General features: G+C 51.1%; 58 protein-coding genes, 1 other RNA gene and 1 pseudogene (1 of these 60 running past the window's edge). 36 read left to right on the forward strand and 24 right to left on the reverse strand.

Annotated features, from left to right (window positions below; translation table 11 throughout):
• Positions 1-267: 267 nt before the first annotated feature.
• Positions 268-2,286 carry an NADPH-dependent 2,4-dienoyl-CoA reductase gene (gene fadH / locus D9736_RS20610; protein WP_130259070.1) on the forward strand — a complete coding sequence of 673 codons (2,019 nt, stop codon included), beginning with the start codon at positions 268-270 and terminating at the stop codon, positions 2,284-2,286.
• Positions 2,287-2,378: 92 nt separating this feature from the next.
• On the opposite strand, the gene higA is transcribed toward fadH, so the two are convergent.
• The 3 genes from higA to rlmG form a co-directional block, all read right to left on the reverse strand.
• Complete coding sequence (gene higA / locus D9736_RS20615; protein WP_130259071.1) at positions 2,379-2,795, reverse strand: type II toxin-antitoxin system antitoxin HigA; 417 nt, start codon at positions 2,793-2,795, stop codon at positions 2,379-2,381.
• The gene (higB, locus tag D9736_RS20620; protein WP_000550189.1) at positions 2,792-3,106 is read right to left on the reverse strand and encodes a type II toxin-antitoxin system toxin HigB; all 315 of its coding nucleotides are present in this window, start codon (positions 3,104-3,106) and stop codon (positions 2,792-2,794) included. Before higB ends, higA begins: the two co-directional genes overlap by 4 nt.
• Positions 3,107-3,389: 283 nt before the next feature.
• Complete coding sequence (gene rlmG / locus D9736_RS20625) at positions 3,390-4,526, reverse strand: 23S rRNA (guanine(1835)-N(2))-methyltransferase RlmG (RefSeq protein ID WP_130259072.1); 1,137 nt, start codon at positions 4,524-4,526, stop codon at positions 3,390-3,392.
• Positions 4,527-4,610: 84 nt separating this feature from the next.
• Here rlmG and D9736_RS20630 point away from each other — a divergent pair, with 84 nt between their 5' ends.
• The 3 genes from D9736_RS20630 to D9736_RS20640 all read left to right on the forward strand — a co-directional run bounded on the left by D9736_RS20630 (position 4,611) and on the right by D9736_RS20640 (position 6,981).
• Positions 4,611-5,114, forward strand: a complete 504-nt coding sequence (locus tag D9736_RS20630; protein WP_130259073.1) for a M48 family metallopeptidase — start codon at positions 4,611-4,613, stop codon at positions 5,112-5,114.
• A 76-nt stretch (positions 5,115-5,190) separates the two neighbouring features.
• Entirely contained in the window at positions 5,191-5,916 is a 726-nt protein-coding gene (locus tag D9736_RS20635) for a vancomycin high temperature exclusion protein (RefSeq protein WP_130259074.1), read from the forward strand.
• Positions 5,917-5,994: 78 nt separating this feature from the next.
• Positions 5,995-6,981, forward strand: a complete 987-nt coding sequence (locus tag D9736_RS20640) for a Gfo/Idh/MocA family oxidoreductase (RefSeq protein WP_130218265.1) — start codon at positions 5,995-5,997, stop codon at positions 6,979-6,981.
• Between the two features lie 203 nt (positions 6,982-7,184).
• Here the strand turns inward: D9736_RS20640 and D9736_RS23795 are convergent.
• A pseudogene (locus D9736_RS23795) lies at positions 7,185-7,283 on the reverse strand (hypothetical protein); the annotation flags it as partial.
• 157 nt (positions 7,284-7,440) lie between these two features.
• On the opposite strand from D9736_RS23795, the gene alx reads away from it, so the two are divergent.
• Positions 7,441-8,406 carry a TerC family membrane protein Alx gene (alx, locus tag D9736_RS20650; RefSeq protein ID WP_130259075.1) on the forward strand — a complete coding sequence of 322 codons (966 nt, stop codon included), beginning with the start codon at positions 7,441-7,443 and terminating at the stop codon, positions 8,404-8,406.
• Between the two features lie 469 nt (positions 8,407-8,875).
• A complete protein-coding gene (gene sstT, locus D9736_RS20655) occupies positions 8,876-10,120 on the forward strand; it encodes a serine/threonine transporter SstT (RefSeq protein ID WP_130259076.1) in 1,245 nt (414 codons plus the stop codon).
• 3 nt (positions 10,121-10,123) lie between these two features.
• On the opposite strand, the gene D9736_RS20660 is transcribed toward sstT, so the two are convergent.
• The 3 genes from D9736_RS20660 to uxaC form a co-directional block, all read right to left on the reverse strand.
• On the reverse strand, positions 10,124-10,675 hold the full coding sequence (locus D9736_RS20660; RefSeq protein WP_130210398.1) for a YgjV family protein: 552 nt from the start codon (positions 10,673-10,675) through the stop codon (positions 10,124-10,126).
• Between the two features lie 241 nt (positions 10,676-10,916).
• Positions 10,917-12,404, reverse strand: a complete 1,488-nt coding sequence (gene uxaA, locus D9736_RS20665; RefSeq protein WP_130259077.1) for an altronate dehydratase — start codon at positions 12,402-12,404, stop codon at positions 10,917-10,919.
• Between the two features lie 14 nt (positions 12,405-12,418).
• Positions 12,419-13,831, reverse strand: coding sequence for a glucuronate isomerase (gene uxaC, locus D9736_RS20670; RefSeq protein WP_053292087.1), 1,413 nt, complete (start codon positions 13,829-13,831; stop codon positions 12,419-12,421).
• A gap of 483 nt (positions 13,832-14,314) precedes the next feature.
• Between uxaC and exuT the strand changes: the two genes are divergently transcribed.
• From exuT to D9736_RS20725, 11 genes are all read left to right on the forward strand, one after another.
• On the forward strand, positions 14,315-15,613 hold the full coding sequence (gene exuT / locus D9736_RS20675; RefSeq protein ID WP_130259078.1) for a hexuronate transporter ExuT: 1,299 nt from the start codon (positions 14,315-14,317) through the stop codon (positions 15,611-15,613).
• A gap of 129 nt (positions 15,614-15,742) precedes the next feature.
• Positions 15,743-16,519, forward strand: a complete 777-nt coding sequence (gene exuR / locus D9736_RS20680; RefSeq protein ID WP_064529587.1) for a transcriptional regulator ExuR — start codon at positions 15,743-15,745, stop codon at positions 16,517-16,519.
• A 344-nt stretch (positions 16,520-16,863) separates the two neighbouring features.
• Positions 16,864-17,526, forward strand: a complete 663-nt coding sequence (gene yqjA / locus D9736_RS20685; RefSeq protein ID WP_064529586.1) for a DedA family general envelope maintenance protein YqjA — start codon at positions 16,864-16,866, stop codon at positions 17,524-17,526.
• Positions 17,527-17,529: 3 nt separating this feature from the next.
• Positions 17,530-17,913 (forward strand): EnvZ/OmpR regulon moderator MzrA, encoded by a 384-nt coding sequence (gene mzrA, locus D9736_RS20690; RefSeq protein ID WP_130210390.1) that lies wholly within the window; start codon positions 17,530-17,532, stop codon positions 17,911-17,913.
• A gap of 146 nt (positions 17,914-18,059) precedes the next feature.
• Entirely contained in the window at positions 18,060-18,428 is a 369-nt protein-coding gene (yqjC, locus tag D9736_RS20695; protein WP_130259079.1) for a DUF1090 family protein YqjC, read from the forward strand.
• Between the two features lie 37 nt (positions 18,429-18,465).
• Positions 18,466-18,771, forward strand: coding sequence for a YqjD family protein (locus D9736_RS20700; RefSeq protein ID WP_064529583.1), 306 nt, complete (start codon positions 18,466-18,468; stop codon positions 18,769-18,771).
• 2 nt (positions 18,772-18,773) lie between these two features.
• Entirely contained in the window at positions 18,774-19,178 is a 405-nt protein-coding gene (locus tag D9736_RS20705; protein ID WP_130210384.1) for a phage holin family protein, read from the forward strand.
• Positions 19,168-19,467: a YqjK-like family protein gene (locus D9736_RS20710; RefSeq protein WP_130210382.1), complete on the forward strand. Its 300-nt coding sequence runs from the start codon at positions 19,168-19,170 to the stop codon at positions 19,465-19,467. The genes D9736_RS20705 and D9736_RS20710 overlap by 11 nt, the downstream gene beginning before the upstream one ends.
• Positions 19,468-19,653: 186 nt before the next feature.
• Positions 19,654-20,046, forward strand: coding sequence for a DoxX family protein (locus D9736_RS20715; RefSeq protein WP_063100739.1), 393 nt, complete (start codon positions 19,654-19,656; stop codon positions 20,044-20,046).
• A gap of 246 nt (positions 20,047-20,292) precedes the next feature.
• The gene (yqjG, locus tag D9736_RS20720; RefSeq protein WP_130210378.1) at positions 20,293-21,279 is read left to right on the forward strand and encodes a glutathionyl-hydroquinone reductase YqjG; all 987 of its coding nucleotides are present in this window, start codon (positions 20,293-20,295) and stop codon (positions 21,277-21,279) included.
• A gap of 282 nt (positions 21,280-21,561) precedes the next feature.
• Positions 21,562-21,930 (forward strand): DUF805 domain-containing protein, encoded by a 369-nt coding sequence (locus D9736_RS20725; RefSeq protein ID WP_130218283.1) that lies wholly within the window; start codon positions 21,562-21,564, stop codon positions 21,928-21,930.
• A 33-nt stretch (positions 21,931-21,963) separates the two neighbouring features.
• Here the strand turns inward: D9736_RS20725 and yhaJ are convergent, their stop codons facing one another.
• Positions 21,964-22,860, reverse strand: a complete 897-nt coding sequence (gene yhaJ, locus D9736_RS20730; RefSeq protein WP_130218285.1) for a DNA-binding transcriptional regulator YhaJ — start codon at positions 22,858-22,860, stop codon at positions 21,964-21,966.
• A gap of 104 nt (positions 22,861-22,964) precedes the next feature.
• Here yhaJ and D9736_RS20735 point away from each other — a divergent pair, with 104 nt between their 5' ends.
• Both D9736_RS20735 and yhaL read left to right on the forward strand, forming a co-directional pair.
• Entirely contained in the window at positions 22,965-23,666 is a 702-nt protein-coding gene (locus tag D9736_RS20735) for a pirin family protein (protein ID WP_130259081.1), read from the forward strand.
• A 21-nt stretch (positions 23,667-23,687) separates the two neighbouring features.
• Positions 23,688-23,852, forward strand: a complete 165-nt coding sequence (yhaL, locus tag D9736_RS20740; protein ID WP_130210466.1) for a protein YhaL — start codon at positions 23,688-23,690, stop codon at positions 23,850-23,852.
• Positions 23,853-23,982: 130 nt separating this feature from the next.
• Here the strand turns inward: yhaL and cyuA are convergent, their stop codons facing one another.
• From cyuA to tdcA, 9 genes are all read right to left on the reverse strand, one after another.
• Positions 23,983-25,293 (reverse strand): cysteine desulfidase, encoded by a 1,311-nt coding sequence (cyuA, locus tag D9736_RS20745; RefSeq protein ID WP_130210816.1) that lies wholly within the window; start codon positions 25,291-25,293, stop codon positions 23,983-23,985.
• A 27-nt stretch (positions 25,294-25,320) separates the two neighbouring features.
• Positions 25,321-26,652: an amino acid permease gene (locus tag D9736_RS20750; protein ID WP_130218289.1), complete on the reverse strand. Its 1,332-nt coding sequence runs from the start codon at positions 26,650-26,652 to the stop codon at positions 25,321-25,323.
• A 277-nt stretch (positions 26,653-26,929) separates the two neighbouring features.
• On the reverse strand, positions 26,930-28,294 hold the full coding sequence (tdcG, locus tag D9736_RS20755; RefSeq protein WP_130259082.1) for an L-serine ammonia-lyase: 1,365 nt from the start codon (positions 28,292-28,294) through the stop codon (positions 26,930-26,932).
• A 69-nt stretch (positions 28,295-28,363) separates the two neighbouring features.
• A complete protein-coding gene (locus D9736_RS20760) occupies positions 28,364-28,753 on the reverse strand; it encodes an enamine/imine deaminase (protein ID WP_064529572.1) in 390 nt (129 codons plus the stop codon).
• A 13-nt stretch (positions 28,754-28,766) separates the two neighbouring features.
• A complete protein-coding gene (gene tdcE / locus D9736_RS20765; protein ID WP_130218293.1) occupies positions 28,767-31,061 on the reverse strand; it encodes a 2-ketobutyrate formate-lyase/pyruvate formate-lyase in 2,295 nt (764 codons plus the stop codon).
• Between the two features lie 33 nt (positions 31,062-31,094).
• Entirely contained in the window at positions 31,095-32,303 is a 1,209-nt protein-coding gene (tdcD, locus tag D9736_RS20770; RefSeq protein ID WP_130259083.1) for a propionate kinase, read from the reverse strand.
• 25 nt (positions 32,304-32,328) lie between these two features.
• Complete coding sequence (tdcC, locus tag D9736_RS20775) at positions 32,329-33,660, reverse strand: threonine/serine transporter TdcC (RefSeq protein WP_130210806.1); 1,332 nt, start codon at positions 33,658-33,660, stop codon at positions 32,329-32,331.
• A gap of 21 nt (positions 33,661-33,681) precedes the next feature.
• Complete coding sequence (gene tdcB, locus D9736_RS20780) at positions 33,682-34,671, reverse strand: bifunctional threonine ammonia-lyase/L-serine ammonia-lyase TdcB (protein WP_130218297.1); 990 nt, start codon at positions 34,669-34,671, stop codon at positions 33,682-33,684.
• 96 nt (positions 34,672-34,767) lie between these two features.
• The gene (gene tdcA, locus D9736_RS20785; protein WP_130210820.1) at positions 34,768-35,706 is read right to left on the reverse strand and encodes a transcriptional regulator TdcA; all 939 of its coding nucleotides are present in this window, start codon (positions 35,704-35,706) and stop codon (positions 34,768-34,770) included.
• 314 nt (positions 35,707-36,020) lie between these two features.
• Between tdcA and tdcR the strand changes: the two genes are divergently transcribed.
• Positions 36,021-36,239 carry a transcriptional activator TdcR gene (gene tdcR, locus D9736_RS20790; RefSeq protein ID WP_217355970.1) on the forward strand — a complete coding sequence of 73 codons (219 nt, stop codon included), beginning with the start codon at positions 36,021-36,023 and terminating at the stop codon, positions 36,237-36,239.
• 247 nt (positions 36,240-36,486) lie between these two features.
• Here tdcR and rnpB read toward each other — a convergent pair.
• The 5 genes from rnpB to garP all read right to left on the reverse strand — a co-directional run bounded on the left by rnpB (position 36,487) and on the right by garP (position 41,178).
• An RNA gene (rnpB, locus tag D9736_RS20795) (RNase P RNA component class A) lies at positions 36,487-36,863 on the reverse strand.
• A gap of 32 nt (positions 36,864-36,895) precedes the next feature.
• A complete protein-coding gene (garK, locus tag D9736_RS20800) occupies positions 36,896-38,041 on the reverse strand; it encodes a glycerate 2-kinase (protein ID WP_130204650.1) in 1,146 nt (381 codons plus the stop codon).
• Positions 38,042-38,137: 96 nt separating this feature from the next.
• The gene (garR, locus tag D9736_RS20805; RefSeq protein ID WP_001350452.1) at positions 38,138-39,028 is read right to left on the reverse strand and encodes a 2-hydroxy-3-oxopropionate reductase; all 891 of its coding nucleotides are present in this window, start codon (positions 39,026-39,028) and stop codon (positions 38,138-38,140) included.
• 29 nt (positions 39,029-39,057) lie between these two features.
• Positions 39,058-39,828: a 2-dehydro-3-deoxyglucarate aldolase gene (garL, locus tag D9736_RS20810; protein ID WP_130204646.1), complete on the reverse strand. Its 771-nt coding sequence runs from the start codon at positions 39,826-39,828 to the stop codon at positions 39,058-39,060.
• A gap of 15 nt (positions 39,829-39,843) precedes the next feature.
• Positions 39,844-41,178, reverse strand: coding sequence for a galactarate/glucarate/glycerate transporter GarP (garP, locus tag D9736_RS20815; RefSeq protein WP_064529564.1), 1,335 nt, complete (start codon positions 41,176-41,178; stop codon positions 39,844-39,846).
• 374 nt (positions 41,179-41,552) lie between these two features.
• Between garP and garD the strand changes: the two genes are divergently transcribed.
• The 3 genes from garD to yhaV all read left to right on the forward strand — a co-directional run bounded on the left by garD (position 41,553) and on the right by yhaV (position 44,072).
• Entirely contained in the window at positions 41,553-43,124 is a 1,572-nt protein-coding gene (gene garD / locus D9736_RS20820; RefSeq protein WP_130223828.1) for a galactarate dehydratase, read from the forward strand.
• 148 nt (positions 43,125-43,272) lie between these two features.
• Complete coding sequence (gene prlF / locus D9736_RS20825) at positions 43,273-43,608, forward strand: type II toxin-antitoxin system antitoxin PrlF (protein WP_130259084.1); 336 nt, start codon at positions 43,273-43,275, stop codon at positions 43,606-43,608.
• Positions 43,608-44,072 (forward strand): type II toxin-antitoxin system ribonuclease toxin YhaV, encoded by a 465-nt coding sequence (gene yhaV, locus D9736_RS20830; RefSeq protein WP_130259085.1) that lies wholly within the window; start codon positions 43,608-43,610, stop codon positions 44,070-44,072. Before prlF ends, yhaV begins: the two co-directional genes overlap by 1 nt.
• Positions 44,073-44,126: 54 nt before the next feature.
• Here yhaV and agaR read toward each other — a convergent pair whose 3' ends face one another.
• The gene (agaR, locus tag D9736_RS20835) at positions 44,127-44,936 is read right to left on the reverse strand and encodes an aga operon transcriptional regulator AgaR (RefSeq protein WP_130259086.1); all 810 of its coding nucleotides are present in this window, start codon (positions 44,934-44,936) and stop codon (positions 44,127-44,129) included.
• A 248-nt stretch (positions 44,937-45,184) separates the two neighbouring features.
• Between agaR and kbaZ the strand changes: the two genes are divergently transcribed.
• From kbaZ to D9736_RS20895, 12 genes are all read left to right on the forward strand, one after another.
• Positions 45,185-46,465, forward strand: coding sequence for a tagatose-bisphosphate aldolase subunit KbaZ (gene kbaZ, locus D9736_RS20840; protein ID WP_130259087.1), 1,281 nt, complete (start codon positions 45,185-45,187; stop codon positions 46,463-46,465).
• 22 nt (positions 46,466-46,487) lie between these two features.
• Positions 46,488-46,961, forward strand: a complete 474-nt coding sequence (gene agaV, locus D9736_RS20845; RefSeq protein ID WP_002461030.1) for a PTS N-acetylgalactosamine transporter subunit IIB — start codon at positions 46,488-46,490, stop codon at positions 46,959-46,961.
• Between the two features lie 10 nt (positions 46,962-46,971).
• Positions 46,972-47,751: a PTS N-acetylgalactosamine transporter subunit IIC gene (gene agaW / locus D9736_RS20850; protein ID WP_000406214.1), complete on the forward strand. Its 780-nt coding sequence runs from the start codon at positions 46,972-46,974 to the stop codon at positions 47,749-47,751.
• A complete protein-coding gene (gene agaE, locus D9736_RS20855) occupies positions 47,741-48,619 on the forward strand; it encodes a PTS N-acetylgalactosamine transporter subunit IID (protein ID WP_001295548.1) in 879 nt (292 codons plus the stop codon). The genes agaW and agaE overlap by 11 nt, the downstream gene beginning before the upstream one ends.
• Positions 48,620-48,636: 17 nt before the next feature.
• A complete protein-coding gene (gene agaF, locus D9736_RS20860) occupies positions 48,637-49,071 on the forward strand; it encodes a PTS galactosamine/N-acetylgalactosamine transporter subunit IIA (protein ID WP_130259088.1) in 435 nt (144 codons plus the stop codon).
• Entirely contained in the window at positions 49,068-50,201 is a 1,134-nt protein-coding gene (gene nagA, locus D9736_RS20865) for an N-acetylglucosamine-6-phosphate deacetylase (RefSeq protein WP_130259089.1), read from the forward strand. Before agaF ends, nagA begins: the two co-directional genes overlap by 4 nt.
• Positions 50,202-50,551: 350 nt before the next feature.
• Positions 50,552-51,706 carry an AgaS family sugar isomerase gene (locus tag D9736_RS20870; RefSeq protein ID WP_130259090.1) on the forward strand — a complete coding sequence of 385 codons (1,155 nt, stop codon included), beginning with the start codon at positions 50,552-50,554 and terminating at the stop codon, positions 51,704-51,706.
• A gap of 12 nt (positions 51,707-51,718) precedes the next feature.
• A complete protein-coding gene (kbaY, locus tag D9736_RS20875) occupies positions 51,719-52,579 on the forward strand; it encodes a tagatose-bisphosphate aldolase subunit KbaY (RefSeq protein ID WP_130259091.1) in 861 nt (286 codons plus the stop codon).
• Between the two features lie 166 nt (positions 52,580-52,745).
• On the forward strand, positions 52,746-53,222 hold the full coding sequence (gene agaB, locus D9736_RS20880; RefSeq protein WP_130259092.1) for a PTS galactosamine transporter subunit IIB: 477 nt from the start codon (positions 52,746-52,748) through the stop codon (positions 53,220-53,222).
• Positions 53,223-53,260: 38 nt separating this feature from the next.
• On the forward strand, positions 53,261-54,064 hold the full coding sequence (gene agaC / locus D9736_RS20885) for a PTS galactosamine transporter subunit IIC (protein ID WP_130204632.1): 804 nt from the start codon (positions 53,261-53,263) through the stop codon (positions 54,062-54,064).
• Positions 54,054-54,845: a PTS galactosamine transporter subunit IID gene (gene agaD, locus D9736_RS20890; RefSeq protein ID WP_000534360.1), complete on the forward strand. Its 792-nt coding sequence runs from the start codon at positions 54,054-54,056 to the stop codon at positions 54,843-54,845. The genes agaC and agaD overlap by 11 nt, the downstream gene beginning before the upstream one ends.
• Before the next feature lie 174 nt (positions 54,846-55,019).
• Entirely contained in the window at positions 55,020-55,787 is a 768-nt protein-coding gene (locus D9736_RS20895) for a galactosamine-6-phosphate isomerase (protein WP_130204654.1), read from the forward strand.
• 54 nt (positions 55,788-55,841) lie between these two features.
• Here D9736_RS20895 and rsmI read toward each other — a convergent pair whose 3' ends face one another.
• Positions 55,842-56,705 carry a 16S rRNA (cytidine(1402)-2'-O)-methyltransferase gene (gene rsmI / locus D9736_RS20900; protein WP_130259093.1) on the reverse strand — a complete coding sequence of 288 codons (864 nt, stop codon included), beginning with the start codon at positions 56,703-56,705 and terminating at the stop codon, positions 55,842-55,844.
• 64 nt (positions 56,706-56,769) lie between these two features.
• Here rsmI and lpoA point away from each other — a divergent pair, with 64 nt between their 5' ends.
• Positions 56,770-57,671: the beginning of a penicillin-binding protein activator LpoA gene (gene lpoA / locus D9736_RS20905; RefSeq protein WP_130259094.1), read on the forward strand. The gene runs 1,135 nt beyond the window's last position; the window shows 902 of its 2,037 coding nt (coding positions 1-902); its start codon is at positions 56,770-56,772; its stop codon lies beyond the right edge, outside the window.

The raw sequence follows: 57,671 nt of genomic DNA on the forward strand, positions 1-57,671 counted from the left end.
GTAGGCCGGATAAGACGCGTCAAGCGTCGCATCCGGCAATTGCACCGCGCTACTGGCGGATGCGGCGTGAACGCCTTATCCGCCCTACATGTGCGTTCCCCCAGGCCGGATAAAACGCGGCAAGCGTCGCATCCGGCGTTACCACCGGGCGTATTCTTTTTGAATCCCATCACAAACCCCGCATTCCCCTTTTCCCTTTTCCCCGACGACGGCTAAATTAGAACTCATCCGACCACATAACAATTATTTTACATACTGGACAATTTTATGAGCTACCCGTCGCTGTTCGCCCCGCTTGATTTAGGTTTTACCACGTTAAAAAACCGCGTGCTGATGGGCTCAATGCACACCGGGCTGGAGGAATATCCAGACGGTGCCGAGCGGCTGGCAGCGTTTTATGCCGAACGCGCCCGTCACGGCGTGGCGCTGATTGTCAGCGGCGGCATTGCACCAGATTTAACAGGCGTTGGCATGGAAGGTGGCGCAATGCTCAACGACGCCAGCCAGATCCCACACCATCGCACCATTACCGAAGCCGTACATCAGGAAGGCGGCAAAATCGCCCTACAAATTTTGCATACCGGACGCTACAGCTACCAGCCGCATCTGGTAGCTCCCTCCGCGTTGCAGGCCCCCATCAACCGTTTCGTTCCTCATGAACTCACCCATGAAGAGATCCTGCAACTGATCGACGATTTCGCCCGCTGCGCGCAACTGGCGCGGGAGGCCGGATACGATGGCGTAGAGGTGATGGGTTCCGAAGGGTATTTGATCAACGAATTTCTGACACTGCGCACCAATCAGCGTAGTGACCAGTGGGGCGGCGATTACCGCAACCGGATGCGATTTGCCGTAGAAGTAGTGCGTGCGGTGCGCGAACGCGTTGGCAACGACTTCATTATTATCTACCGGCTGTCGATGCTCGACCTGGTAGAAGGCGGCGGGACTTTTGCAGAAACGGTAGAGCTGGCGCAGGCCATTGAAGCGGCGGGCGCAACCATTATCAACACCGGCATTGGCTGGCATGAAGCACGTATTCCGACCATTGCCACGCCCGTGCCGCGCGGCGCATTTAGCTGGGTCACGCGCAAACTGAAAGGCCACGTTTCGCTGCCGCTGGTGACCACCAACCGAATTAACGATCCGCAGGTTGCCGACGACATTCTCTCGCGCGGCGATGCCGATATGGTGTCGATGGCACGACCGTTTCTTGCTGATGCGGAGCTGCTGTCAAAAGCGCAATCGGGGCGAGCCGATGAGATCAACACCTGCATTGGCTGCAATCAGGCCTGCCTCGATCAGATCTTCGTTGGCAAAGTCACCTCGTGCCTGGTGAATCCTCGCGCCTGCCACGAAACCAAAATGCCAATCCTTCCCGCCATGCAGAAAAAAAATCTGGCGGTGGTCGGTGCGGGACCTGCTGGGCTGGCGTTTGCCATTAACGCGGCGGCGCGTGGACATCAGGTAACATTGTTTGATGCGCACAGCGAGATCGGCGGGCAGTTTAATATTGCCAAACAGATCCCCGGCAAAGAGGAGTTTTACGAAACGCTGCGCTATTACCGCCGGATGATCGAAGTAACGGGCGTGACGCTAAAACTCAATCACAGCGTGACGGCGGATCAGTTACAGGCGTTCGATGAAACGATCCTCGCCAGTGGGATCGTGCCGCGCACTCCGCCCATCGACGGGATCGATCATCCGAAGGTATTGAGTTATCTCGATGTACTGCGCGACAAAGCGCCGGTGGGCAACAAAGTTGCCATCATCGGTTGTGGCGGGATTGGTTTTGATACGGCGATGTATTTAAGTCAGCCGGGCGAATCCACCAGCCAGAATATCGCCGAGTTCTGTAATGAATGGGGGATCGACAGTAGCCTGCAACAGGCCGGAGGTTTGAGTCAGCAAGGCATGCAGATCCCCCGTAGCCCACGGCAAATTGTGATGCTCCAGCGCAAAGCCAGCAAACCAGGACAAGGGTTGGGCAAAACTACGGGCTGGATCCATCGCACCACCCTGCTCTCGCGCGGCGTGAAGATGATCCCTGGCGTAAGTTATCAGAAGATCGACGATGACGGGCTGCATGTGGTGATAAATGGCGAAACGCAGGTGTTAGCAGTGGATCATGTGGTGATCTGCGCAGGGCAAGAGCCAAACCGCACGCTGGCACAACCCTTAATCGATGCAGGAAAAACCGTGCATTTGATCGGCGGCTGCGACGTGGCTATGGAGCTGGACGCACGACGGGCAATTGCCCAGGGAACACAGCTGGCGCTGGAGATTTAAATCGTGCATTGAAGTGCCGGATGCGACGCTTGACGCGTCTTATCCGGCCTGGGGGTAACGTGCTAATCGTACGCCACATCCGGCAGGCCGCGTTAATCAATAAGCAATGCAGGGGAAATGCCGAATCGCGTTGCCAGTTTTTTAGCGTGTTCCAGCGTTAATTTTCTCTTTCCGTTCAAAACGCGTGACACCATCGATTTACTGCCAATTTCCGGCAGATCAGAAAGGGTTAAACCGTATTGATCCATCAGTGTACGAATCACAGCAACACCGCCAGGCATGGCTTGAGCCATGGCATTAAATTCAGCAAATTCGGGCGCTGATTCTTCCCACGCGGTTATTTTGGCACACACCAGATCCAGCAAGGGGTTTTCAGGATCGTTGAGCAGCAGATGATCGACCAGTTCCAGCGCCTGGGCGTATTGTTCTTCGTTCTGGATACCCGCCAGAAAAGGTGCCACAGCGGTTAGCTTTTCTCCTGCTTGCAAGATGTCGGCAATCGCAATCATTTTTTCCCCTTAGTACGATGAACGGCGGTAAAGAAATCGTATTCTTTATGCGTCATAACTTCACGTATGTAGCACTTTTGCGATTCAAAAAAGACCATTGCTACAACACGTAATTCATTGCCCCCGACATTGAAAACATAATGCTTATCCAGATATTTGAAGTTATCCAGAGATGGGAATACTGCTTTTAATGACTCAGGTTTTTTGAAATACCCCTTAGCAATCGTGTTCCCCAGAGCCACCAACTCCGTTTTATGTTGCGGGTATTTTTCCGCAGCATCTTTCAATGCTTTTTGAGTTATCAGGTGCATTCTTCATCACGTCCGTTGACAAATTGGCAATATGATAACATCCGTTGACAGATTGGCAACGGATGAATTTATCTGCTTGACGGAAGAATAAACGTTGAACAACGCGAAACAAGAGAATGCAGAGGATGGTGACTGGGATTTTTGTTTTATGGAAGCGTGATTCCAGAACTGGGCAGACATTGCCGGATGCGACGCTTGCCGCGTCTTATCCGGCCTACGGGTAATGTGCTGAACGTAGGCCGGATAAGGCGTTTACGCCGCATCCGGCAGGTAACTCCCAATCTTACCGACGACGTCCCAGCTTCACCGCTTTCAGCACCACAAATTTATTATTCGTCGCAATAGTGGTGCAGTTGCCGAAAATTTTCTTCAGTTTATGGAAGTAATCCAGGTGACGGTTGGCAACGATATACAGCTCGCCGTTGATTTTCAGGCAGCGGCGGGCGTGGTGGAACATCTCCCAGGCGACGTTATCAGTCAGCGCATGTTGCTGATGAAACGGCGGGTTGCAGAGCACAGCATTAAAGCGAAAAGGCTCCACGCCGGAGAGCGCGTTGTTGATCATAAACTCGCAGCGATCCAACGCCTCAGGCATGTTGGTTTCAACGTTCAAACGGCTGGAAGCAACCGCCATCGGCGATTCATCAACAAATACCACTTTCGCCTGCGGGTTTTTATCAAGCAGCGTCAGGCCAATAACGCCGTTACCACAGCCGAGATCGACAATCTCACCTTCGAGATTCTCTGGCAGATGTTGCATAAAGAAGCGCGCGCCAATATCCAGCCCGGTGCGGGAGAAGACATTTGCATGGTTGTGGATAGTCCAGTCAGTACCTTCCAGCTTCCAGCTAACGGTCTGCGGCGCATCGGCCAGCGGCGGTTCATTGAAAGTGCAATTAATCAGGCGCGCTTTTTTCCATGCCAGCGTGGTGGTGGTCGGGCCGAGCACTTTTTCGAACAGTTCCAGCGTGGAAGTGTGAATGTCACGGGCTTTGGCACCGGCAATAATGCGTGTTTCCGGCGTGACCACTTTGCGCAGTGCGCGCAGTTGCTGTTCCAGCAATGCCAGTGTTTTCGGTACTTTGATCAGCACTACGCCCGGCTGTTGCGGGTAGTCGGCGGTGCTGTCGAGGAACTTCACGCTCGACTCATCAATCCCGTTGAGGCGTAAATTCTCACGCGTCGCCAGTTCGCTGATGTATGAGTCGCCAATGTTGTACGGCTTATGTTCCGCCAGCGCACAGCTTAACGCGCCAAAAGCATCATTCAGGATTAACACCGGGCCGCGGATTTCTGTATCGTCCAACTGTTGCAGCAAATATTCATCCGCCGCTTCCCACGCCTGTAGAGGGTTAACGTCATCCGTCGCCGGAAAACGTTGTAGTGTCAGTGAACGGAAACCGTTGTCTAAGTGGCTCATCGGCCCTCCTGAATGATAAAATTTCGACGTTGCCCCTGAAAAGGGTGCGTGAGTATACCCTTTTTCTCTTTTTCGTGGGCGGTTATGAGCAATCTTACTTATCTTCAGGGTTATCCCGAGCAGCTGCTTTCCCAGGTGCGCACGCTGATTAATGAACAGCGTCTGGGCGATGTGCTGGCAAAACGCTATCCGGGAACGCACGACTACGCCACCGATAAAGCCCTCTGGCAATATACTCAGGATCTGAAAAATCAGTTTCTGCGCAATGCCCCGCCGATCAATAAAGTGATGTATGACAATAAGATCCACGTGCTGAAAAACGCACTCGGGTTACATACCGCTGTTTCACGTGTGCAGGGCGGCAAGCTGAAAGCGAAGGCGGAGATCCGCGTCGCCACCGTGTTTCGCAATGCACCGGAACCGTTTTTACGTATGATCGTCGTCCATGAACTGGCGCATCTGAAAGAGAAAGAGCACAACAAAGCGTTCTATCAGTTGTGCTGCCATATGGAACCGCAGTACCACCAGCTTGAGTTCGACACCCGTCTGTGGCTGACGCAGCTTACGCTTGAGCAGGCCAAAATCTGAAAATGATCTCAGGCGCTATCTTTTCCTCCTTTAGCGCCTAAAATCGACCTCCCCTCTATCGTTAAGGATAACGACCATGCTGCGCGCATTTGCCCGCCTTCTTCGCCGCATTTGTTTTTCTCGCCGGACTCTCAAAATTACCTGTTTATTGTTGCTTGTAGCAGGCGCGACGATTTTTATCGCTGATCGGGCAATGGTCAACGCCAGCCAACAACTCACCTGGAGCGATGTCAACGCCAGCCAACAACTCACCTGGAGCGATGTCAACGCCGTTCCGGCACGTAACGTGGGTTTATTGCTGGGGGCGAGACCGGGTAATCGCTACTTTACCCGACGTATTGATACCGCCGCAGAGTTGTACCACGCAGGAAAAGTGAAATGGTTGCTGGTCAGTGGCGATAACGGACGTAAAAATTACGATGAAGCATCAGGCATGCAGCAGGCTTTGATCGCTAAGGGCGTACCGGCAAAAGTGATCTTCTGTGACTATGCCGGATTCTCAACGCTTGATTCAGTGGTACGTGCCAATAAAGTGTTTGGGGAAAGCCATATCACCATTATCTCGCAGGAATTTCATAACCAACGCGCCATCTGGCTGGCAAAACAGTACGGCATCGATGCTATCGGGTTTAACGCGCCAGACCTGAATATGAAGCATGGTTTGTATACTCAGCTGCGGGAGAAACTCGCCAGGGTTAGAGCGGTGGTAGACGCAAAAATCCTCCATCGTCAGCCAAAATATCTCGGGCCGTCGGTCATGATTGGTCCGTTCAGTGAGCATGGTTGTCCGGCGCAGAAATAATGCGTATCCGCGCACGTCGAAGATGAAAAAGGCGTGCTACATTGACGGCAGAATCCCTTTATGGAGTATCCACGCGTTATGATACGTTTCGCTGTGATTGGTACGAACTGGATCACTCACCAGTTCGTGGAGGCCGCACATGAGAGCGGTAAATATAAGTTAACCGCCGTCTATTCCCGCAGCCTTGAACAGGCCCAGCACTTCGCCAATGAGTTTTCTGTCGAGCATCTGTTTACGTCGCTGGAAGCGATGGCGGAAAGCGATGCCATTGACGCGGTGTATATTGCCAGCCCGAATGCCCTGCACTTTTCCCAGACGCAGCTTTTTCTGAGCCACAAAATCCATGTGATTTGCGAGAAACCACTGGCGTCGAATTTGGCGGAAGTGGATGCGGCCATTGCCTGTGCGCGGGAAAATCAGGTGGTGCTGTTTGAAGCATTTAAAACGGCCTGCCTGCCTAACTTTCATCTGTTACGCCAGGCGCTGCCAAAAGTCGGCAAACTGCGGAAAGTCTTTTTCAACTACTGCCAGTATTCCTCGCGTTATCAACGCTATCTGGATGGTGAGAATCCCAACACCTTCAATCCGGCGTTCTCTAACGGTTCGATTATGGATATCGGCTTTTACTGCCTGGCGTCGGCGGTGGCATTATTCGGTGAACCGAAAAGCGTGCAGGCAACCGCCAGTTTGCTGGCAAGCGGCGTGGATGCCCACGGCGTGGTGGTGATGGATTACGGTGATTTCAGCGTTACGTTGCAGCACTCAAAAGTCAGTGATTCTGTCCTGGCGAGCGAGATTCAGGGCGAAGCAGGATCGCTGGTGATTGAAAAACTCTCTGAATGCCAGAAAGTCTGCTTTGTGCCGCGCGGCAGCCAGATGCAGGATCTCACTCAGCCACAGCATATTAATACTATGCTCTACGAAGCAGAGCTGTTTGCTGAACTGGTGGATGAGCATCTGATTAATCATCCGGGGCTGGCGGTTAGTCGCATCACCGCCAAACTGCTGACCGAGATCCGCCGCCAGACCGGAGTGATTTTTCCGGCAGATAGCGTAAAGCAATAATGGTTACCGTAAAGCAGTGTAAAAGGCATGTAACAGACCATTGACTGGATGAATGGTCTGTCATACTTTGTTACCTGCAAAGGGGAGTAACTTCATTGCCGGTCGATCGTCATTACGATGTGTGAAAAACCACATCCGGTCACCGGGCAACCCGAAAGGTATACGCAGACGTATTCCTTTGAGACTGATGACAAACGCAAAATTGCCTGATGCGCTACGCTTATCAGGCCTACATAGTTCCTGCAATCTTTTGAATTCGCATGATTTTGTAGGCCGGATAAGGCGTTCACGCCGCATCCGGCATAAACGCAGGCACTTTGTCACCAATCTGAAAGGAATACGCAGACGTATTCCTTTTTTGTTGTAAGTGAGACCTTGCCGGAAGGCGAGGTCTATGCATAAAAAGCAGCGGCTGACGTCTTCCGACGTTGGCCGTTTTTTTATGTGTAAGGAACTTCTATGAATACTGTCGGCACGCCGTTGCTATGGGGCGGATTCGCTGTTGTTGTCGCCATTATGCTGGCTATCGACCTGTTGTTGCAGGGGCGTCGTGGCGCGCATGCCATGACCATGAAACAGGCTGCGGCCTGGTCGCTGGTGTGGGTGACCCTTTCGTTACTGTTTAACGCCGCTTTCTGGTGGTATTTAGTCCAGACGCAGGGGCGCGAAGTCGCGGACCCGCAGGCACTGGCCTTCCTCACCGGTTATCTGATTGAGAAATCGCTGGCGGTCGATAACGTCTTCGTCTGGTTAATGTTGTTCAGCTATTTCTCTGTTCCTGCGGCATTACAACGTCGCGTACTTGTGTATGGTGTGCTCGGAGCGATTGTTCTGCGTACCATCATGATCTTCACCGGTAGTTGGCTGATTTCTCAGTTCGACTGGATCCTGTATATCTTCGGCGCCTTCCTGCTGTTTACCGGCGTGAAGATGGTGCTCGCCCATGAAGATGAATCAGGGATTGGCGACAAGCCGTTGGTGCGCTGGCTGCGCGGTCATTTGCGTATGACCGACACCATCGACAACGAGCATTTCTTTGTGCGTAAGAATGGCTTGTTGTATGCCACGCCGCTGATGCTGGTGCTGATTCTGGTGGAGTTGAGCGACGTGATTTTCGCCGTGGATAGCATTCCGGCTATCTTCGCCGTGACTACCGACCCGTTTATTGTGCTGACCTCAAACCTATTTGCGATCCTCGGCCTGCGTGCGATGTATTTCCTGCTGGCGGGCGTAGCAGAGCGTTTCTCGATGCTCAAATATGGTCTGGCAGTGATTCTGGTGTTTATCGGTATCAAGATGCTGATTGTCGACTTCTACCATATTCCGATCGCCGTTTCGCTGGGCGTGGTGTTTGGCATTCTGGTGATGACGTTTATTATCAACGCGTGGGTGAATTATCGGCATGATAAGCAGCGGGTGGAATAATTCGCTGTATGTTAAGCCACTAAGGGTGATAACTCATTCCAGACATAGATGAGCTATTAAGTATGTAACCGACTTATAGCTCTTTACAAAAAGATCGCTTGGGTGTTAGTGGCGTCAATATCATCGAAGCGTTCCCTGGAGGCCGGGGCGGCGGCGATTGGCCGCTCCCTGCGCCAGTGACTTTATATGGCATAGCACATTAAAGGAGCGCAACCGTTCTCATATTCCAAATAGTTTTGCCCATATGTTATCTAATCAGCCTTAGTAGCCAGTCCTTCCTTCTGTTTATGTCAAATAAATGTAACCATTAAGCTGCAAAATATGACCTCTCTTTAAAATCCAGCATTTTTCGCTTCCCGAAGCTGTAACTTTCCTTATACTCGACCTTGCAAACACTTTGTTACATCCTGAAAGATGCGTCGACAGAACGCACCAGGGATGTGCGACAACACAATGAAAGGATCGAAAAATGACTACGCAACGTTCACCGGGGCTATTCCGGCGTCTGGCTCATGGCAGCCTGGTAAAACAAATCCTGGTCGGCCTTGTTCTGGGGATTCTTCTGGCATGGATCTCAAAACCGGCGGCTGAAGCTGTCGGTCTGTTAGGCACTTTGTTCGTTGGTGCATTGAAAGCTGTAGCGCCAATTCTGGTGCTGATGCTGGTAATGGCTTCCATCGCTAACCACCAGCACGGGCAGAAAACCAATATCCGCCCTATTTTGTTCCTCTATCTGCTGGGTACTTTCTCTGCCGCGCTGGCTGCGGTTGTCTTCAGCTTCGCCTTCCCTTCTACCTTGCATTTGTCCAGTAGCGCGGGCGATATTTCGCCGCCGTCAGGCATCGTGGAAGTTATGCGTGGGCTGGTGTTGAGCATGGTTTCCAACCCCATCGACGCCCTGCTGAAAGGTAACTACATCGGGATTCTGGTGTGGGCCATTGGCCTTGGTTTCGCTCTGCGTCACGGTAACGAAACCACCAAAAACCTGGTCAACGATATGTCGAATGCCGTTACCTTTATGGTGAAACTGGTGATTCGTTTCGCACCAATCGGTATTTTTGGTCTGGTTTCTTCTACGCTGGCAACCACTGGTTTCTCCACACTGTGGGGCTACGCACAACTGCTGGTCGTGCTGGTTGGCTGTATGTTACTGGTGGCGCTGGTGGTTAACCCATTGCTGGTGTGGTGGAAAATTCGTCGTAACCCGTTCCCGCTGGTACTGTTGTGCCTGCGCGAAAGTGGTGTATACGCCTTTTTCACCCGTAGCTCGGCGGCGAATATTCCGGTAAACATGGCATTGTGTGAAAAGCTGAATCTGGACCGCGATACCTATTCCGTTTCTATTCCGCTGGGTGCCACCATCAATATGGCAGGCGCAGCCATTACCATTACCGTGTTGACGCTGGCTGCGGTCCATACGCTGGGTATTCCGGTGGATCTGCCCACAGCGCTGCTGTTGAGCGTAGTGGCTTCTCTGTGTGCCTGTGGTGCGTCCGGCGTGGCAGGTGGTTCTCTGCTGCTGATCCCGCTGGCCTGTAATATGTTCGGTATTCCGAACGATATCGCCATGCAGGTGGTTGCCGTCGGCTTTATCATCGGTGTGTTGCAGGACTCCTGCGAAACCGCGCTGAACTCTTCAACTGACGTGCTGTTCACCGCAGCAGCGTGCCAGGCGGAAGATGCACGTCTGGCAAATAGCGCCCTGCGAAACTAATGCTTAGCCCCTTTCGTCTACGGCGGAAGGGGTTTTCTCCACTTTAAACGGATCAATTCCCCTTCTCTGCATACGCCAGAAACGAATGATGTTCAGGCCATTCATTAGCAGAAAACTACCCTCAATCATCGTGCCACCAATCGACCCGGCCCAAATGTTGTGAGTTAACCAGCAACAAGTAGAAAACCACATCACGCAGCGCATGGTCAGTCCTTTAAAGCGAAATAGCGCCCAGGTACTGACAATCGTGCCAATGACTGGCAGCAGCTCCATCGGATGATGGAACTTCGCCAGACCAACTCCACCCGTCAGCACGATGAAGATCGCCATTATCCATAAACTACGGGTACGCAGAGTAATTAACGTACGGATAGCATTGAGGATTGAGCTGGCCCCCGCCGGGAAGACACCCATCAGGAAAAAATGTATGCCAATAAATACGCTATAGATGGAAAGCTGAATTTTGAAGCGACGTTCATCGCGGTTGAAGAATGTTGTAATACCAATCAGAAAGGCGATGACACCCACGCCCTGGGCCAGCCAATACGCGGTCATGATAAATCCTTAGCAGGTATGGAAAAGCAAACGGCGCTTCGAGTTAGAAACGCCGCTTCAGATTGCTGACAAAGTGCATCTCATTTCTTGCCGGATGCGACGTAAACGCCTTATCCAGCCTACAAGATCGTGCAACTTTACTATATTGCGAAGCGCATCAGGCAATTATGCGTTTATCAACAATCTTAAACGGCGCTTCACATTATGAAACGCCGTTTTTTATTAACAACTCATTTCGACTTTATAGCGTTACGCCGCTTTTAAAGATCGCCAGTTCGCGGAAGTCGTTACGCTCGTTGCAGGTTTGCTTACCATTGGCAAACTCAACGATGGTATCGATAAATTCTTCCAGCAGCTGCGGCATCGCTTTACCGTGGATCAGCTGACCCGCGTCAAAGTCGATCCAGTGTTTTTTCTTCGCTGCCAGTTCGCTGTTGGTGGCGATTTTCACCGTCGGTACAAATCCGCCGTACGGCGTGCCGCGACCGGTACTAAACAGCACCATGTGGCAGCCCGCACCCGCCAGGGCGCTGGTCGCTACGGCATCGTTACCCGGTGCACTTAACAGGTTCAGCCCTGGTGTTTTCAAACGTTCGCCGTAGCGCAGCACGTCTACCACCTGGCTGGAGCCCGCTTTCTGCGTACAGCCGAGAGATTTATCTTCCAGCGTGGTGATACCACCCGCTTTGTTCCCCGGCGATGGGTTTTCGTAGATCGGCTGGTCATGGGCAATAAAGTACTGTTTGAAGTCGTTGACCATGGTGACCAGTTTTTCAAACGTCGCTTCATCGCGACAATGGTCCATCAGTAGCTGCTCTGCGCCGAACATTTCCGGTACTTCGGTCAGCACAGTAGTGCCGCCGTTAGCGATGACGTAATCAGAGAAACGCCCCAGCATTGGGTTAGCAGTAATACCGGAAAGACCGTCAGAACCGCCGCACTCCAGACCAAACTTCAGTTCGCTAAGTTTGCCCGGCTCGCGCTTGTCATTGCGCATCACGTTATACAGCTGATGCAAATGCTCGATCCCGGCTTCAATCTCATCATCCTGCTGTTGGCAGATCATGAAATGAACGCGTTCAGGATCGATATCGCCCAGCGTTTCACGGAAAGCATCAACCTGGTTGTTTTCACAGCCCAGACCAATGACCAACACGGCGCCTGCGTTCGGATGATGCACCATGTTTTGCAGCATGGTGCGGGTATTAATGTGATCGTCGCCCAACTGCGAGCAGCCGTAGGTGTGGCTGAAGAGGAACACGCCGTCGGTACCTTCGGCGTTGTTGGTCTCTTTCAGGAAACGGTTCTGGATCTGCCGCGCGATGCCGTTGACGCAGCCCACGGTTGGCAGGATCCACAGCTCATTACGTACCCCGACATCACCGTTAGCGCGACGATAGATCTGCACTTCACGATCTGCCGCTTGCGCAGGCAGATCCTGAAAATCAGGTTGATAGCGATACTGATCCAGATCGCTCAGATTCGTGCGCGTATTGTGGGCGTGAACGTGTTCCCCCGCCGCAATATCCGCCAATGCATAACCAATCGGCAGGCCATATTTGATGACGTTGGCCCCTTTTGCGATATCCGTTAACGCAAATTTATGTCCACGAGCAACATCCTGGCGCAGCGTTACGGTCTGGTTATCGACACTGATTTCTGTGCCTTCAGCCAAATCCGCTAAAGCGACCGCGACGTTATCCAGCGCATGGATCTTGATGTATTGCATATCAACCCCAGACCTTAGTTCAGTTCAATGGCGAAGTAGTCACGCGCATTGTTAAAGCAAATATTTTTCACCATCTCGCCCAGCAGGTTGATGTCCGCCGGTGCTTCGCCCGCTTCCACCCAGCGGCCAATCATCTGGCACAGAATGCGGCGGAAGTATTCGTGACGGGTATATGACAGGAAGCTACGGCTGTCAGTCAGCATACCGACAAAGCGGCTCAGCAGACCGAGCTGCGCCAGTTGGGTCATCTGACGTTCCATACCGTCTTTCTGATCGTTAAACCACCAGCCGGAACCAAACTGCATTTTGCCCGGCATACCTTCGCCCTGGAAGTTACCGATCATGGTGCCCAGCACTTCGTTATCGCGCGGGTTCAGGCAGTAGAGAATGGTTTTCGGCAGCAGGTTTTCTTCATTCTGTTTGCTCAGCAGCTTAGACAGTTCTTCCGCCATCGGACGGTCGTTGATGGAGTCAAAGCCGACATCCGGCCCCAGCAGTTTGAACTGACGCAGGTTGTTATTACGCAGCGCGCCAATGTGGTACTGCTGTACCCAGCCGCGACGTGCGTATTCGGCGCCCAGGAATACCAGCACCGCAGTTTTGAACTGTGCGACTTCATGCTCACTCAGGGTTTCGCCTGCCAGACGACGTGCCAGGATGCTATCCAGTTCCGCTTCGTTCGCTTCGGCAAACATCACCACATCCAGCGCGTGGTCAGACACTTTACAGCCGTGAGCGGCAAAGTGATCCAGACGTTTGGTCAGAGCAGTTTGCAGATCAGCAAAGCGACGAATATCGGTATCGGAAACTTCACCCAGCTTCGCCATGTAGTCGTTAAAGGTCGCCTGTTCAATGTTGAAGGCTTTATCCGGACGCCAGCTCGGCAGCACTTTAATAGTGAAAGAGCCGTCTTTGGCGATCTCTGCGTGATGCTCCAGAGAGTCGATCGGGTCGTCGGTGGTGCCGACCATTTTCACGTTCATCTGCTGCATGATGCCGCGCGCGGAGAATTTGTCCTGCGCCAGCAGTTCGTTACATTCGTTCCAGATTTCATCTGCGGTAGACGGAGACAGCAGTTTGCCAGTGATGCCAAACGGACGACGCAGTTCGAGGTGCGTCCAGTGGTATAACGGGTTACCGATCGTGTGCGGAACGGTCGCCGCCCAGGCATCAAACTTCTCACGGTCAGATGCATCACCAGTACACAGGCGCTCAGCAACACCATTGGTACGCATTGCACGCCATTTGTAGTGGTCGCCTTTCAGCCAGATGTCATACAGATTCTTAAAGCGATAGTCTTCTGCGATTTGCTGCGGCGGTAAATGGCAGTGGTAGTCGAAAATCGGCTGGTCTTTTGCGTAGTCGTGATACAGACGGCGGGCAAATTCAGTATCTAACAGGAAATCTTCAGTCATAAACGGAGTCATTATCGTCTTCCTCTCAACGAGTGAGCTAGCTTGCTTAGGGTGCGATGCTGACAAAGTTATCACACCAATTTCCAGAGCCCGAAGATATTTTCGTGAGTTAGATCAATAAACGTAGTTAAAAAAATTACTCTCAAAGTGGTAAATCCCTCTGCAAGCCGCGCCAGTTCTGGCTTCGCTCTCATCCAGTAATGCCCCTACAAATATTCCCACATTTGTGATGGCTCTCACCTTTTAAAGTTGTATGACAAGTTATCTTTCTGCCGTCGCGAATCATAAGTCGACGGAATGCAAATTGCCGATTCATTCATTTGTTAGATGAATTGGGTTGACCGGTACGGAAGCCGAATTAGCACGAAACTTTCATGGCAGCGTTCGGGGTGTACCGGTTTTTTTTTCGGTCATCCGGTCGTAACTAACATCCTCTGCCCCAGGCAGGATGATGACCGCGCTTATTGCGGATATAACAAAACGATGAGGTTTTACATGCGTAAAATTAAAGGGTTACGTTGGTACATGATCGCATTGGTGACGCTCGGCACCGTGCTCGGTTACCTGACGCGTAACACTGTGGCGGCAGCTGCACCAACTCTGATGGAAGAGTTAAACATCTCCACCCAACAGTATTCCTACATCATCGCAGCCTATTCTGCTGCATATACGGTCATGCAACCTGTAGCGGGTTATGTACTGGATGTTCTGGGGACGAAAATCGGTTACGCAATGTTTGCCGTGCTGTGGGCGGTATTCTGTGGCGCAACCGCACTGGCTGGTAGCTGGGGCGGTCTGGCGATTGCCCGTGGTGCGGTAGGTGCGGCAGAAGCAGCGATGATCCCTGCAGGTCTGAAAGCCAGTTCTGAATGGTTCCCGGCGAAAGAACGCTCCATCGCAGTAGGTTACTTTAACGTTGGTTCCTCAATTGGTGCGATGATTGCGCCGCCGCTGGTGGTATGGGCAATCGTCATGCACAGCTGGCAGATGGCATTTATTATCTCCGGTGCGTTGAGCTTTATCTGGGCGATGGCATGGCTGATTTTCTATAAACATCCACGCGACCAGAAACATCTGACCGATGAAGAACGTGACTACATTATTAATGGTCAGGAAGCCCAGCACCAGGTTGGCGCGGCGAAGAAAATGTCCGTTGCTCAGATCCTGCGTAACCGTCAGTTCTGGGGTATCGCATTACCGCGCTTCCTGGCTGAACCGGCCTGGGGTACTTTTAACGCGTGGATCCCGCTGTTCATGTTTAAAGTTTACGGCTTTAACCTGAAAGAGATCGCGATGTTCGCCTGGATGCCAATGCTGTTTGCTGACCTTGGTTGTATCCTCGGTGGTTACCTGCCGCCACTGTTCCAGCGTTGGTTTGGTGTGAATCTGATTGTTTCCCGTAAGATGGTGGTAACACTGGGTGCGGTACTGATGATTGGCCCAGGTATGATCGGTCTGTTCACCAACCCGTATGTCGCGATTATGCTGCTGTGTATCGGTGGTTTTGCTCACCAGGCACTGTCTGGCGCGCTGATTACCCTCTCTTCTGACGTGTTTGGTCGTAACGAAGTGGCAACGGCGAACGGTCTGACCGGGATGTCCGCATGGCTGGCAAGTACGCTGTTTGCGCTGGTTGTAGGTGCACTGGCTGACACCATCGGCTTCAGCCCGCTGTTCGCAGTACTGGCAGTGTTCGACCTGTTAGGTGCGCTGGTTATCTGGACCGTGTTGCAGAACAAACCGGCGATTGAGGTGGCGCAGGAAACACATAACGATCCCGCACCGCAACATTAACGCTAAATGTAAGTTTTAGTTTCCCTTCAAAGCCGCCTTCTCAGGCGGCTTTTTCACCACTGCGAGTAGAGCTAAGCTCGCAAAAGTGGTATAACAAATATAGTCTGCCGTATCATGCCTGGAGCGCATATGGAAATCACTGAACCACGCCGTTTGTACCAACAGCTCGCCGCTGACCTGAAAGAGCGCATCGAGCAGGGCGTCTATCTGGTGGGTGATAAACTGCCCGCCGAACGTTTTATTTCTGATGAAAAAAACGTCAGCCGCACCGTGGTTCGTGAAGCCATCATCATGCTTGAAGTCGAGGGCTATGTAGAAGTACGCAAAGGCTCGGGAATTCATGTGGTTTCCAACCAGCCTCGCCATCAGCAGGCGGCGGACGCGAATATGGAATTTGCCAATTACGGTCCGTTTGAACTGCTCCAGGCTCGTCAACTTATCGAAAGCAATATTGCCGAGTTTGCTGCAACCCAGGTAACGAAACAGGACATCATGAAACTGATGGCCATCCAGGAACAGGCGCGCGGCGAACAATGCTTCCGTGATTCCGAGTGGGATTTGCAGTTTCATATTCAGGTCGCATTAGCGACGCAGAACTCTGCGCTGGCTGCCATCGTTGAGAAAATGTGGACCCAGCGTAGTCATAACCCGTACTGGAAAAAATTGCACGAGCACATTGATTCCCGTACCGTCGATAACTGGTGTGATGACCACGATCAGATCCTCAAAGCGTTGATACGCAAAGATCCTCATGCCGCCAAACTTGCAATGTGGCAGCATCTGGAAAATACCAAAATTATGTTGTTTAACGAAACCAGTGACGATTTCGAGTTCAATGCCGACCGCTATTTGTTCGCCGAGAATCCTGTCGTTCATCTGGATACTGTGGCCAACAGCAGCAAATAAACTCCCATTTCTGACAGGCGCAGCAACGCGCCTGTTCGCTTTATCAGTAAGCGAAAAGTATAAAGTGTCAGCCTGTGTAAATCCTCTCGCCACCCTCCTCTGCAATCAGCAAAATCAGACTCCACGGACATGTAATTTTGATAACGAACAACGTTGACCTTTGTTACAATTAGATTCAATTTGAATTTATGCTATTAAATGTTTTCTTATCTCACGTTTTAACAGGGAATAGTTCAGGCCGTATTGGTGTCTCGACCCGCAATATATACAACAACAGCAATAACCTGACGGGTGTGCATCATTTAAAACCGGCGTGGCGTTAACCGATTCACCAGGAATAATGAATGGAACTTTTGACCCAATTGCTGCAAGCCCTGTGGGCGCAGGATTTTGAAACCCTGGCCAATCCGTCGATGATTGGCATGTTGTATTTTGTCTTGTTTGTGATTTTGTTCCTCGAAAACGGCTTGCTTCCAGCGGCCTTTTTACCAGGCGACAGCTTGCTGGTGTTGGTTGGTGTATTGATTGCTAAAGGCGCAATGGGTTACCCGCAGACTATTATGCTGCTCACTGTTGCGGCCAGCCTCGGTTGCTGGGTCAGCTACATACAGGGGCGATGGCTGGGAAACACCCGCACCGTACAAAACTGGCTATCCCATTTACCTGCGCACTACCACCAACGCGCACACCATCTTTTTCATAAACACGGTTTATCTGCGCTGTTAATTGGTCGCTTTATCGCATTTGTCAGAACATTACTGCCGACCATTGCCGGACTGTCAGGGCTGAATAACGCCCGCTTCCAGTTCTTCAACTGGATGAGTGGCCTGCTGTGGGTGTTGATCCTGACAACCTTAGGTTACATGCTCGGCAAGACGCCGGTATTTTTGAAGTATGAGGACCAGCTGATGTCATGCCTGATGCTGCTCCCGGTGGTGCTGCTGGTGTTCGGCCTGGCAGGTTCTCTGGTTGTTTTATGGAAAAAGAAATATGGAAATCGGGGGTAAAGGATGCAAATACCTCGCATGTCGCTTCGCCAGCTAGCCTGGTTCGGCGCTGCTATATTGCTGGCTGGCACGCTGCTGCTGGCCTGGTCTGCGGTTCGTCAACAAGAATCCACGCTGGCGATCCGCGCCATTCATCAAGGGACGACGATGCCGGACGGTTTTTCCATCTGGCATCACCTTGATGCTCATGGAATTCCTTTCAAAAGCATCACCCCTAAGAATGACACTCTGTTGATTACGTTTGATTCCAGCGATCAAAGCGCCGCCGCCAAAGCGGTCCTCGACAGAACATTGCCTCATGGCTACATCATTGCGCAGCAGGACGATAATAATCAGGCCATGCAATGGCTGACCCGGCTGCGGGACAATTCTCATCGCTTCGGATAACTTCCTGTTATCCGAAACATATCACTCACTTTGGTGATTTCACCGTTACTGTCTATGATTAATAAGGCGGTGGTTAATACCACCGCCTCGTTGTCTGGACAATCGTTCCTCTGTAATGGGTCCGAGTCACAATGGAAGGTTCAAGAATGAAATACCGCATCGCTTTAGCTGTTTCTCTTTTTGCTCTTAGTGTCAGTAGTTATGCCACTACCCTTTGTCAGGAAAAGGAGCAAAATATCCTTAAGGAGATCAGCTATGCCGAAAAACATCAAAACCAGAATCGTATCAACGGCCTGAACAAAGCCCTTAGCGAAGTGCGGGCGAATTGTTCAGATAACCAGTTGCGTACCGATCATCAAAAGAAAATCGCGAAGCAGAAAGATGAAGTGGCAGAACGCAAACATGATTTAGCCGAGGCGAAACAAAAAGGCGATGCGGATAAGATTGCTAAACGCGAACGGAAACTGGCAGAAGCGCAGGAAGAGCTGAAAAAGCTGGAAGCGCGCGACTACTAATCCCCAATAGTTAATACTTACTCACCTGGAGAAAACTATGTCGAAAGAACACACTACGGAACACCTGCGTGCTGAGTTAAAATCCCTGTCCGATACGCTGGAAGAGGTGCTTAGCTCCTCTGGCGAAAAGTCAAAAGAAGAGCTGAGTAAGATTCGTAGCAAAGCGGAGCAGGCACTGAAACAGAGCCGTTATCGCCTGGGTGAAACCGGTGATGCCATTGCCAAACAAACCCGTGTCGCGGCGGCGCGTGCCGATGAGTATGTGCGTGAAAATCCGTGGGCGGGAGTTGGTATTGGCGCAGCCATCGGCGTGGTGCTGGGCGTTCTGCTGTCGCGTCGTTAATTATGGCGGACACTCATCACGCGCAAGGGCCCGGTAAAAGCGTTCTGGGAATCGGGCAGCGAATTGTAACCATCATGGTCGAAATGGTGGAGACGCGTCTGCGGCTGGCGGTGGTTGAGCTGGAAGAAGAAAAAGCCAATATCTTTCAACTTTTACTGATGCTCGGCCTGACGATGCTTTTCGCTGCATTTGGTCTTATGAGCCTGATGGTGCTGATTATCTGGGCAGTTGATCCGCAATATCGCCTGAATGCAATGATTGCCACCACTGTGGTGTTGCTGCTTCTGGCACTCATCGGCGGTATCTGGACATTACGCAAGTCGCGCAAATCCACCTTGCTGCGCCATACGCGTCACGAACTGGCAAACGATCGACAACTTCTCGAGGAGGAGTCCCGTGAGCGGTAAAGTCGAACGTGAACAACGTAAGGCACAGCTGCTTCGTCAGATCCAGCAGCAACGGTTGGATCTTTCAGCCAGTCGGCGTGACTGGCTGGAGGCAACGGGTGCCTATGATCGTCGTTGGAATATGCTGTTGAGCCTGCGTTCCTGGGCGCTGGTCGGCAGCAGCGTGATGGCTATCTGGACGATTCGCCATCCGAATATGCTGGTCCGCTGGGCCAGGCGCGGTTTTGGCGTCTGGAGTGCGTGGCGTCTGGTTAAAACCACCCTCAATCAGCAACAGCTTCGCGGTTAATCACCTCTCTGGCCGGAATCATTCCGGCCTTATCCCTCAAAAAATTTGAAGATTTTTGACAGTTTTCCTTGCTAACAATCATCGTTCACCACGTTTATTATTCTCTCCATCGACAGCAATGACGCTAATACCGCGCTCTTGCAGAAAAAAACAATCAGCAGCCTGAGCGGCGCAGTGGAGAGTAAGATGAAAAAATTAGAAGATGTTGGTGTACTGGTAGCACGTATTTTAATGCCGATTCTGTTTATTAGCGCAGGTTGGGGGAAAATTACCGGTTATGCAGGTACTCAACAATACATGGAAGCAATGGGCGTCCCGGGCTTTATGCTGCCGCTGGTGATCCTGCTTGAGTTCGGTGGCGGTCTGGCAATCCTGTTCGGTTTCCTGACTCGCACCACCGCGCTGTTTACCGCTGGCTTTACACTGTTGACGGCGTTTTTATTTCACAGCAACTTTGCCGAAGGCGTCAACTCACTGATGTTCATGAAAAACCTGACTATTTCTGGCGGATTCCTGCTGCTGGCGATTACCGGACCGGGCGCGTATAGCATCGACCGTCTGCTGAATAAAAAGTGGTAAGCACGCGCTATACTTAGCGATAAAAAACGAGGGGGAAACTCCTCGTTGCAGATTGTTGACAAAGTGCGCGTTGTTCATGCCGCATGCGGCGTGAACGCCTTATCCGGCCTACAAAAACATGCAAATTCAATATATTGCAAGAACCTCGTAGGCCTGATAAGCATAGCGCATCAGGCAGTTTTGCGTTTGCCATCAGTCTCAAACGAGGAGAAACGCTCCTCGTTTTTGCTATTGGAGGAGAGAAAAATGGGTCAACTGATTGACGGCGTCTGGCATGACACCTGGTACGACACCAAATCCACTGGCGGTAAATTTCAACGTTCAGCTTCTGCATTTCGTAACTGGCTCACTGCCGATGGCGCGCCAGGCCCCACTGGCAAAGGCGGTTTTGCCGCAGAAAAAGATCGTTATCATCTCTATGTTTCACTCGCCTGCCCGTGGGCGCACCGCACGCTGATCATGCGTAAACTCAAAGGACTGGAACCGTTTATTTCCGTTTCCGTGGTGAATCCGCTGATGCTGGAAAACGGCTGGACCTTTGATGACAGTTTCCCGGGGGCAACCGGCGACACGCTCTATCAACATGAATTCCTGTACCAGCTTTATCTCCACGCTGATCCACACTACAGCGGACGTGTTACTGTCCCCGTGCTGTGGGACAAAAAGAATCACACCATTGTCAGCAACGAATCAGCAGAAATCATCCGCATGTTCAATACTGCGTTTGATGCGCTGGGCGCAAAAGCGGGTGATTATTACCCCCCTGCTCTGCAAACTAAAATTGACGAACTTAACGGCTGGATATACGACACCGTAAATAATGGCGTCTATAAAGCTGGTTTTGCCACCAGCCAGGAAGCGTACGACGAAGCGGTGGTGAAAGTGTTTGAATCGCTGGCGCGACTGGAACAGATATTAGGGCAGCATCGCTTCCTGACGGGTAACCAGTTAACCGAAGCCGATATTCGCCTGTGGACCACGCTGGTTCGTTTTGATCCGGTGTATGTCACCCACTTCAAGTGCGATAAGCACCGTATCAGCGATTACCTGAATTTGTATGGCTTCCTGCGCGATATCTATCAGATGCCGGGAATAGCCGAAACCGTCAATTTCGACCATATCCGTAATCACTACTTCCGCAGCCATAAGACCATCAACCCAACGGGAATTATTTCGATTGGCCCGTGGCAGGATCTCGATGAACCGCACGGGCGGGATGTTCGCTTCGGTTAAACAAAGGCCCCCTTCGTGGTGCCTCTGGTTGTTGGCTAAGTGCGTGTTGTTATGTCGGATGTGGTGTGAACGCCTTATCTGACCTACAAAACATTGTACATTCAATATATTGCAGAACCCGCCCAGGCCAGATAAGCGTAGCGTATCTGGCGATTTTGCGCTTGCCCTTATCCTTCACAGCGCCTTATTAATTCATAACGGTAATATTTACTGCAAATTCATTCATGTCTATTCTTAATTTGCTGCTTTAAAAACAAGTGATTGAGCAAAATTGAGGCAAAAATGGACTGGTATCTGAAAGTACTAAAAAATTATGTCGGTTTCCGGGGGCGTGCACGGCGCAAAGAGTACTGGATGTTTATTCTGGTCAACATCATCTTTACGCTCGTGCTGGGACTGCTGGATAAAATGCTGGGCTGGCAACGTGCCGGTGGCGAAGGCATCCTGACGACTATCTACGGCATTCTGGTGTTTTTGCCGTGGTGGGCAGTGCAGTTCCGTCGCCTGCATGACACCGACCGTTCAGCATGGTGGGTGCTACTGTTCTTAATTCCGTTTATCGGTTGGCTGATTATCATCATCTTTAACTGCCAGCCGGGGACACCAGGCGAAAACCGCTTTGGACCTGATCCAAAACTGGAACAGGAATAATAATTAAGCACCTTGTGAAAGGTGCTTTATAGATTATTTTCCAGCGAACAACTTTGGAATTTCCCGCAGACACCAGGATTTTGCTTCTCCCATACTGTCGCGACGCCAGGCCATAATAATATCGATTTCACTGGTCGATTCCGGACTAACTACACGCAAACGCCCTTCAGCGATATCTTTTTCTACCATCGGGTACGGCATCGTTGCGACGCCAAGCCCTGCCAGCAATGCCTGACGTTTATCTTCAATGGTGCTGACCGTCAGGCGAGGTTGTTTATCCAGTAACTGTACGGTCAATACCGGGCGTTCACGAGCAGTATCTGCCACTGCAATTCCGCGATATTTCACGCGCGTCACTTCAGAAAGCGGTTCCGGCTCCTGATGAATCGGGTGCTCAGGCGCTGCCACGTAGACGTTCATCAAGGTGTAAAGCTTACGAGAGTTGATCTCCGACGAGGAACGAAAATGCATATCCGGCGCGATAACAATATCTGCTCGCCCCTGTTCCAGCCGCTCCCACGCCCCCGCCAGCACTTCGGTGATGATTGCCAGTTGGGTATTGGCTTTAGCCGCCAGTTTGTCGATCAACGGGAAAAAGGCAGGCGTGGGCACCAGCGCTTCAGTCACGATGGTGAGATGCGTTTCCCAACCACGCGCGAGGGCTTCGGCATCGGTGGTCAGTTTATCTGCGGCTTCCAGCAGAACGCGTCCCCGCTCCAGCAACATCCGCCCGACATTGGTGAATTTGGTGCGATGGCCCGAGCGGTCAAACAGCACCACATCGAGCTCTTCTTCCAGTTTTTGCATGGTGTAGCTAAGCGCGGAAGGCACGCGTCCCAGCTCATCGGCCGCCGCCGCAAAACTACCACGGCGATCGATCGCATCCATAACCCTTAGTGCTTCCAGCGTTAATGCCCTTTCTTTGGCCATTTCGTTCTCATTCAGGAAATTTGAACATACCGGGCAGAATATCTGGCTAACAATGTAGCGTCCAGCCCCTTACCATAAAAGGAAGTAAAGAGAGGTCAAGAATTATGATTACTACCCGAACTGCCAGGCAGTGTGGACAAGCAGACTACGGATGGTTGCAGGCCCGGTATACTTTTTCCTTTGGACACTACTTCGACCCTAAATTGTTAGGCTATGCCTCCCTGCGCGTGCTTAACCAGGAAGTGTTGGCTCCAGGGGCCGCCTTCCAGCCACGTACCTACCCAAAAGTTGATATTTTGAATGTGATTCTCGACGGAGAAGCAGAGTATCGGGACAGCGAAGGTAATCATGTTCAGGCCCGCGCCGGTGAAGCCTTATTGCTTTCTACTCAGCCGGGCGTGAGTTATAGCGAACATAATATCAGCAAGGACAAACCGTTAACGCGAATGCAGCTCTGGCTGGATGCTTGCCCACAACGGGAGAATCCGCTGATTCAAAAACTGGCGCTAAATATGGATAAACAGCAATTAATCGCCTCGCCAGATGGCGCGAAAGGTAGCCTGCAACTGCGCCAGCAGGTGTGGCTGCATCATATTGTGCTCGCCGAGGGAGAAAGCGCGAACTTTCAACTGCACGGTCCGCGTGCTTATTTGCAATCGATCCACGGTCAATTTCATGCGCTTACGCATCACGAAGAGAAAGCAGCGCTGACCTGCGGTGATGGCGCATTTATTCGTGACGAGGCTAACATTACACTCGTTGCTGATTCCCCGCTGCGCGCTTTGCTGATAGATTTACCTGTCTAGTTTTTTTACAGGGAGAAGATGATGAGTAAAAAATCGGCGAAAAAACGTCAGCCAGTAAAGTCCGTTGCAGCGAAAGAAACCACCCGCGCTACCAAAAGTTTTGGCTATGAAGAGATGTTGAGTGAGTTGGAGGCGATAGTCGCCGACGCCGAAATACGGTTAGCCGAGGATGAAGCTACCGCATAAAAACAGATTGCCGGATGCGGCGTAAACGCCTTATCCGGCCTACAAAACCAACAAATTGCACAATCCGTAGGCCGGATAAGATGCGTCAGCATCGCATCCGGCATCAGGTATAACATCCGAAATCCGGCGCTTACCTGGCCTTACTGGCCATAATCTCGATAATCTGCCGATCCGTTTGCTGCATTGAATGGCTTGCCAGCGCGCACAGGTTGGCGATTGACTGCTCAACATCATGCGCCACAATCCCTTCATTGCCGGTCACGGCGGTATCATCCAGCGCCATTAACACCGCTTTCCACGCCGCCGACGCACTGGTCGAAACCTTCATCGCGCAACTGTTCGACGCGCCATCGCAAATCATACCGCTAACATCACCGATCATGCTGCTGATCGCCATCGAGATGGTTTCATAACGCCCATCCACCAGCCATGCCATCCCGGCAGCGGCGCCCATTGCGGCGGTCGTTGCAGCGCACAGCGCAGACAAACGCGGTAACTGGTTATGGATATAAATCGCGCTCAAATGCGAAAGCATCAGCGCGCGCGCCAGCCGTTCATCATCTGCCCCGAAGTGTTCCGCGACCACCACCACGGGCATTGTCGCGGTGATCCCCTGGTTGCCAGAACCGGAGTTACTCATTGCCGGAAGCGTTGCGCCCCCCATACGCGCATCGGATGCCGCGCTGGTACGAATCACAATTGACGAGGAGAGATCTTTCGCCAGCAAACCACGTGCACACTGTTTTTCCAGCGTCGCGCCAATATGCAGCCCCCAGTTCCCACTCAAACCTTCCTGCGATAACGCGCAGTTTAATTTCGCAGAATCGAGAATAAAGCGGATCGCCTCAAACGGCACTTCATTGACGAACTTCAGGATCTCGGCCAGCGTTGTTCTGGAGAGCACCGCCAGCGGCGACTCTTGCTCGCCCTCTGCTACACAGGCCTGCTGGGTAAACACCACGCCATTGTGCGTCTCGATATGCACAATGTTGGTATGCCCGCCGACGATGGTGACACAAGCCCACTGCTCGCCGTTCCAGACTTTGGCGCGTGAGAAGAGGATTTCATCGCAAGGTTCCTGGATCTTGACCGAGACTTTCCCCGCCGCCAGCAACGCTTTGGCATCGGCAATTGCCTGCGCCGTTGCGTCTTTCAGCACTTCCAGCCCGGCGTTGGCATTTCCACCTAACGCCCCCAGCGCCGCTGCAATCGGCAGCCCCACCATTCCCGTACCGGGAACGGTAACGCCCAGACCGTTCTTCATCAGATTTGGCGAAACCCAGGCTTCTACACGTTCAACCGGACCTTCCAGTTCTGCCGCAGCAACCGCCGCCGCCAGCGCCAGTGAGATCGGTTCAGTACATCCCAGCGCCGGTTTTACTTCCTCCTGAACTGCAAGGATGTAACGCTGCCATAACGGATTTAAAGTCGAATCAAACATAATAAAAACCTTAAAAGTTCAGGTAAATCATGAAAATGCCAGGAACGGAGAAACGCAAAGCAACAAACCGGTGATGATAATCAGGTACAGAGAGGCACCTTTGTATTTGTGCAATGCCGGTACTTTGTAAACCAACCACGCCGGGATCAGGCACCCTACCATGCCGAAAATCGGGCTACAGATAGAGGTAAAGCTCAACACTGGCGCATTCAGTACGATGGCGCTCCAGGCCAGTAAAATGGCGAAAATCATGATGCCGCGCTGAACGAGATTTTCGTTAATCTTCTCAGCTGGCATCTTGCGGCGCAGGATGTTCATTACGATCCCTTGCGTTGCTTCGCGAAAGCCTAAATAGACGCCAAAGAACGCTGTCATTACGGCAAAGATATTGAGGATGACGCTAACCACTTTCACCCATGCTGCACCGTCGCCGCTAATAAACTGTGCGGCAATCGCCAGCGCGGAAATATTCTGCTCATAGGCTTTTACTGCTTCGTCATGTCCCATCGCCAGAGTGAACGACACTGCGTAGAAAAAGACGGTGACAAACAGGATCCCAAACGCAATGTTCATCGCCCGCAACGCTTTATGTCGCGCTACTTCGATCGATTTTTCTCGCGAACGATAGGAAATCACCATCGGGCTTAACGTCTGGATAAACAGAATCGAGGTTAAGGTAAACGGCAGTGTGATAATGGCGTTTTTCACCAGCAGCCCCAGCGGCGGCAGCGAACCTACGTTATACAGATGCCACATCCCGACCATCGATACACCCAGCGCCGCCACCACCAGCAGTTTGGTCAGCACCATGCCGGTCGAAATTTTGAATAACAGTTTCTCGCCGCGTGAAGAGATCGCTACCAGAATACAAATCAGTACCAGGCCATAAAACGGACTGTCAGACAGCAATCCTTCCGTCACACCGAAAGTATGCAGATAGGAGGCGCTATCGTTAGTGATGGCGGTGGAGTAAACAAACATCCAAATAACCAGCATCACAAAGTAAAGTGCACCTAACAAAATGCCCCAGTTTTTACCCAAATAACCACTAATGACACTCGGGTAATCTTTACACTCTGGAGATTCCGCCAGCGTATTAATAAACAATCGCTGAAACAGATACATTGCCGGGTAGCCAATCACTGATGAGAGCAAAAATACCCACAATCCCATCAATCCGACCTGCACCGGGAGAAAAACTATCCCCGCGCCAATCGCCATCCCAATACTCATAATCACCCAACCGGTGTCGGTACTGTCGAATTTGATAGCTTCACGCCATTCACTTTCACTCATTCCAGCACGACCCGCCGGGGTCGAAGCGTCTGCAATGACGCCTTTATTCGTTGCAATTTCCATAAGTTCTCGCTCAATATTTTGTAGGGCTTATTATTTTTTTCGAGCCGCATCAAGGCGATACGCGGTCTACGTTTTTTTGCAGGCGAGTTATTAGAATGAAGAAATGATACGCGTGAGGTCAGAGAAAATCTTCACAATCAAGACTTTGAAATAGCAGTTATGGATAATAATTTTCTATCAAATCAATCTAAGAGAAATAGTTATTCTCTATTTGCGGCAGATCACAATAAAAAAGGGTGCACATTTTGTGCACCCCAGTATAAACGTGGATGAGATATCAGCCGCAGACCACTTTAATGGCCAGTCCTCCGCGTGAAGTTTCGCGGTATTTATCGTTCATATCTTTGCCGGTTTCGTACATCGTCTCGATAACTTTATCGAGAGAAACACGCGGTGCAGAAGTGCGTCCCATCGCCATCCGCGCAGCGTTCACGGCTTTAACAGCATTAATAGCATTGCGTTCAATACACGGAATTTGCACTTGCCCGGCAACCGGATCGCAGGTCAGTCCCAGGTTGTGTTCCATAGCGATTTCCGCCGCATTGCACACCTGCGCCGGGCTGCCGCCCAGCAGTTCGGTTAACCCTGCCGCCGCCATTGAACAGGCCACGCCAATTTCGCCCTGACAGCCCACTTCCGCACCGGAAATGGAGGCATTCATTTTATACAGCGCACCGATAGCGCCAGCCGCCAGCAGAAAACGGGCAATGGAGCGCTCATTGAGCGGGCGGCGGAATTTATCGTAATAGGCCAGCACCGCAGGAATAATGCCGCAAGCGCCGTTAGTTGGCGCTGTCACAACACGTCCGCCAGCGGCGTTTTCTTCGCTGACTGCCAGAGCAAACATATTGATCCAGTCGATCACGTTCATCGGATCGTTAGAGATATTGTCGCTGGAAACCAGCAAACGCCGCAGCGCCACCGCCCGACGTGGCACATTGAGCGGGCCTGGCAGCACACCTTCGGTATTCATACCGCGTTCAATACCGTCATGCATCACCTGCCAGATACGCGAAAAACCAGCATCAATTTCGGCTTTGCTACGTAGCGCCAACTCGTTTTGCAGCATCAAACCAGAAATAGATAACCCGTTGTAATCACACATTTTCAGCAGCTCACCTGCTGAATGGAAATCGTAAGGGACGAGCGTTTCAACATCCAGTGACAGGCCGAATTGTTCTTCTTCGACAATAAATCCGCCACCGACTGAATAATAGGTTTTGCTTAACAGTTCTTCCTGCTCTTTCCACGCGGTAATACGCATCCCATTCTCATGACGGGGCAGCGTTTCCGCATGGAAAATAATGTTCTTTGCCACTGGGAAATCAACGACATGTGCGCCCGCTGCCACCGGCAACCTTCCGCTGCGCGTCACTAATTCCATAAATGCAGGTATCTCATCAATAACAACGTCCTGCGGACTATTTCCTGCCAGTCCCATGATGATAGCGATATCCGTGGCGTGACCTTTGCCCGTCAGTGACAACGATCCATAAAGATCGACCACAATGTGGCTCGTCGCGGTTAATAAGCCGCTCTTCTCCAGTCGATCAATAAAACTTTTTCCGGCATTCATTGGCCCCACGGTATGAGAACTGGAGGGACCAATCCCAATTTTGAAAATATCGAATGCACTAATCATATCCACACCCTCGGATTGCCGTTCGTGAAGAGGAGCGGAGCGACCCTGCGATCGCCCCGCTCAGGAGCTTTATGCGTTGCGTACCGCGATAGCTTCAATTTCCAGCTTCACATCTTTCGGCAAACGCGCTACCTGCACGCAGCTGCGTGTCGGGTAGGTCGCCTGATGCTCGTCAAAAAACTGCTTGTAGACTTCATTGATGGTGCCAAAGTCATTAAGGTCGGTAATGAACACCGTCATCTTCACGATATCGCCAACGGTCAGCCCGGCAGCAACCACGATCGCTTTGACGTTTTCCAGACTTAAACGCGCCTGATCTTTCACGTCCGCAGGGATCTCCCCTGTCTGTGGGCAAACCGGAATTTGCCCGGAGGTGAATACCATACTGCCTAAATCAACGCCCTGAACATACGGGCCGATTGCGCCTGGCGCACGTTGCGTTTCGATAATCTTTTTCATACATCCTCCGGCATCAAAGCGCCTGGGTAAAGGTACGTGAAATCACATCCTGCTGCTGTTCACGGGTCAGTGCGTTGAAGCGCACGGCGTAGCCAGAGACACGGATTGTCAGGTTCGGGTATTTTTCCGGGTGCTCAATGGCATCCAGCAACATTTCCCGATTCATAACGTTGACGTTGAGGTGCTGACCACCTTCCACATCAGCTTCGTGGTGGAAATAACCATCCAGCAGGCCGACAAGGTTGGTTTTGCGTACCGGATCTTCTTTACCCAGCGCCGCAGGGACAATTGAGAAGGTGTACGAAATACCGTCTTTGGCGTAGGTGAACGGCAGCTTGGCAACGGAGGTCAGCGAAGCCACGGCCCCTTTGCGGTCACGACCGTGCATCGGGTTAGCGCCCGGCGCGAACGGTGTTCCGGCGCGACGACCGTCCGGCGTGTTCCCGGTTTTCTGGCCATACACCACGTTAGAGGTGATAGTCAGAATCGATTGAGTCGGCACAGCATTGCGATAGGTTGGCAGAGCTTTAATTTTCTTCATAAAGCGTTCAACCAGATCGCAGGCAATGCTGTCTACGCGCTCGTCGTTGTTGCCATACTGCGGATATTCGCCGTCGATTTCGAAATCCACCGCCAGGCCGTTTTCATCACGAATCGGTTTCACGCGAGCATATTTAATTGCGGAAAGTGAATCCGTCGCCACCGACAGGCCCGCAATACCACATGCCATCGTGCGATAAACATCACGATCGTGCAGCGCCATCAGTGAGGCTTCGTAGCTGTACTTGTCATGCATGTAATGGATGATGTTCAGCGCGCTGATGTACTGCACTGCCAACCAGTCCATGAAATGGTCGAGGCTGCTCATGACTTTGTCGTAGTCCAGAACGTCGTCCATCAGTGGTGCTGTTTTCGGGCCGACCTGAATCTTCAGCTTCTCATCCACCCCGCCGTTAATTGCGTACAGCAGCGTTTTCGCCAGGTTAGCGCGTGCGCCGAAGAACTGCATCTGCTTACCAATCACCATCGGGCTGACGCAGCAGGCAATCGCGTAATCGTCGCTGTTGAAGTCAGTACGCATCAGATCGTCGTTTTCATACTGCAAAGAAGAAGTGACGATGGAGACTTGTGCCGCATATTTTTTGAAGGCAATCGGCAATGCTTCCGACCACAGAATGGTCAGGTTAGGTTCCGGTGCTGGCCCCATGGTGTGCAGTGTATGCAGATAACGGAAGGAGTTTTTGGTCACCAGGGTACGACCGTCCAGCCCCATCCCGCCGATGACTTCCGTTGCCCAGATAGGGTCGCCGGAGAACAGCGAATCAAATTCCGGCGTACGCAGGAAGCGCACCATGCGGATCTTCATGATGAAGTGGTCGATCAATTCCTGCGCCTGCTGCTCGTTGAGCACGCCAGCTTTAAAGTCGCGTTCAATGTAGATATCGAGGAACGATGCAGTACGACCCAGCGACATCGCGCCGCCGTTTTGCGATTTCACCGCCGCCAGGTAAGCGAAGTAGAGCCACTGCACCGCTTCCTGTGCATTCTGCGCTGGACGAGAAATGTCGAAGCCGTATTTCGCCGCCATTTCCTGAATCTGCAGCAACGCATGACGATGTTCTGCCAGCTCTTCACGCAGACGGATGGTGGCTTCCAGATCTTGCCCTTTTTCCAGACGAGACTGGAGATCGGCAAATTGCAGTTCGCGTTCACGGACCAGATAACTGATGCCGTACAACGCCACGCGGCGATAGTCACCGATAATACGTCCACGGCCATAACCGTCCGGCAGACCAGTCAATACGCCAGATTTACGGCAGCGCAGCATATCCGGTGAGTAAGCATCAAATACGCCCTGGTTATGGGTTTTACGCAGATCGGTAAACACGTATTCAAATTCGCTGTCCATTTCACGGCCATAGGCGTGGAATGAACTTTTAATCATGTTGATGCCGCCGAACGGATGCAGCGCACGTTTCAGTGGCGCATCTGTTTGCAGGCCAACAATTTTTTCCAGCGGCTGGTTGATATAACCGGCATCATGGGCAGTAATGGTGGTGGCAATATTGGTATCGAAATCAACCGGCGCATGGGTCGCGTTTTCGATACGAATACCTTCCATCACCTTTTCCCACAATGCCGTAGTGGCTGGCGTCGCTTCGGCGAGGAAAGATTCATCGCCTTCATACGGTGTATAGTTATGTTGAATAAAATCGCGGACATTAATTTCGTTTTTCCAGTCCGTACCTTTAAAGCCAAGCCATGCGTCGGCGTACAGCTTATCGCTGGTATCAATATCTACCTTCATGAAAAATAATCTCTCTACAATACTTCAACTAAATTATGCAAATTCTGCGGGTGCTTTAACTTTGCCTAAATGAATTGCATCTAGCGCAATCATTTTTTCTTCATTAGTCGGAATAACGGCGCAAATTACGCGCGCATTTTCACTGGACACAATTCTTTCACCGTAAGCGTTAGAGCGATTATTCATTTCTGCATCAATCTCTACGCCTAATACAGTCAAATGTTCCATGACCAGACGACGAATTAAACTTGAATTCTCACCTATTCCACCGGTGAATATAATTCCATCCAGGCGATGTAATGAGGCAGCGTGTCCGGCAATATGACGGGCAATTCGGTGAACAAACGTTTTAATTGCCAGTTGTGCACGTTCATGACCTTCATGCCAGGCTTTTTCCAGTACACGCAAGTCGGAAGAAAGACCGGAAATCCCCAATAGTCCCGATTCTTTATTCACCACGCGTTCCAGGTCGCTAAGACTCTGGTTGGTTTGACTGGCCACCCAGGACATCGCGCCGAAGTCGACATCGCCACTGCGCGTCCCCATCATCAGCCCTTCCAGCGGCGTCATCCCCATTGAGGTGTCCACGCTCTGCCCGTTACGAACCGCGCAAATAGACGCGCCATTGCCAAGATGCGCCACCACCAGGCCGGAGTCTTCTTCCGCTAGATCCAGCAGAGAATGCGCACGCTGGGACACATAGCGGTGAGACGTGCCGTGGAAGCCATAGCGGCGCACACCCAGCTCTTCGTAATATTTCCACGGCAGGCCGTATAAAAACGCTTCCGGGGCCATTGTCTGGTGGAAGCTGGTATCAAATACTGCTACCTGAGTTACGCCAGGAAATAATTGCTGGGCCGATTCAATGCCACTTAAATTGGCGTAATTATGCAGCGGCGCCAGTGGAGAAACGCGACGGATATTATCAATGACTTCATCGGTAATAATAGCGGACTCGGTAAAAATACTGCCGCCGTGAGCGATGCGGTGGCCAATTAAGGCCACGCTGTCATTTAAATTCCGTTTTTCCAGTTCAAACGCAATTGCCTTCAATGCACCTTCGTAGCTGTGGTGAGCCAGCGGTGCTGGCTCTCCTCCATTTACGGATAAGAATGCATTTTCCGAATTAATACCGTCGGCAATACCTGACATTAATACTTCACAGTTCGAGGCATCCAACACGGAAAACTTAATTGAAGACGAACCACAGTTAATAACCAAAACAACCGGAAATTCATTCATCTCTTTTCTCATCCTGAGTTACGGATTAAAACAGTTTGTACACGATGTTCAGGATGGTCAGCAGACCAATCACGGTAACAAACACGTTATCCAGACGACCACGGTATTTCGCCAGCGACGGCGCTTTACGGATGGCATACATCGGCAACAGGCACAGCAGTGAAGCGATAATCGGCGCGCCCATAGCTTCAATCAGGTCCAGAATGTTCGGGTTGGCGTAAGCAACTACCCAGGTGGAACCCATGATGAAGATCATGCTGATGGTGTTCAGTTTGCCGGAAGACACTTTCGTCTTATCGCCTTTGTAGCCGAACTTCAGTACCAGACCGTTCAGACCTTCCAGCGTTCCCAGATAGTGACCGAAGAAAGATTTGAAGATAGCAACCAGTGCGATAATAGAAGCGGCATATTCCAGTACGGTGGCGAACGTCGATTTCTCGCCGGACATGGAAGCAAAGTGGTTAGCCAGATAAGAAAGCACCGGAATGTTCTGTGCTTTTGCTTCCGCCATGTTTGCCGGAGACAGCGTAAACAGGCAGCTGAAGGCAAAGAACATGACCACGGCAACCATCAGCATGCTGGCACGGGAGATGATCTGTGAGCATTTCTGCTCGGTGAAGTCGCGACCGAAGTCTTTCTCATACTCTTCACGCTTAGAAACCACGAAGGAAGAGACGATTGGCGAGAAGTTAAAGGAGAAGACCATGATGGAAATCCCCAGCCAGACGGTGATCAGGATACCGTCATGACCGGTTAACGTCAGCGCGCTGAGGTCAACTTGATCAATAACAGCAGAGTTCCAGTAAGGGATCAGTGACAGAGAAATCAGTACCAGGCTGGCGATAAATGGCCATACCAGGTAACTCATCACTTTAACCATCAGATCCTTACCAAACCAAATGACGAACGCCATCAGCAGCAGCAGGAACAGCGCCACGAAGCCGCGGTTCAACGCCGCAAAGCCAAGCTGGTTTTCCCAGAACGTCATAAAGGTGTTGGTAATAGTGACGCCATAAATCCACAACAGTGGGCAAATCGCGAAGAAGTACAGGAACGTGATGACCACGCCACCCGTTTTACCAAAGTGCTCTTCCACCGTTTCCGTAATGTTGCCGGAAGGGTTAGAGCCAGAAAGACACAGACGCGCCAGCGCCCGGTGGCAATAAAACGCGATGGGGTATGCCAATACCAACATCAGAAGAATCGGGATCAGTCCGCCAAAACCTGCGCGGATAGGGAAGAACAGCACGCCAGCACCAATAGCTGTGCCGAACAAACCCAACGTCCATGTGGTATCTGATTTACGCCAGGACGATTGTTTTGTCTGGCTGGATACAATGCTATCTGAAGTACTCATATCCTATCCTCAACGAATTAATTAAGCGTCAACGAAACCGGTGATTTGAGAGACGCGAGAAAGATCGATATTGCCGCCGGAAATAATGCTGACGGTTTTTCTGTTTTGAATATATTGGTCTAATTTACCGCTTAATAACGCAGCACATGCCAGAGCGCCTGCGCCTTCGGTGACGACTTTATTGCGCTGAATTAAGGCAATCATACTGTTTCTGATTTCGTCTTCGCTGACCAGCACGATGTCATCGACTAATTCACGAACGATTTGGTAAGTTAAATTACCCGGGCGGGCGACATCACAACCATCCGCCAGGGTGCCGGTAGTTCGGTGCGTGGTTATTTCTCCCGAGTGGAAAGAAGCCGCCATGCCGTGAACGTTTTCTGATTGCACACCAATAACACGAATTGTCGGGTTAATAGATTTAATCGCTACCGCAATACCAGCAATTAAACCGCCACCGCCAATTGGCACAATCACATTATCGACATCATAGAGATCTTCCATAATTTCCAGGCCAATCGTTCCCTGACCGGCAATCACTTTCGGATCATCATAAGGTGGGATAAAAATACGGCCTTCTGTTTCGACAATTTCGCTAACTTTGGCGATGGTGTCGTTAAAGTTGTCGCCGTGCAGAACAACTTCAGCGGAGTAGTCACATGTCGCCGCGACCTTGGATTTTGGCGCACCTTTCGGCATTACCACTTTCCCGTCGATGCCCAGCATTGCGCAGGAGAGCGAAACCCCTTGCGCATGGTTACCCGCAGAACAGGCCACCACACCTTTGCGTTTTTCAGCATCGGTTAAAGAGCTTAATTTATTAAATGCGCCACGAATTTTAAATGAACCAGTACGCTGCATATTTTCAAACTTAAGGAATATTTCACCTTTGCAACGTTCACTAAAATAATTGGATCGAGGCATGCCTGTTTTATAAATTCGCCCAGCCAGTCGTTGTTTTGCTTCGATAATGTCATCAATAGCAACCGGGAGATCGTATGTAATATGCATGATAAACCTCTTAACCTGAATTAAATATGTAGGTAACCGTAACCGACACCCGAAAAAAGACAGGTGGATTATTTATGTTTGAGAAAAAACAAATAACTAATCAGCTTCTATTAATTGTCTTCGTCTACACCCATTATAAGATGAATACTCTTTGGCTAGTTCAACCAAAACCGATGCTGCTTTTTTAATACGATAATTTTTTGACCATACCGCGGCATATCGCGCCACGGGCAACGTTTCTTCAACCGGAATAGTAATAAATTGATTAGAACCAAAAGGTGAAGTCATATCACAAGGAATCACGGTTAAGAAATCAGCATTGAGAACAAGATTATAAATTGTCACGACTGAGTCGGTTTTAACGATGTTTTCAATACTGATGCCATTTCTTTGTAACGTGGTGAGAAGTTCGCTGTAGTATCCCATATTAGTTTGCGGCAACACCCACTGTTCGTTTTTCAACGACTCCAGCGTGGTAGTGCCGGTGCATGTTCGGGACTTGCTGGCCACCAGCACAAACTCGGACTCGAACAGCGGCTCAACATGCAAATCCTGAAGCTTCATCTCTGCACTTAACGTACCAATCGCAAAATCGAGGCGTCCGTCGCGGATAGCAGGTAAGAACGAGGACAACTGTGCTTCATACATTGAGACTTGTGCTCTCGGGAACACCTCTTTGAATTTGTTGATCATCCCGGACATAAAGGTAAAGCCAATTAGCGAAGGAAAACCAAATGAGACTTCCACCACGGCTTCAGAGGACATACCGCTTATCTCATTAACCATATTTTTCATTTCGCGGGTAATGGATTCGGAACGTGAGAGCAACAATTGACCGGCTGGTGTCAGCGTTACACCGGTATTTTTCCGTACCACTAATTCCACGCCAAAATAATCTTCAATATCGTTAATGATTTTACTTACAGCAGGTTGAGTTAAACCTAATTCTTTTGCAGCCGAGCCAATAGAGCCACTTCTGATGACTTCCTGAAAGACTACCAGGTGCTGCGTTTTAGGAAGAAGAATAGTGCTCATATCGACCTGCATTAATTACCTCATTGACGACATGAAGTGTATCAAAATGGAATGAATAGGATATGTGCGACCACTCACAAATTAACTTCCAATTGCTTTCCAGGCATCTACTTAAATCAATATAAATCTTTAATATCAATGAGTTGACATAATAAAATCAGCGTAAAGCCTGACTTTTATCAAAAAACATAGGGGGGGATAACCATATTTTATGGCGATAACAACACGCTTTATATGGCTTATTAAAAAATGTCCTGCGACGATATTTCAAGCAAATATCGTGTATTTCTCAGGCAAATTTTAAGTTAAATTTAATGAGCAAGTTATCAAATTTTATTATAAACAAATCATATTTACAGGTAAATAATGCGCCGCGTCACATTTTTTCGCGGAATTTGTTGGTCACAAAACATCTATTTTATCAATATTTTAAAAAATCGAATACAGATATTGATCATCTCGAACAATTGATTAACGTCAACTTTTACCATCATAGCAGGACATCATTTTGTGAATGCAATCGTTTTCCATGATTTCTGCTGCCCCCATAATGCACGGATAGCATTTTGTGTTGATGATCACAAAACTAATAATTCATATTTGAAGGTAAGTAATCTCGGGAGACAACAAGGGTGACGAAAAAAGAGTATTTATACTGAAAAAAAGAAACTGACCGATAAGCCGCTTTCTTTTGAGTATAGTGTCGTGGACAGTCATTCATCTTACCGCCCCGCTAAAAGCAAAAACCCGCCAGTTTGCACTAGCGGGTTTTCGTTGAAGAGGTGAAACTGACCGATAAGCCGGGTTCTGTCGTGGACAGTCATTCATCTAGGCCAGCAATCGCTCACTGGCTCAAGCAGCCTACCCGGGTTCAGTACGGGCCGTACCTTATGAACCCCTATTTGGCCTTGCTCCGGGTGGAGTTTACCGTGCCACGGACTGTTACCAGCCGCGCGGTGCGCTCTTACCGCACCCTTTCACCCTTACCTGATCCCACTCGCGTGGGCCATCGGCGGTTTGCTCTCTGTTGCACTGGTCGTGGGTTTCCCCCCCAGGCGTTACCTGGCACCCTGCCCTATGGAGCCCGGACTTTCCTCCCCTCCGCCCGTCTCCCCCGAAGAGGACGACGACGAAGCGGCGACTGTCTGGTCAGCTTCGGCGCGCAGTATAGAGGGTTTACACGCCCTTGTCACCCCGCGTTGCGCATTCCAATCGCCAGTGTTGCAGCAATATTGCGCGAAGCTCGGTAAATATTGTCATAAGCCCCGCTGAAAGCTTCATCCAGCGTAACAATACTGTTTAACACGCTGAATACAGCATCGATACCATGCTGGTGCACAACGCCAACATCCTTCGTAAGACTACCCGCAATGCCAATTACCGGTTTATTGTATTTCTTCGCCACATTAGCCACCCCAATCGGTACTTTGCCATGGATGCTCTGGCTATCAATGCGCCCTTCTCCGGTGATAACCAGCGTGCAATCATGAATATGTTCTTCCAGATTGAGCGCCGTAGTCACAATCTCAATGCCGCTCTTTAGCTCTGCGCCAAGAAAAGCCATCAACGCCGCGCCCATTCCGCCCGCCGCACCTGCACCGGGGACGTCTTTCACATCAACATGCAGCGATTTTTTGATGACATCAGCGTAGTGAGAGAGATTCTTGTCCAGCTCGACAATCGTGGCTTCATTCGCCCCTTTTTGCGGGCCAAAGATCCGCGAAGCGCCACTGTCGCCCACCAGCGGATTGGTGACATCACAGGCGACGCGAATCGTACAATTCTTTAAACGTGGATCGAGGCCACTGATATCAATGGTATTCAGAGTATTAAGACTGCCGCCGCCAAAGCCGATTTCATTGCCATTGGCATCGCTTAACTTCGCTCCCAGCGCCTGCATCATCCCTGCACCGCCATCGTTGGTGGCGCTGCCGCCAATGCCGATAATGATACTTGTTGCACCACTCTCCAGCGCCTGCAGGATTAACTCCCCTGTGCCGCGTGAAGTGGTTACCAGCGGATCACGCTTTTCCGATGGCACCAGCGCCAGCCCACTGGCCGCCGCCATTTCGATAAACGCGGTTTTGCCGTCGCCGGAGATCCCCCAACTGGCATTCACTTTCTCGCCCAGCGGCCCTGTAACCCAGGCGTGACGTTCAGCCCCCTGGGTGGCAGCAATCATCGCTTCCACCGTTCCTTCGCCACCGTCGGCAACAGGAACAGAAACGTACTGTGCATCAGGAAAAATTTCCCGAAATCCTTTTTCTATCGCCTGCGCAACCTCGCTGGCTGATAAACTTTCTTTATAAGAGTCTGGGGCGATTACGATTTTCATACCTTTGCCTGTTACCACATGACGCCGGGGGGCGTTTCTCTTATTCGGCCTGGATTCCAGGCCCGGATAGCAATAAGCCATCCGGGCACGACGTCATTAGCGAGTAACTTCGACTTTCGCCAGTTTTTCGTAGTAGCACGCAAGGGCGCTATGGTCTGCTGTTCCCAGACCATCGGCACGCAGCGCTTGCATCATCTCCATAACCGCAGCCGTCAGCGGCAGTTGCGCGCCAACGCCGTGGGAGGTATCCAGCGCATTCGCCAGATCCTTAATATGCAGATCAATACGGAAACCTGGCTTGAAGTTACGGTCCATCACCATTGGCGCTTTCGCATCCAGCACGGTACTGCCCGCCAGTCCACCACGAATTGCCTGATAAACCAGATCCGGGTTAACGCCTGCTTTGGTTGCCAGCGTCAACGCTTCTGACATCGCGGCAATATTCAGCGCCACAATGACCTGGTTGGCCAGTTTGGTGACGTTGCCTGCGCCGATTTCCCCGGTATGTACCACAGACCCCGCCATCGCTTTCATTAAGTCATAGTATTTGTCGAAAATAGCCTTATCGCCACCCACCATCACTGACAGAGTGCCATCAATCGCTTTCGGCTCACCACCGCTAACCGGAGCATCCAGCATATCAATGCCTTTCGCTTTCAGCGCTTCGCTGATTTCACGGCTTGCCAACGGTGCGATAGAACTCATGTCGATCAATACCGTGCCGGGTTTCGCGCCTTCAATAATGCCATTTTCACCCAGCGCCACTTCTTTCACATGAGGAGAGTTTGGCAGCATGGTAATGATGACGTCGCACTGTTCAGCGATCGCTTTAGCCGTAGCGGCTGTTTCTGCACCTGCAGCAATCACGTCAGCAATAGCTTCTGGGTTACGGTCAGCAACCACCAGCGAGTAACCTGCTTTCAGAAGGTTTTTACTCATTGGTTTACCCATAATACCCAGGCCAATAAAACCAACTTTCATAGTCATATCAATCATCTCTCTTGTTGCGGTGGTGGTTATTTTTTAAAGGTATCTGCCAGTTTCTGGGTGGCAGAGCGGAACACGCCGAGATCGCTACCAACAGCCACAAACGTCGCGCCCCATTCCAGATAACGACGCGCATCGGCTTCGACCGGTGCGAGGATACCGCTGGGTTTGCCGTGCGCTCTGGCACGGTTAAAAATATGTTGAATCGCTTTTTGTACATCCGGGTGTGATGCATTGCCGAGATGGCCTAATGCCGCAGCCAGATCGCTGGGACCGACGAAGATGCCGTCTACACCTTCGGTAGCGGCGATAGCATCGACGTTATCTACGCCTTGCTGACTTTCAATCTGGACCAGAATGGTGATGTTCTTGTTCGACTGTGCGAAATAATCCGCCACGGTGCCAAACATATTGGCGCGGTGAGAAACGGAGACGCCGCGAATACCTTCTGGTGGATAACGAGTAGATGCCACAGCTTGTACCGCTTCCTCTTCTGTTTCGACAAATGGAATCAGGAAGTTATAGAAACCGATATCCAGAAGACGCTTAATAATTACCGGTTCGTTGGTCGGCACCCGCACCACTGGCGCGCTGGGGCTACCTTTCAGGGCCATCAGTTGGGGAATAAATGTGGAGATATCGTTTGGCGCATGTTCGCCATCCAACACCAGCCAGTCAAAGCCAGCCAAACCAAGAACTTCAGTGCTAATCGGGTTAGAGAGAGCTGACCAGCAACCAATTTGTACCTGTTTCGCAGCTAGTGCGGCTTTGAATTTATTGGGAAAAATATCGTTATTCATCGCTTATACCTTTGCTTATTTCTGCAATTCCATACGTTTAATGTCGCCAACCACGAAGAGGTAGCAGACCATCGCCATCAGCGCCGAACATCCCACGAAAACCAGTGCCGCATTGAAGGAGTGCAGTTCACTTACCAGGTAGCCAATCACCAGTGGAGTGACAATGGAGGCAACATTGCCAAAGACGTTAAAGACGCCGCCGCAGAGACCAACAATCTCTTTCGGCGCGGTGTCAGAAATCACCGGCCAGCCCAGCGCACCAAATCCTTTGCCAAAGAAGGCCAGCGCCATCAGCATGACCACCAGCGTGGTGTTGTTGGTGTAGTTACATAAGATGATGGTGGAAGCCAGCAACATTCCCAGTACAATCGGTAGCTTACGAGCCAGGGTCAGTGACAAACCGCGTTTGATCAGATAATCCGAGAAGACACCACCGAGCACGCCTCCAGCAAAACCACACAGTGCCGGAATCGAGGCGACCAGGCCTACCTTCAGAATCGACATACCTTTTTCCTGCACCAGATAAATCGGGAACCAGGTAAGGAAGAACCAGGTGATGGTGTTGATAAAATATTGTCCGAAAAATACACCCAGCATCATGCGACTGGAGAGCAATTGCTTGATGTAATGCAGTTTGGGACCGCTTGCCACTGCACTGCCCGGCTTTTTATGGTCCATATCAACCACCGCGCCATTTTCAGAGATAAACTTCAACTCTTCCGCGGACATGCGTGGATGATCTGTCGGGTTATGAATCAACTTGATCCACAGCGCCGTCAGCACAAAACCAATCACTCCCATAACGGTAAAGACGTGCTCCCAGCCCCAGGCAAAAGTCAGCCAGCCAAGCAGCGGTGAGAAGAGCGCCAGCGAGAAATATTGCGCCGAGTTAAAGATGGCGGAGGCAGTACCACGTTCTTTCGTCGGGAACCAGGCCGCGACAATACGGGCGTTCGCCGGGAATGACGGCGCTTCCGAAAACCCCAGCATAAAGCGCATAAAGAACATGGAGATCCCTGCCCAGGCCAGCGGGAACATATCAACAAAGCCTTGCAGGAAGGTGAACAACGACCAGAAAAAGAGGCTGTAGGTGTAAACTTTTTTCGAGCCAAACTTATCAAGCAGCCAGCCGCCGGGGATTTGCATCAGCAGGTAGGCCCAGCCAAAAGCGGAGAAGATGTAACCCATCGAAACCGCACTTAACTGCAACTCTTTTGCCACTTCGGTACCAGCAATAGACAGCGTTGCACGATCGGCGTAGTTAACGGCGGTAACAATAAAAATAATCAGTAATATTAAATAGCGGGTATGCACGCCTTTCTTTTTTTCGTCAACGGTGTCCAGAATCATTTTATTTACCTCGGGTACTTATGCTGATTTTTATTATTATGGGGAAGATGTTATTTATGAGTTTCATTTATGCCGTAATGACAATGAACTCGGGAATCAGTATAAGCAGCGCGAGAATAATAATCATTGTGCAAATGCTAATTTAATTAATACGATTTAAATATTATTTTGAGCATATGCACATAAGGTTGCGCGCTAAAGCACAGATTTACGCATTGCCTTGCCGGGCGGTACTGCAATCCCTGAAATGATTGACATTGATCACATTTCTGCGTTTAAACTCCTGACATTCTTATTTCACCCAATGAAGTCATTTATTTTTAAATGAGACCAGGTCCTCATTTTAATAGTCCCTGGCTGGAGAATATTGCACAATGGCCAACATCGAAATCAGACAAGAAACGCCAACTGCGTTTTATATAAAAGTTCACGACACAGATAATGTGGCAATTATTGTTAATGATAATGGCCTGAAAGCAGGAACGCGTTTTCCGGACGGACTGGAATTAATTGAACATATTCCTCAGGGGCATAAAGTCGCATTGCTGGACATTCCGGCTAATGGTGAAATTATTCGTTATGGCGAAGTGATTGGTTACGCCGTGCGCGCAATCCCACGCGGAAGCTGGATCGACGAATCAATGGTAGTACTACCGGAAGCGCCGCCGTTACACACGCTACCACTGGCAACCAAAGTCCCGGAACCCTTACCGCCGCTGGAAGGTTATACCTTTGAGGGCTATCGCAATGCTGATGGTAGCGTGGGTACCAAAAACCTGCTCGGCATTACCACCAGCGTCCACTGCGTGGCAGGCGTGGTGGATTACGTAGTAAAAATCATTGAGCGCGATCTGCTGCCAAAATACCCGAACGTCGATGGCGTGGTGGGGCTGAATCACCTGTACGGTTGTGGCGTGGCGATTAATGCTCCGGCGGCTGTAGTGCCAATACGTACCATTCACAATATTTCGCTCAATCCAAATTTTGGCGGCGAGGTGATGGTGATTGGCCTGGGCTGTGAAAAGTTACAGCCTGAACGTTTATTGATTGGAACGGATGATGTGCAAGCTATTCCAGTAGAAAGCGCCAGCATTGTCAGCTTGCAGGATGAAAAGCATGTCGGCTTTCAATCAATGGTCGAGGATATTTTGCAGGTCGCCGAACGCCATCTACAAAAACTGAATCAACGGCAGCGAGAAACCTGCCCGGCTTCGGAACTGGTTGTCGGCATGCAGTGCGGTGGCAGCGATGCCTTTTCTGGCGTAACGGCAAACCCGGCGGTTGGGTATGCGTCTGATCTACTGGTGCGCTGCGGCGCAACGGTGATGTTTTCAGAAGTAACGGAAGTGCGTGACGCGATCCATCTGCTGACACCGCGCGCCATTAACGAAGAGGTCGGCAAACGGCTGCTGGAAGAGATGGAGTGGTACGATAACTATCTCAATATGGGGAAAACCGACCGCAGCGCCAACCCTTCGCCGGGCAACAAGAAAGGCGGTCTGGCAAACGTGGTAGAGAAGGCACTCGGCTCCATTGCGAAATCGGGTAAAAGCGCAATTGTTGAAGTGCTGTCGCCTGGTCAACGCCCGACTAAACGCGGATTAATTTACGCCGCGACGCCAGCCAGTGATTTTGTCTGTGGCACGCAACAGGTGGCTTCGGGTATCACCGTGCAAGTGTTTACGACCGGCCGTGGTACACCGTACGGCCTGATGGCGGTACCCGTCATTAAAATGGCGACCCGCACCGAGCTGGCAAACCGTTGGTTTGACTTAATGGATATCAACGCAGGCACCATCGCTACCGGCGAAGAAACCATTGAAGAGGTGGGCTGGAAGTTGTTCCACTTTATTCTCGACGTCGCCAGCGGGAAGAAGAAAACCTTCTCGGATCAATGGGGACTGCATAACCAGCTGGCGGTGTTTAACCCAGCACCGGTGACCTGATTTCTTTTGGAACGTCCCTCGCAAAACATGGCCTTAGTGCCATGTTTTTATTGTTTAAAGTCCCCACGTCCATTAATAATGCATTTGCATTACCTTAGTTCAAGCTTATAATTTGAGCAGAAAACAGGCTGTAAAAGGACAGTGAACAATGCCCGCTAATGCTCGCTCTAACGCTGTACTGACCACTGAATCAAAGGTCACGATACGCGGACAAACAACTATCCCCGCGCCAGTGCGTGAGGCCTTAAAACTGAAGCCCGGCCTGGACAGCATTCATTACGAAATTCTGCCTGGTGGGCAAGTATTTATGTGCCGACTGGGAGATGAACAGGAGGATCATACTATGAATGCATTTTTGCGTTTTCTGGATGCAGATATCCAGAACAACCCGCAAAAAACTCGTCCATTCAACATTCAACAAGGAAAGAAACTTGTCGCTGGCATGGACGTCAACATTGATGATGAGATTGGCGACGACGAATAATGGATTTTCCACAAAGGGTTAATGGTTGGGCGCTATATGCTCATCCCTGCTTTCAGGAAACCTACGACGCTTTAGTTGCCGAAGTCGAGACATTAAAGGGGAAAGAGCCTGAAAATTATCAGAGAAAAGCCGCCACAAAGTTATTGGCGGTAGTCCATAAAGTGATTGAGGAGCATATCACTGTCAATCCATCATCACCGGCATTCCGTCATGGTAAGTCGTTAGGCTCTGGGAAAAATAAAGACTGGTCACGGGTAAAATTTGGCGCTGGTCGTTATCGTCTCTTCTTTCGTTACAGCGAAAAAGAGAAAGTCATCATTCTGGGATGGATGAACGATGAAAACACGCTGCGCTCCTACGGTAAAAAAACAGATGCCTATACCATATTCAGCAAAATGTTAAAAAGAGGACATCCTCCTGCCGACTGGGAAACCCTCACCCAAGAGACAGAAGAAAAGCATTGATAGTGTTCACAATGCCCGCCGAACGCATTGGTGTTGACCAGCGGGCACCCTTTCTCACTCCCCGACCAGAATCACTTCAACCCCTGCCTTTCGCAGCCCTTCCAGGCTATCTGCAGGAATGCCTTTATCGACAATGATCATGTCGATCCGCTGGGTATCGATGATCTTATGTAGGCTGGAGCGGTTGAACTTACTGGAATCGGTGACCACGATGATCCGTTCCGCAACTTCGCACATCCGACGGTTTAAACGGGCTTCATCTTCATTATGCGTGCTGACGCCGCGCTCCAGATCAATAGCATCTACGCCAAGAAACAGCATATCGAAGTGGTAATTTTGCAGCGATTGTTCAGCCTGATCGCCGTAAAAAGATTGCGATTGACGGCGCAAATGCCCGCCGGTCATCAGCAGCTCAACGCCTTCCGCTTCCAGCAAAGCATTGGCCACGTTCATACCGTTGGTCATCGCAATTACGTCAGTGTGCTTGCGCATCAGACGAGCAATCTCAAAAGTGGTGGTCCCGGAGTCGAGGATCACCCGATGACCTGGCTGAATCAACTCAACGGCAGCTTTCGCAACGCTGCGTTTCATCGCCGTGTTGAGCGCGCTTTTATCTTCCACTGATGGCTCGACTGACGGCGTCGTGCTATCGCAGATCAACGCGCCACCATAGGCACGCACAGCGATCCCCTGCTTTTCCAGAAACGCCAGATCGTTGCGAATCGTCACAGTAGATACACCATACAATGCCGATAGATCATTTACTTGCACACTTCCTTGCTGGCGTAGACGCTGAATGATCTGTTCTCGTCGCTCGCTGGTGCCTGTCACTCGCTTCTCACCTGAAGCGTCGGTATTACTCATAGTAAGTCCTTTCGTAAAACTTTCGTTTCATTTCGTTTTGCCTATTAACGCCTTTCTATTAAGCAAATGCAAGCCCACCTTGCCCATTGGCGCAAGCTTCTCTCGTTTCAATTGCTTTCATTATGTTTCTTTTGTGAATCAGATCAGAAAACCATTATCTTTCGTTTTATTTTTATCTCACCATGGAGCAGTATCAACTGAAACAAAACGAAAGATTAATATCGCAGCAATCTAAACTGGAGAGGAAAGTGAAACATCTGACAGAAATGGTGAGACAGCACAAAGCGGGCAAAACAAATGGGATTTATGCCGTTTGTTCCGCACATCCGCTGGTGCTGGAAGCTGCAATCCGCTACGCCAGTACAAACCAAACGCCGTTACTGATTGAAGCAACCTCCAATCAGGTGGACCAGTTCGGCGGTTATACCGGAATGACGCCCGCCGATTTTCGCGGCTTTGTTTGCCAGCTTGCTGACTCGCTGAATTTCCCACAGGACGCGTTGATTCTGGGTGGCGACCATCTGGGGCCAAACCGCTGGCAAAACCTGCCTGCCGCTCAGGCGATGGCCAATGCCGATGATTTGATTAAAAGCTACGTCGCGGCAGGATTCAAAAAAATTCACCTTGATTGCAGCATGTCCTGTCAGGACGATCCAGTTCCCTTAACTGATGGCATCGTTGCCGAACGCGCCGCTCGCCTGGCGAAAGTGGCGGAAGAAACCTGCCGTGAACATTTTGGCGAGGCCGATCTGGTGTATGTCATAGGCACCGAAGTTCCGGTGCCTGGCGGCGCACATGAAACCTTAAGCGAACTGGCAGTCACCACGCCGGATGCCGCCCGCGCCACGCTGGAAGCCCATCGTCACGCTTTTGAAAAGCAAGGTCTGAATGCCATCTGGCCACGCATCATTGCGCTGGTAGTTCAGCCTGGCGTCGAATTCGATCACACCAACGTTATTGATTATCAGCCCGCCAAAGCGACCGCCTTAAGCCAAATGGTCGAAAACTACGAAACGCTGATTTTCGAAGCTCACTCTACGGATTATCAAACGCCGCAATCGCTGCGCCAGCTGGTGATTGACCACTTTGCCATTCTGAAAGTCGGCCCGGCGCTGACCTTCGCCCTGCGTGAAGCCCTGTTCTCTCTGGCAGCGATTGAAGAAGAACTGGTGCCAGCGAAAGCCTGTTCCGGTCTGCGTCAGGTACTGGAAAACGTGATGCTCGACCGCCCGGAATACTGGCAAAGCCACTACCACGGTGACGGCAACGCGCGTCGTCTGGCGCGTGGTTATAGCTACTCGGATCGCGTGCGTTACTACTGGCCGGACAGCCAGATTGATGACGCTTTCGCCCATCTGGTTCGTAATCTGGCGGATTCACCAATTCCGCTACCGCTCATCAGCCAGTATCTGCCGCTGCAGTACATGAAAGTTCGCTCCGGCGAGCTGCAGCCAACGCCACGGGAACTCATTATCAACCATATTCAGGACATCTTGGCGCAGTACCACACAGCCTGTGAAGGCCAATAAGCAAAACAAAGAGGAACACGCTATGCCAAATATTGTTTTAAGCCGGATTGATGAACGCTTGATTCACGGTCAGGTCGGCGTTCAGTGGGTCGGATTTGCGGGGGCAAATCTGGTGCTGGTAGCCAACGATGAGGTTGCCGAAGATCCGGTACAACAAAACCTGATGGAAATGGTACTGGCAGAAGGGATCGCCGTACGTTTCTGGTCGCTGCAAAAAGTTATCGACAACATTCATCGCGCCGCCGATCGGCAGAAAATCCTGCTGGTTTGTAAAACACCCGCCGATTTCCTGACGCTGGTGAAAGGTGGCGTCCCGGTTAGCCGCATTAACGTTGGCAATATGCACTACGCCAATGGCAAGCAGCAAATCGCCAAAACGGTTTCAGTGGATGCGGGCGATATCGCAGCATTTAACGACCTGAAAGCCGCTGGGGTGGAATGCTTCGTTCAGGGCGTCCCGACAGAGCCTGCTGTGGACCTCTTTAAATTACTTTGAGGGATTCATCATGGAAATCAGTCTGTTGCAGGCATTTGCGTTGGGCATTATCGCCTTTATCGCTGGCCTGGATATGTTTAACGGCCTAACCCATATGCACCGCCCGGTGGTCCTCGGCCCGTTGGTCGGGCTGGTACTTGGCGATCTGCATACCGGTATTTTAACCGGCGGTACGCTGGAACTGGTGTGGATGGGGCTGGCCCCTCTGGCGGGCGCACAGCCGCCTAACGTGATTATCGGTACTATCGTCGGCACGGCGTTTGCCATTACTACTGGCGTGAAACCCGATGTCGCGGTCGGTGTCGCCGTACCTTTCGCTGTCGCAGTACAGATGGGGATTACCTTCCTGTTCTCGGTGATGTCTGGCGTAATGTCCCGCTGTGACCGGATGGCAGAGAACGCCGATACACGCGGTATTGAACGCGTGAACTATCTGGCACTGCTGGCACTCGGCACTTTCTATTTTCTCTGCGCTTTCCTGCCTATCTACTTCGGTGCGGAACATGCAAAAACCATCATTGATGTCCTGCCGCAACGATTAATCGACGGCCTCGGCGTCGCGGGCGGCATCATGCCAGCAATCGGTTTTGCCGTGCTGCTGAAAATCATGATGAAAAACGTCTACATCCCCTACTTCATCCTGGGCTTTGTTGCCGCAGCCTGGCTCAAGTTACCGGTGCTGGCTATTGCTGCCGCCGCGCTGGCGATGGCGCTGATCGACCTGCTGCGTAAATCTCCTGAACCGACTCAACCTGCGGCACAGAAAGAGGAATTTGAAGATGGCATCTAATCAAACCACCCTGCCGAACGTCAGTGAAAACGAAGAAACATTGCTGACTGGCGTCAATGAAAACGTGTATGAAGATCAGAGCATTGGCGCGGAGCTGACGAAAAAAGATATCAACCGCGTCGCCTGGCGTTCCATGCTGTTGCAGGCTTCTTTTAACTACGAACGTATGCAGGCTTCCGGTTGGCTGTACGGTCTGCTGCCAGCACTGAAAAAGATCCACACTAATAAACGTGACCTGGCGCGCGCCATGAAGGGGCATATGGGTTTCTTCAATACCCATCCGTTTCTGGTGACGTTTGTTATCGGCATTATCCTTGCGATGGAGCGTTCTAAGCAGGATGTAAACAGTATTCAGAGCACCAAAATTGCCGTCGGTGCGCCGCTCGGCGGGATTGGCGATGCGATGTTCTGGCTAACGCTACTGCCAATTTGTGGCGGGATAGGTGCAAGCCTCGCACTACAAGGCTCTATTCTCGGCGCAGTCGTATTTATTGTGCTGTTCAACGTGGTGCATCTTGGTTTGCGTTTTGGTCTTGCGCATTACGCGTATCGAATGGGCGTCGCAGCGATCCCGCTGATTAAAGCGAATACCAAAAAAGTCGGCCATGCAGCGTCTATCGTTGGGATGACAGTAATCGGTGCGCTGGTGGCAACCTATGTTCGCTTAAGTACCACGCTGGAAATCACGGCGGGCGACGCAGTGGTTAAGTTACAGGCTGATGTTATCGACAAACTGATGCCTGCCTTCTTACCACTGGTCTACACCCTGACCATGTTCTGGCTGGTACGCCGCGGCTGGAGTCCGCTGCGCCTGATTGCGGTGACCGTGGTTCTCGGCATCGTCGGTAAATTCTGTCATTTCCTTTAAATACAATGAGGTATTAGATGTTAAGTATTATTTTGACAGGGCATGGCGGGTTTGCCAGCGGTTTGGAAAAAGCAATGAAGCAAATCCTCGGTGAGCAATCGCAGTTTATCGCCATCGATTTTCCTGAAACCTCAAGCACCGCGCTGCTTACATCGCAGCTTGAAGAGGCCATCGCCCAACTGGATTGTGAAGACGGCATTGTTTTTCTGACGGATTTGCTGGGCGGCACGCCGTTTCGCGTAGCTTCAACGCTGGCGATGCAAAAACCGGGCTGTGAAGTGATCACCGGCACCAATTTACAACTGCTACTGGAGATGGTGCTGGAGCGCGAAGGGTTAAGCGGTGAAGAATTCCGTGTGCAGGCGCTGGAGTGTGGACATCGTGGGCTGACCAGTCTGGTGGACGAGTTAGGCCGCTGCCATGAGGAATGTCCGGTCGAGGAAGGAATATGACACACGTTCTGCGCGCCAGAAGGCTGCTGACTGAAGAGGGATGGCTCGATGACCATCAGTTGCGTATTGCTGACGGTGTAATCGCAGCAATCGAACCGATTCCAGTGGGCGTGACTGAACGCGATGCGGAACTGCTCTGCCCTGCTTACATCGACACTCATGTACACGGTGGTGCGGGCGTTGATGTAATGGATGACGCGCCGGATGTGCTCGACAAACTGGCAATGCACAAAGCGCGCGAAGGTGTCGGCAGTTGGTTGCCGACTACCGTAACCGCGCCGATTAATGCCATTCATGCGGCGCTGAAACGTATTGCTCAACGTTGCCAACGCGGCGGACCTGGTGCGCAAGTGCTGGGGAGTTATCTCGAAGGACCGTACTTCACGCCGCAGAATAAAGGCGCACATCCGCCGGAGCTGTTCCGCGAGCTGGAAATTGCCGAGCTGGATCAATTGATTGCTGTTTCACAACACACCTTGCGTGTGGTGGCACTGGCACCGGAAAAAGCGGGCGCGTTACAAGCTATTCGTCATCTTAAACAGCAAAACGTACGGGTGATGCTGGGGCATAGCGCAGCAACCTGGCAACAAACCTGCGCTGCGTTTGATGCTGGTGCCGACGGCCTGGTGCATTGCTATAACGGGATGACAGGTTTACATCACCGCGAACCGGGAATGGTTGGCGCGGGATTAACGGACAAGCGCGCCTGGCTGGAACTGATAGCCGATGGGCATCATGTACATCCGGCGGCGATGTCGCTGTGTTGTTGCTGTGCGAAAGAGAGAATCGTGCTGATCACCGACGCGATGCAGGCAGCCGGGATGCCGGATGGTCGTTATACGTTATGTGGTGAAGATGTGCAGATGCGCGGTGGCGTTGTCCGTACCGCGTCCGGTGGGCTGGCGGGCAGTACGCTGTCTGTCGATGCGGCAGTGCGCAACATGGTCGAGCTGACGGGCGTAACGCCTGCGGAAGCGATCCATATGGCGTCGCTGCATCCGGCGCGAATGTTGGGTATTAATGGTGTTCTGGGATCGCTTAAACCGGGCAAACGCGCCAGCGTCGTGGCGCTGGATAGCGGGCTGCATGTGCAACAAATCTGGATTCAGGGTCAATTAGCTTCGTTTTGATGGTTTGCTCTTTTATTGGGCCTTCACTTCCCCCGTAAGGCCTTTCTTTTTCTTTCTTTTTAGGCTGAGCAGCGGTGTCGGATGCGACGCTGACGTGTCTTATCCGACCTACAGTTGGTGACCGTAAGGCCGGATAAAGCGTTTACGCCGCATCCAGCAATCCCTTTTACTTCCCTTATCTTTTCTTTCAACGATCACAGATTTCGTTTTATTTCCTTTTTCTCCATTGAACTTTCAGTTTCTTTTATATAGATTTTAACCAACGAAAGAAATCACCAAGTGAAATGAAACGAAAGGCAAGCGAAAGCGACAACGCCCGACGTCAAGTTCATCAGACTAAGGATTGAGTTATGCCAGAAAATTACACCCCTGCTGCCGCGACCACCGGTACATGGACTGAAGAAGAGATCCGCCATCAGCCTCGCGCATGGATCCATTCACTCACCAACATCGACGCGCTACGTTCCGCGCTCAATAACTTCCTTGAACCGTTACTGCGCAAAGAGAATCTGCGGATCATCCTGACCGGAGCCGGAACCTCGGCATTTATCGGTGACATCATCGCGCCGTGGCTCGCCAGCCATACCGGTAAAAACTTCAGCGCCGTACCAACCACCGATCTGATCACCAATCCGATGGACTACCTGAATCCAGCCCATCCGCTGCTGTTGATCTCCTTCGGTCGATCCGGCAACAGCCCGGAAAGCGTCGCCGCCGTGGAGCTGGCGAATCAGTTTGTACCGGAATGCTATCACCTGCCGATCACCTGCAACGAAGCGGGCGCTCTTTACCAAAACGCGATCAACAGCGACAACGCGTTCGCCCTGCTGATGCCCGCAGAAACACACGATCGCGGCTTTGCGATGACCAGCAGCATTACCACCATGATGGCCAGCTGCCTCGCGGTTTTCGCACCTGAGACGATCAACAGCCAAACCTTCCGCGATGTGGCGGATCGTTGCCAGGCGATCCTGACCTCACTGGGCGATTTCAGCGAAGGTGTGTTTGGTTACGCACCGTGGAAACGGATCGTTTATCTCGGCAGCGGTGGCTTACAGGGCGCAGCACGCGAGTCGGCGCTGAAAGTGCTGGAACTGACGGCGGGTAAGCTGGCGGCCTTTTATGATTCCCCGACCGGATTCCGTCATGGCCCGAAATCGCTGGTCGATAACGAAACGTTGGTGGTGGTGTTTATCTCCAGCCACCCTTACACCCGTCAGTATGATCTTGATCTGCTGGCAGAACTCCGCCGTGACAACCAGGCAATGCGCGTAATCGCCATCGCCGCGGAAAGCACCGACGTTATCGCCGCTGGCCCGCATATCATCCTGCCGCCATCCCGTCACTTTATCGACGTTGAACAGGCATTTTGCTTCCTGATGTACGCCCAGACGTTTGCACTGATGCAGTCGTTGCACATGGGCAATACGCCGGATACTCCATCAGCCAGTGGCACCGTTAACCGCGTGGTGCAAGGCGTAATCATTCATCCGTGGCAGGCATAAGAGGATCGCATTATGAGCATTATCTCCACCAAATATCTGTTACAGGACGCCCAGGCCAATGGCTACGCGGTGCCAGCCTTTAACATTCATAACGCCGAGACGATCCAGGCGATCCTCGAAGTATGTAGCGAAATGCGATCGCCAGTGATCCTCGCCGGAACGCCGGGGACCTTTAAACATATCGCGCTAGAAGAGATTTACGCTCTGTGTAGCGCCTATTCCACAACCTACAACATGCCGCTGGCGCTGCATCTCGACCACCACGAATCACTCGATGATATTCGCCGAAAAGTCCACGCAGGCGTACGCAGTGCGATGATCGACGGCAGCCACTTCCCGTTTGCCGAGAACGTAAAGCTGGTGAAATCGGTTGTCGACTTCTGCCACTCCCAGGATTGCAGCGTGGAAGCAGAACTGGGCCGTCTGGGCGGTGTTGAAGATGACATGAGCGTTGACGCCGAAAGTGCATTCCTGACCGATCCACAAGAAGCTAAACGCTTTGTCGAACTGACTGGCGTCGACAGCCTGGCGGTAGCGATCGGTACGGCGCATGGCTTGTACAGGAAAATACCAAAAATTGATTTCCAACGGCTGGCGGAAATTCGTGAAATGGTAGACATCCCTCTGGTACTGCATGGCGCCAGCGATGTCCCTGATGAATTTGTTCGCTGGACGATTAAACTGGGTGTGACGAAAGTTAATGTCGCCACGGAATTAAAAATTACCTTCGCAGGTGCGGTAAAAGCCTGGTTCGCGGAAAATCCGCAGGGTAATGATCCTCGTTATTATATGCGCGTCGGTATGGATGCGATGAAAGAAGTCGTCAGAAATAAAATTAATGTCTGTGGTTCAGCGAATCGAATTTCCGCGTAATCATTAATTTTATACGATTTTTAAGAATGCACTGCCCGATTAATATCGGGTAGTGCCTTAATGGCAAAGGAGATAACCAAACATTAATAAATACATCAGTACAATGTCTCAATAATAATATATTTAAAAAATTATATTATTCAACTTTTATGGTGAGGATGACACAATGAGCAGTCCAAATATTCTCTTAACCCGTATTGATAACCGTCTGGTTCATGGCCAGGTTGGCGTGACCTGGACATCCACTATCGGTGCGAATCTGCTGGTGGTCGTAGATGATGTCGTCGCGAACGATGATATTCAACAGAAATTGATGGGGATTACCGCGGAAACCTACGGCTTTGGCATTCGTTTCTTTACTATCGAAAAAACCATTAACGTTATCGGCAAAGCTGCGCCGCATCAGAAAATCTTCCTGATTTGCCGGACGCCGCAGACGGTACGTAAATTGGTCGAAGGTGGCATTGATCTGAAAGATGTCAACGTCGGTAATATGCATTTCTCGGAAGGGAAAAAGCAAATCAGCAGTAAAGTGTATGTCGATTCTCAAGATCTCACGGACTTACATTTTATTAAACAACGCGGCGTGAATATTTTTATCCAGGACGTCCCCGGCGATCAAAAAGAACAAATTCCTGACTAAATCTAAAATCGCCTTAATATTGGTTTGAGGTAATAAAAATGCATGAAATAACCCTAATTCAGGGATTATCCCTGGCGGCGTTAGTTTTCGTTCTGGGGATTGATTTTTGGCTGGAAGCCTTATTTTTATTCCGCCCGATAATCGTTTGTACCCTAACTGGCGCTATTCTCGGTGATATTCAGACTGGCTTAATTACCGGTGGTCTGACAGAGCTGGCTTTCGCCGGATTAACCCCTGCAGGTGGTGTTCAGCCGCCCAACCCGATTATGGCGGGTCTGATGACCACCGTCATTGCATGGTCTACGGGCGTTGATGCCAAAACGGCAATTGGTCTTGGCCTGCCATTTAGTTTGTTAATGCAGTACGTCATTCTGTTCTTCTATTCCGCTTTCTCATTATTTATGACCAAAGCCGATAAATGCGCGAAAGAGGCGGATACAGCAGCGTTTTCCCGACTTAACTGGACAACGATGCTCATCGTCGCTTTAGCGTATGCGGTGATTGCTTTCCTCTGTACTTACCTGGCGCAGGGCGCGATGCAGGCGCTGGTGAAGGCGATGCCCGCCTGGCTGACCCACGGCTTTGAAGTGGCTGGCGGCATTCTACCTGCCGTTGGTTTTGGCTTGCTGCTGCGCGTGATGTTCAAAGCGCAATATATCCCTTACCTGATCGCTGGTTTCCTGTTTGTTTGCTACATCCAGGTCAGCAACCTGTTGCCGGTTGCCGTACTGGGCGCAGGCTTTGCGGTGTATGAGTTTTTCAATGCGAAATCCCGGCAGCAAGCGCAACCGCAGCCCGTTGCCAGTAAAAATGAAGAAGAGGACTACAGCAATGGGATCTGAAATCAGTAAAAAAGATATCACCCGTCTGGGCTTTCGTTCGTCACTCCTGCAAGCGAGCTTTAACTACGAAAGGATGCAGGCGGGCGGTTTTACCTGGGCGATGTTGCCGCTCCTGAAAAAGATTTATAAGGACGACAAACCGGGCCTAAGCGCGGCGATGAAAGATAACCTCGAATTTATTAATACCCACCCGAATCTGGTCGGATTCCTGATGGGATTGTTAATTTCGATGGAAGAGAAAGGGGAAAACCGCGACACCATTAAAGGTCTGAAAGTGGCGCTGTTTGGCCCAATCGCCGGGATTGGCGATGCGATTTTCTGGTTCACTTTGTTGCCGATTATGGCGGGAATTTGCTCATCATTTGCCAGCCAGGGAAACCTGCTGGGGCCGATTCTGTTCTTCGCCGTTTACCTGCTTATCTTTTTCCTCCGCGTCGGCTGGACCCACGTCGGTTATTCAGTCGGCGTAAAGGCTATCGATAAAGTGCGAGAGAACTCGCAGATGATCGCCCGTTCGGCAACCATCCTCGGGATCACGGTAATTGGCGGGCTGATCGCTTCATATGTGCATATTAACGTGGTGACGTCGTTTGCCATCGACAGTACCCACAGCGTCGCGCTGCAGCAGGATTTCTTCGATAAAGTCTTCCCGAATATTTTGCCGATGGCTTATACCCTGCTGATGTATTACTTCCTGCGGGTGAAAAAAGCGCATCCGGTGCTGTTAATCGGCGTGACTTTTGTGCTTTCCATCGTTTGTTCCGCCTTCGGCATTTTATAAATAAAACGAGGCACTGCGTCTGGCGGTGCCTCAGATTGTTAACAAAAATCGCTTTGTTCATGCCGGATGCGGCGTTACCGCCTTATCCGGCCTACAAAATCATGCAAATTCAATATATTGCAGAAACGATGTAGGCCTGATAAGCGTAGCGCATCAGGCAATTTTGCGTTTGCCATCGGTCTGAGCATCGCACCTGACGGAGCCTCTTTACTTAAGGAATTTCATCCTGTGCAAATCCTTCAGCAAGTTGAAAACTATACGGCGTTAAGTGAACGCGCCAGCGAATATTTATTGGGTGTGATTCGTAGTAAACCGAACGCCGTGATCTGCCTGGCGACCGGAGCCACGCCATTACTGACGTATTATTATCTGGTGGAGAAAATCCACCAGCAGCATGTTGATGTCAGCCAGCTGACCTTCGTCAAGCTCGACGAATGGGTGGATCTGCCATTAACCCTGCCCGGCACCTGCGAGACCTTCCTTCAGCAACATATCGTACAGCCGCTGGGGCTACGTGAAGACCAGTTCATCAGCTTTCGCTCTGAAGATATTAACGAGACGGAGTGTGAGCGGGTAACGAACCTGATTGCGCTCAAAGGTGGTATCGATTTGTGCGTACTTGGACTGGGGAAAAACGGTCATCTGGGGCTGAACGAGCCGGGAGAAAGCCTGCAACCGGCCTGCCATATCAGCCAACTTGATGCCAGAACGCAGCAACATGAAATGTTAATAACCGCGGGTCGCCCCGTAACCCGGGGGATCACCTTAGGGCTGAAGGATATTCTCAATGCCCGCGAAGTTTTGCTACTGGTGACTGGCGAAGGAAAGCAGGATGCAACAGCGCGTTTTCTCACGGCTAAAGTCTCCACCGCTATCCCAGCTTCGTTTTTATGGCTGCATAACCATTTCACATGCGTGATTGATGAGATGTGTCGTCGTTAACTCGCCTGGTACAGGCGTTGTAGCTCTATTCCTGCTGCGACGCCTGTAATCAAATCACTCCCCTTGCTGCTCCAGCGCATACTTATACAGCGCATTTTTCTTCACGCCGTGAATTTCTGCCGCCAGCGCCGCCGCTTTCTTCAGCGGAAGCTCGGCCTGTAACAGCGCCAGCGTGCGCAGTGCATCGGCGGGTAAGTCGTCTTCCTGCGCCTTATGGCCTTCGATAATCAGCACCATTTCGCCTTTGCGGCGGTTTTCATCTTCCTTTACCCACGCCAGCAGCTCGCCAACGGGCGCGCCGTGAATGGTTTCCCAGGTTTTGGTGAGCTCACGTGCCAGCACCACGTAGCGCGATTCGCCTAATACCGCAACGATATCTTCAAGGCTATCTAGCAGACGGTGGGTCGATTCATAAAAAATCAGCGTACGTGGTTCCGCTTCAATGGCTTTCAACGCATCGCGGCGGCCTTTTGATTTGGCAGGCAGGAAGCCTTCATAACAAAAACGATCGGATGGTAAACCCGCGGCGCTTAACGCAGTGATGGCAGCACACGGCCCCGGTAGTGGCACTACGCGAATCCCCGCTTCACGGCAGGTTCGCACCAGATGGTAGCCCGGGTCGTTTATCAGCGGCGTCCCGGCATCGGAAACCAGCGCAATGTTTTGCCCTTCCTGTAGCTTCGCCAGCAGCGTTTCGGCTTTTTGTTGTTCATTATGGTCATGAAGCGCGAACAACCGGGCGTTTATGCCAAAATGTTGCAGCAGTAAACCGGTATGACGGGTATCCTCGGCAGCAATCAGATCAACAGCCTGCAATACCTCAAGCGCACGCTGGGTAATGTCCGTCAGATTACCGATTGGCGTAGGTACAATATAGAGCTGGCCTTGAGAATTATCCGCCGATTGGTGTTGTTTCATTGTGTCGTCCGTATTGCCGATTTAATATTGAGCATTGCGTAAAAAAAATATCACTGGATACATTATGGTACCCTCAACATTTTCTCGTTTGAAAGCCGCGCGTTGTCTGCCTGTTGTTCTGGCAGCCCTGATTTTCGCCGGTTGTGGCACCCATACCCCCGATCAGTCCACTGCCTACATGCAGGGGACGGCGCAGGCCGATTCTGCCTTTTATCTACAGCAGATGCAGCAAAGCTCTGATGATACCAGGATCAACTGGCAATTACTCGCCATTCGTGCACTGGTGAAAGAAGGCAAAACCGGGCAAGCGGTGGAATTGTTTAATCAGCTACCGCAAGAACTAAACGATACCCAGCGTCGCGAGAAAACGCTGCTGGCGGTAGAAATCAAGCTGGCGCAAAAAGATTTTACTGGTGCACAGACCTTGTTGGCAAAAATCACGCCGACCGATTTAGAACAAAACCAGCAAGCGCGCTACTGGCAGGCGAAAATCGATGCCAGCCAGGGACGTCCTTCCATTGAATTACTGCGTGCGTTAGTCGCCCAGGAACCTCTGCTCGGCGCGAAGGAAAAGCAACAGAATATTGACGCTACCTGGCAGGCGCTATCGTCCATGACCCAACAGCAGGCGAATACGCTGGTGATTAACGCCGACGAAAATATCCTGCAAGGCTGGCTGGATCTGCAACGCGTCTGGTTTGATAACCGTAACGATCCCAACATGATGAAAGCCGGGATCGCCGACTGGCAAAAACGTTATCCGAACAACCCTGGCGCGAAAATGCTGCCAACGCAGTTGGTAAACGTAAAAGCGTTCAAACCAGCGTCAACCAATAAAATCGCCCTGCTGCTGCCGTTGAATGGTCAGGCTGCGGTATTTGGTCGCACAATTCAGCAAGGCTTTGAAGCGGCGAAAAACATTGGCACTCAGCCAGTGGCGGCTCAGGTAGCTGCCGCACCTGCCAC

The sequence above is a fragment of the Escherichia sp. E10V10 genome (assembly GCF_004211985.1).
Taxonomy (GTDB): domain Bacteria; phylum Pseudomonadota; class Gammaproteobacteria; order Enterobacterales; family Enterobacteriaceae; genus Escherichia.

Coding starts and splice junctions, on each gene's coding strand:
- fadH (WP_130259070.1), top strand. CDS start 268: ATGAGCTACCCGTCGCTGTTCGCCCCGCTTGATTTAGGTTTTACCACG.
- higA (WP_130259071.1), bottom strand. CDS start 2,795: ATGATTGCGATTGCCGACATCTTGCAAGCAGGAGAAAAGCTAACCGCT.
- higB (WP_000550189.1), bottom strand. CDS start 3,106: ATGCACCTGATAACTCAAAAAGCATTGAAAGATGCTGCGGAAAAATAC.
- rlmG (WP_130259072.1), bottom strand. CDS start 4,526: ATGAGCCACTTAGACAACGGTTTCCGTTCACTGACACTACAACGTTTT.
- D9736_RS20630 (WP_130259073.1), top strand. CDS start 4,611: ATGAGCAATCTTACTTATCTTCAGGGTTATCCCGAGCAGCTGCTTTCC.
- D9736_RS20635 (WP_130259074.1), top strand. CDS start 5,191: ATGCTGCGCGCATTTGCCCGCCTTCTTCGCCGCATTTGTTTTTCTCGC.
- D9736_RS20640 (WP_130218265.1), top strand. CDS start 5,995: ATGATACGTTTCGCTGTGATTGGTACGAACTGGATCACTCACCAGTTC.
- alx (WP_130259075.1), top strand. CDS start 7,441: ATGAATACTGTCGGCACGCCGTTGCTATGGGGCGGATTCGCTGTTGTT.
- sstT (WP_130259076.1), top strand. CDS start 8,876: ATGACTACGCAACGTTCACCGGGGCTATTCCGGCGTCTGGCTCATGGC.
- D9736_RS20660 (WP_130210398.1), bottom strand. CDS start 10,675: ATGACCGCGTATTGGCTGGCCCAGGGCGTGGGTGTCATCGCCTTTCTG.
- uxaA (WP_130259077.1), bottom strand. CDS start 12,404: ATGCAATACATCAAGATCCATGCGCTGGATAACGTCGCGGTCGCTTTA.
- uxaC (WP_053292087.1), bottom strand. CDS start 13,831: ATGACTCCGTTTATGACTGAAGATTTCCTGTTAGATACTGAATTTGCC.
- exuT (WP_130259078.1), top strand. CDS start 14,315: ATGCGTAAAATTAAAGGGTTACGTTGGTACATGATCGCATTGGTGACG.
- exuR (WP_064529587.1), top strand. CDS start 15,743: ATGGAAATCACTGAACCACGCCGTTTGTACCAACAGCTCGCCGCTGAC.
- yqjA (WP_064529586.1), top strand. CDS start 16,864: ATGGAACTTTTGACCCAATTGCTGCAAGCCCTGTGGGCGCAGGATTTT.
- mzrA (WP_130210390.1), top strand. CDS start 17,530: ATGCAAATACCTCGCATGTCGCTTCGCCAGCTAGCCTGGTTCGGCGCT.
- yqjC (WP_130259079.1), top strand. CDS start 18,060: ATGAAATACCGCATCGCTTTAGCTGTTTCTCTTTTTGCTCTTAGTGTC.
- D9736_RS20700 (WP_064529583.1), top strand. CDS start 18,466: ATGTCGAAAGAACACACTACGGAACACCTGCGTGCTGAGTTAAAATCC.
- D9736_RS20705 (WP_130210384.1), top strand. CDS start 18,774: ATGGCGGACACTCATCACGCGCAAGGGCCCGGTAAAAGCGTTCTGGGA.
- D9736_RS20715 (WP_063100739.1), top strand. CDS start 19,654: ATGAAAAAATTAGAAGATGTTGGTGTACTGGTAGCACGTATTTTAATG.
- yqjG (WP_130210378.1), top strand. CDS start 20,293: ATGGGTCAACTGATTGACGGCGTCTGGCATGACACCTGGTACGACACC.
- D9736_RS20725 (WP_130218283.1), top strand. CDS start 21,562: ATGGACTGGTATCTGAAAGTACTAAAAAATTATGTCGGTTTCCGGGGG.
- yhaJ (WP_130218285.1), bottom strand. CDS start 22,860: ATGGCCAAAGAAAGGGCATTAACGCTGGAAGCACTAAGGGTTATGGAT.
- D9736_RS20735 (WP_130259081.1), top strand. CDS start 22,965: ATGATTACTACCCGAACTGCCAGGCAGTGTGGACAAGCAGACTACGGA.
- yhaL (WP_130210466.1), top strand. CDS start 23,688: ATGAGTAAAAAATCGGCGAAAAAACGTCAGCCAGTAAAGTCCGTTGCA.
- cyuA (WP_130210816.1), bottom strand. CDS start 25,293: ATGTTTGATTCGACTTTAAATCCGTTATGGCAGCGTTACATCCTTGCA.
- D9736_RS20750 (WP_130218289.1), bottom strand. CDS start 26,652: ATGGAAATTGCAACGAATAAAGGCGTCATTGCAGACGCTTCGACCCCG.
- tdcG (WP_130259082.1), bottom strand. CDS start 28,294: ATGATTAGTGCATTCGATATTTTCAAAATTGGGATTGGTCCCTCCAGT.
- D9736_RS20760 (WP_064529572.1), bottom strand. CDS start 28,753: ATGAAAAAGATTATCGAAACGCAACGTGCGCCAGGCGCAATCGGCCCG.
- tdcE (WP_130218293.1), bottom strand. CDS start 31,061: ATGAAGGTAGATATTGATACCAGCGATAAGCTGTACGCCGACGCATGG.
- tdcD (WP_130259083.1), bottom strand. CDS start 32,303: ATGAATGAATTTCCGGTTGTTTTGGTTATTAACTGTGGTTCGTCTTCA.
- tdcC (WP_130210806.1), bottom strand. CDS start 33,660: ATGAGTACTTCAGATAGCATTGTATCCAGCCAGACAAAACAATCGTCC.
- tdcB (WP_130218297.1), bottom strand. CDS start 34,671: ATGCATATTACATACGATCTCCCGGTTGCTATTGATGACATTATCGAA.
- tdcA (WP_130210820.1), bottom strand. CDS start 35,706: ATGAGCACTATTCTTCTTCCTAAAACGCAGCACCTGGTAGTCTTTCAG.
- tdcR (WP_217355970.1), top strand. CDS start 36,021: ATGAGCAAGTTATCAAATTTTATTATAAACAAATCATATTTACAGGTA.
- garK (WP_130204650.1), bottom strand. CDS start 38,041: ATGAAAATCGTAATCGCCCCAGACTCTTATAAAGAAAGTTTATCAGCC.
- garR (WP_001350452.1), bottom strand. CDS start 39,028: ATGACTATGAAAGTTGGTTTTATTGGCCTGGGTATTATGGGTAAACCA.
- garL (WP_130204646.1), bottom strand. CDS start 39,828: ATGAATAACGATATTTTTCCCAATAAATTCAAAGCCGCACTAGCTGCG.
- garP (WP_064529564.1), bottom strand. CDS start 41,178: ATGATTCTGGACACCGTTGACGAAAAAAAGAAAGGCGTGCATACCCGC.
- garD (WP_130223828.1), top strand. CDS start 41,553: ATGGCCAACATCGAAATCAGACAAGAAACGCCAACTGCGTTTTATATA.
- prlF (WP_130259084.1), top strand. CDS start 43,273: ATGCCCGCTAATGCTCGCTCTAACGCTGTACTGACCACTGAATCAAAG.
- yhaV (WP_130259085.1), top strand. CDS start 43,608: ATGGATTTTCCACAAAGGGTTAATGGTTGGGCGCTATATGCTCATCCC.
- agaR (WP_130259086.1), bottom strand. CDS start 44,936: ATGAGTAATACCGACGCTTCAGGTGAGAAGCGAGTGACAGGCACCAGC.
- agaV (WP_002461030.1), top strand. CDS start 46,488: ATGCCAAATATTGTTTTAAGCCGGATTGATGAACGCTTGATTCACGGT.
- agaW (WP_000406214.1), top strand. CDS start 46,972: ATGGAAATCAGTCTGTTGCAGGCATTTGCGTTGGGCATTATCGCCTTT.
- agaE (WP_001295548.1), top strand. CDS start 47,741: ATGGCATCTAATCAAACCACCCTGCCGAACGTCAGTGAAAACGAAGAA.
- agaF (WP_130259088.1), top strand. CDS start 48,637: ATGTTAAGTATTATTTTGACAGGGCATGGCGGGTTTGCCAGCGGTTTG.
- nagA (WP_130259089.1), top strand. CDS start 49,068: ATGACACACGTTCTGCGCGCCAGAAGGCTGCTGACTGAAGAGGGATGG.
- D9736_RS20870 (WP_130259090.1), top strand. CDS start 50,552: ATGCCAGAAAATTACACCCCTGCTGCCGCGACCACCGGTACATGGACT.
- kbaY (WP_130259091.1), top strand. CDS start 51,719: ATGAGCATTATCTCCACCAAATATCTGTTACAGGACGCCCAGGCCAAT.
- agaB (WP_130259092.1), top strand. CDS start 52,746: ATGAGCAGTCCAAATATTCTCTTAACCCGTATTGATAACCGTCTGGTT.
- agaC (WP_130204632.1), top strand. CDS start 53,261: ATGCATGAAATAACCCTAATTCAGGGATTATCCCTGGCGGCGTTAGTT.
- agaD (WP_000534360.1), top strand. CDS start 54,054: ATGGGATCTGAAATCAGTAAAAAAGATATCACCCGTCTGGGCTTTCGT.
- rsmI (WP_130259093.1), bottom strand. CDS start 56,705: ATGAAACAACACCAATCGGCGGATAATTCTCAAGGCCAGCTCTATATT.